Origin of the sequence: Bradyrhizobium sp. CCBAU 11434, from assembly GCF_028128895.1 — a bacterium.
GTDB lineage: Bacteria > Pseudomonadota > Alphaproteobacteria > Rhizobiales > Xanthobacteraceae > Bradyrhizobium > Bradyrhizobium zhengyangense.
Genome location: NZ_LBJX01000071.1, coordinates 1 through 42,755, shown reverse-complemented (window position 1 = coordinate 42,755; position 42,755 = coordinate 1). Strand labels below are relative to the sequence as shown.

The 42,755-nt window shown below is 64.1% G+C and carries 40 protein-coding genes, 1 tRNA gene and 2 pseudogenes; 26 read left to right on the top strand and 17 right to left on the bottom strand.

What is annotated here, in order from left to right:
- From XI06_RS15260 to XI06_RS15250, 3 genes are read right to left on the bottom strand one after another with little or no spacing between them, the layout of a single operon-like run.
- The gene (locus tag XI06_RS15260) at positions 1-1,032 is read right to left on the bottom strand and encodes an L-idonate 5-dehydrogenase (RefSeq protein ID WP_271605756.1); all 1,032 of its coding nucleotides are present in this window, start codon (positions 1,030-1,032) and stop codon (positions 1-3) included.
- A gap of 24 nt (positions 1,033-1,056) precedes the next feature.
- Positions 1,057-1,824: an SDR family oxidoreductase gene (locus tag XI06_RS15255; RefSeq protein ID WP_237861549.1), complete on the bottom strand. Its 768-nt coding sequence runs from the start codon at positions 1,822-1,824 to the stop codon at positions 1,057-1,059.
- 10 nt (positions 1,825-1,834) lie between these two features.
- Positions 1,835-3,034 carry a mandelate racemase/muconate lactonizing enzyme family protein gene (locus XI06_RS15250; protein WP_271605755.1) on the bottom strand — a complete coding sequence of 400 codons (1,200 nt, stop codon included), beginning with the start codon at positions 3,032-3,034 and terminating at the stop codon, positions 1,835-1,837.
- Positions 3,035-3,214: 180 nt separating this feature from the next.
- Between XI06_RS15250 and XI06_RS15245 the strand changes: the two genes are divergently transcribed.
- On the top strand, positions 3,215-3,979 hold the full coding sequence (locus XI06_RS15245) for a GntR family transcriptional regulator (RefSeq protein WP_237861551.1): 765 nt from the start codon (positions 3,215-3,217) through the stop codon (positions 3,977-3,979).
- Positions 3,980-4,020: 41 nt separating this feature from the next.
- Positions 4,021-5,385, top strand: a complete 1,365-nt coding sequence (locus XI06_RS15240; protein WP_237861552.1) for an MFS transporter — start codon at positions 4,021-4,023, stop codon at positions 5,383-5,385.
- Positions 5,386-5,436: 51 nt separating this feature from the next.
- Here XI06_RS15240 and XI06_RS15235 read toward each other — a convergent pair whose 3' ends face one another.
- From XI06_RS15235 to XI06_RS15215, 5 genes and pseudogenes are all read right to left on the bottom strand, one after another.
- Entirely contained in the window at positions 5,437-5,664 is a 228-nt protein-coding gene (locus XI06_RS15235; RefSeq protein ID WP_271605754.1) for a hypothetical protein, read from the bottom strand.
- 97 nt (positions 5,665-5,761) lie between these two features.
- Positions 5,762-7,012, bottom strand: a complete 1,251-nt coding sequence (locus tag XI06_RS15230) for an arsenic transporter (RefSeq protein ID WP_271605753.1) — start codon at positions 7,010-7,012, stop codon at positions 5,762-5,764.
- 22 nt (positions 7,013-7,034) lie between these two features.
- A pseudogene (locus XI06_RS15225) lies at positions 7,035-8,312 on the bottom strand (MFS transporter).
- Between the two features lie 66 nt (positions 8,313-8,378).
- A complete protein-coding gene (locus tag XI06_RS15220) occupies positions 8,379-8,819 on the bottom strand; it encodes an EamA family transporter (RefSeq protein ID WP_271605752.1) in 441 nt (146 codons plus the stop codon).
- Positions 8,820-8,831: 12 nt separating this feature from the next.
- Positions 8,832-11,309, bottom strand: a complete 2,478-nt coding sequence (locus tag XI06_RS15215; protein ID WP_271605751.1) for a hybrid sensor histidine kinase/response regulator — start codon at positions 11,307-11,309, stop codon at positions 8,832-8,834.
- A 215-nt stretch (positions 11,310-11,524) separates the two neighbouring features.
- Here XI06_RS15215 and XI06_RS15210 point away from each other — a divergent pair, with 215 nt between their 5' ends.
- The 4 genes from XI06_RS15210 to XI06_RS15195 all read left to right on the top strand — a co-directional run bounded on the left by XI06_RS15210 (position 11,525) and on the right by XI06_RS15195 (position 16,108).
- The gene (locus XI06_RS15210; protein ID WP_237861559.1) at positions 11,525-12,595 is read left to right on the top strand and encodes a zinc-binding metallopeptidase family protein; all 1,071 of its coding nucleotides are present in this window, start codon (positions 11,525-11,527) and stop codon (positions 12,593-12,595) included.
- 177 nt (positions 12,596-12,772) lie between these two features.
- Positions 12,773-14,788 (top strand): acetyl-CoA carboxylase biotin carboxylase subunit, encoded by a 2,016-nt coding sequence (locus tag XI06_RS15205; RefSeq protein WP_271605750.1) that lies wholly within the window; start codon positions 12,773-12,775, stop codon positions 14,786-14,788.
- A 157-nt stretch (positions 14,789-14,945) separates the two neighbouring features.
- On the top strand, positions 14,946-15,812 hold the full coding sequence (locus tag XI06_RS15200; RefSeq protein ID WP_237861562.1) for an isocitrate lyase/PEP mutase family protein: 867 nt from the start codon (positions 14,946-14,948) through the stop codon (positions 15,810-15,812).
- On the top strand, positions 15,809-16,108 hold the full coding sequence (locus tag XI06_RS15195; RefSeq protein WP_237861563.1) for an acylphosphatase: 300 nt from the start codon (positions 15,809-15,811) through the stop codon (positions 16,106-16,108). The genes XI06_RS15200 and XI06_RS15195 overlap by 4 nt, the downstream gene beginning before the upstream one ends.
- A gap of 40 nt (positions 16,109-16,148) precedes the next feature.
- Here the strand turns inward: XI06_RS15195 and XI06_RS15190 are convergent, their stop codons facing one another.
- Positions 16,149-17,669 carry a PAS domain-containing sensor histidine kinase gene (locus XI06_RS15190; protein WP_271605749.1) on the bottom strand — a complete coding sequence of 507 codons (1,521 nt, stop codon included), beginning with the start codon at positions 17,667-17,669 and terminating at the stop codon, positions 16,149-16,151.
- 152 nt (positions 17,670-17,821) lie between these two features.
- On the opposite strand from XI06_RS15190, the gene XI06_RS15185 reads away from it, so the two are divergent.
- From XI06_RS15185 to XI06_RS15175, 3 genes are read left to right on the top strand one after another with little or no spacing between them, the layout of a single operon-like run.
- A complete protein-coding gene (locus XI06_RS15185; RefSeq protein ID WP_271605748.1) occupies positions 17,822-18,379 on the top strand; it encodes a GbsR/MarR family transcriptional regulator in 558 nt (185 codons plus the stop codon).
- Between the two features lie 16 nt (positions 18,380-18,395).
- A complete protein-coding gene (locus XI06_RS15180) occupies positions 18,396-19,061 on the top strand; it encodes a DUF4166 domain-containing protein (RefSeq protein ID WP_237861566.1) in 666 nt (221 codons plus the stop codon).
- Positions 19,058-20,494: a TIGR01777 family oxidoreductase gene (locus XI06_RS15175; RefSeq protein ID WP_271605747.1), complete on the top strand. Its 1,437-nt coding sequence runs from the start codon at positions 19,058-19,060 to the stop codon at positions 20,492-20,494. Before XI06_RS15180 ends, XI06_RS15175 begins: the two co-directional genes overlap by 4 nt.
- A 415-nt stretch (positions 20,495-20,909) precedes the next feature.
- On the opposite strand, the gene XI06_RS15170 is transcribed toward XI06_RS15175, so the two are convergent.
- Positions 20,910-21,767 carry a LysR family transcriptional regulator gene (locus XI06_RS15170; protein WP_237873327.1) on the bottom strand — a complete coding sequence of 286 codons (858 nt, stop codon included), beginning with the start codon at positions 21,765-21,767 and terminating at the stop codon, positions 20,910-20,912.
- A 112-nt stretch (positions 21,768-21,879) separates the two neighbouring features.
- Between XI06_RS15170 and XI06_RS15165 the strand changes: the two genes are divergently transcribed.
- Positions 21,880-22,302, top strand: a complete 423-nt coding sequence (locus tag XI06_RS15165; protein ID WP_271605746.1) for a tautomerase family protein — start codon at positions 21,880-21,882, stop codon at positions 22,300-22,302.
- 44 nt (positions 22,303-22,346) lie between these two features.
- On the opposite strand, the gene XI06_RS15160 is transcribed toward XI06_RS15165, so the two are convergent.
- Both XI06_RS15160 and lipB read right to left on the bottom strand, forming a co-directional pair.
- On the bottom strand, positions 22,347-23,060 hold the full coding sequence (locus tag XI06_RS15160) for a DNA helicase (RefSeq protein ID WP_271605745.1): 714 nt from the start codon (positions 23,058-23,060) through the stop codon (positions 22,347-22,349).
- 199 nt (positions 23,061-23,259) lie between these two features.
- Positions 23,260-23,997: a lipoyl(octanoyl) transferase LipB gene (gene lipB, locus XI06_RS15155; RefSeq protein WP_271605744.1), complete on the bottom strand. Its 738-nt coding sequence runs from the start codon at positions 23,995-23,997 to the stop codon at positions 23,260-23,262.
- Positions 23,998-24,080: 83 nt separating this feature from the next.
- Here lipB and XI06_RS15150 point away from each other — a divergent pair, with 83 nt between their 5' ends.
- On the top strand, positions 24,081-24,323 hold the full coding sequence (locus XI06_RS15150; protein WP_011088012.1) for a FliM/FliN family flagellar motor switch protein: 243 nt from the start codon (positions 24,081-24,083) through the stop codon (positions 24,321-24,323).
- A gap of 212 nt (positions 24,324-24,535) precedes the next feature.
- Positions 24,536-24,620, top strand: a tRNA-Leu gene (locus XI06_RS15145).
- 84 nt (positions 24,621-24,704) lie between these two features.
- Here XI06_RS15145 and XI06_RS15140 read toward each other — a convergent pair.
- Positions 24,705-25,709, bottom strand: coding sequence for a LacI family DNA-binding transcriptional regulator (locus XI06_RS15140; protein WP_237861576.1), 1,005 nt, complete (start codon positions 25,707-25,709; stop codon positions 24,705-24,707).
- 271 nt (positions 25,710-25,980) lie between these two features.
- Between XI06_RS15140 and XI06_RS15135 the strand changes: the two genes are divergently transcribed.
- The 5 genes and pseudogenes from XI06_RS15135 to XI06_RS15115 all read left to right on the top strand — a co-directional run.
- A complete protein-coding gene (locus tag XI06_RS15135; protein WP_237861577.1) occupies positions 25,981-27,054 on the top strand; it encodes an ABC transporter ATP-binding protein in 1,074 nt (357 codons plus the stop codon).
- Positions 27,055-27,128: 74 nt separating this feature from the next.
- A complete protein-coding gene (locus XI06_RS15130) occupies positions 27,129-28,370 on the top strand; it encodes an ABC transporter substrate-binding protein (protein ID WP_237861578.1) in 1,242 nt (413 codons plus the stop codon).
- A gap of 90 nt (positions 28,371-28,460) precedes the next feature.
- Positions 28,461-29,408, top strand: coding sequence for a carbohydrate ABC transporter permease (locus XI06_RS15125; protein ID WP_237861579.1), 948 nt, complete (start codon positions 28,461-28,463; stop codon positions 29,406-29,408).
- On the top strand, positions 29,405-30,259 hold the full coding sequence (locus tag XI06_RS15120; protein WP_271605743.1) for a carbohydrate ABC transporter permease: 855 nt from the start codon (positions 29,405-29,407) through the stop codon (positions 30,257-30,259). The genes XI06_RS15125 and XI06_RS15120 overlap by 4 nt, the downstream gene beginning before the upstream one ends.
- A gap of 19 nt (positions 30,260-30,278) precedes the next feature.
- Positions 30,279-32,285: pseudogene (locus tag XI06_RS15115) on the top strand (alpha-glucosidase); the annotation flags it as partial.
- A 185-nt stretch (positions 32,286-32,470) separates the two neighbouring features.
- Here the strand turns inward: XI06_RS15115 and XI06_RS15110 are convergent.
- Complete coding sequence (locus XI06_RS15110) at positions 32,471-32,728, bottom strand: hypothetical protein (RefSeq protein WP_237861581.1); 258 nt, start codon at positions 32,726-32,728, stop codon at positions 32,471-32,473.
- A gap of 227 nt (positions 32,729-32,955) precedes the next feature.
- On the opposite strand from XI06_RS15110, the gene XI06_RS15105 reads away from it, so the two are divergent.
- The gene (locus tag XI06_RS15105; RefSeq protein WP_237861582.1) at positions 32,956-33,330 is read left to right on the top strand and encodes a hypothetical protein; all 375 of its coding nucleotides are present in this window, start codon (positions 32,956-32,958) and stop codon (positions 33,328-33,330) included.
- Positions 33,331-33,341: 11 nt separating this feature from the next.
- Here XI06_RS15105 and XI06_RS15100 read toward each other — a convergent pair whose 3' ends face one another.
- Together XI06_RS15100 and XI06_RS15095 are read right to left on the bottom strand one after the other, a co-directional pair.
- Positions 33,342-34,583 carry a polysaccharide deacetylase family protein gene (locus XI06_RS15100; protein WP_271605742.1) on the bottom strand — a complete coding sequence of 414 codons (1,242 nt, stop codon included), beginning with the start codon at positions 34,581-34,583 and terminating at the stop codon, positions 33,342-33,344.
- 183 nt (positions 34,584-34,766) lie between these two features.
- Entirely contained in the window at positions 34,767-35,573 is an 807-nt protein-coding gene (locus XI06_RS15095) for a polysaccharide deacetylase family protein (RefSeq protein ID WP_237873339.1), read from the bottom strand.
- 77 nt (positions 35,574-35,650) lie between these two features.
- Here XI06_RS15095 and mgtE point away from each other — a divergent pair, with 77 nt between their 5' ends.
- The 4 genes from mgtE (at position 35,651) to XI06_RS15075 (ending at position 39,389) form a co-directional block, all read left to right on the top strand.
- On the top strand, positions 35,651-37,072 hold the full coding sequence (gene mgtE, locus XI06_RS15090) for a magnesium transporter (protein ID WP_237861586.1): 1,422 nt from the start codon (positions 35,651-35,653) through the stop codon (positions 37,070-37,072).
- An 88-nt stretch (positions 37,073-37,160) separates the two neighbouring features.
- Positions 37,161-37,487: a helix-turn-helix domain-containing protein gene (locus XI06_RS15085; protein WP_237861588.1), complete on the top strand. Its 327-nt coding sequence runs from the start codon at positions 37,161-37,163 to the stop codon at positions 37,485-37,487.
- 122 nt (positions 37,488-37,609) lie between these two features.
- Positions 37,610-38,428, top strand: a complete 819-nt coding sequence (locus tag XI06_RS15080) for an aldo/keto reductase (RefSeq protein WP_237861589.1) — start codon at positions 37,610-37,612, stop codon at positions 38,426-38,428.
- 49 nt (positions 38,429-38,477) lie between these two features.
- Complete coding sequence (locus XI06_RS15075) at positions 38,478-39,389, top strand: hypothetical protein (protein WP_271605741.1); 912 nt, start codon at positions 38,478-38,480, stop codon at positions 39,387-39,389.
- Here XI06_RS15075 and XI06_RS15070 read toward each other — a convergent pair.
- Positions 39,364-40,083: a DUF599 domain-containing protein gene (locus XI06_RS15070; RefSeq protein WP_237861591.1), complete on the bottom strand. Its 720-nt coding sequence runs from the start codon at positions 40,081-40,083 to the stop codon at positions 39,364-39,366. The genes XI06_RS15075 and XI06_RS15070 overlap by 26 nt on opposite strands.
- Positions 40,084-40,204: 121 nt before the next feature.
- Between XI06_RS15070 and XI06_RS15065 the strand changes: the two genes are divergently transcribed.
- The 4 genes from XI06_RS15065 to XI06_RS15050 all read left to right on the top strand — a co-directional run.
- Entirely contained in the window at positions 40,205-40,867 is a 663-nt protein-coding gene (locus XI06_RS15065) for a glutathione S-transferase family protein (RefSeq protein WP_237861592.1), read from the top strand.
- An 82-nt stretch (positions 40,868-40,949) separates the two neighbouring features.
- A complete protein-coding gene (locus XI06_RS15060; RefSeq protein ID WP_237891216.1) occupies positions 40,950-41,318 on the top strand; it encodes a YidB family protein in 369 nt (122 codons plus the stop codon).
- A 203-nt stretch (positions 41,319-41,521) separates the two neighbouring features.
- On the top strand, positions 41,522-41,713 hold the full coding sequence (locus XI06_RS15055) for a hypothetical protein (RefSeq protein ID WP_027548146.1): 192 nt from the start codon (positions 41,522-41,524) through the stop codon (positions 41,711-41,713).
- A gap of 157 nt (positions 41,714-41,870) precedes the next feature.
- On the top strand, positions 41,871-42,755 hold an 885-nt coding region (locus XI06_RS15050; protein WP_271605740.1), incomplete at its 3' end, for a hypothetical protein.

Sequence of the window (42,755 nt, the reverse complement as noted above, 5' to 3'; positions counted from 1 at the left end):
TCAGAAGGTCAGCTGCACCTTCATCGACTGAGAGCGATCGCTGGCGAGCTCAAACGCGGCGACTGCGTTCTCGAACGGCATGGTCGCCGTGATCAGCGGCTTCACGTCGATCAGGCCTTCGCCCATCAGCCGGACCGCGAGTTCGAACTCGGGATCGAAGCGGAAGGTGCCGCGCAGCTGCAATTCCTTGGCGACGATGGAATTGATCGGCAGCGTCATTTCACCGCCAAGGCCGAGCTGCACCAGCGTTGCGCCGGGGCGGAGCACGTCGAGCGCGGTGCGGAGCGCGGCCTGATTGCCGGAGGCTTCGAACAGCGTGTCGAACACGCCCTTGCCGGCGCGCCAGGGATCGAGCGCGGTGGCATTGGTGGCGACGTTGATCGCGTGCGTGGCGCCGAGCTTGCTGGCAACGGAGAGCGGTGCATCAGCCACGTCAGTGACAACGATCTCAGAGGCACCGCCGAAGCGCGAGACCAAAATCATCAAGGCACCGATCGGGCCGCAGCCGGTGATCAGCACGCGCTTGCCGAGGAGGGGGCCGGCCTGCTTGCCGGCATGCAGGCAGACTGCGAGCGGCTCGGCGACCGCGGCTTCCGCCAGCGACAGCTTGTCGGAGATTGGCACGGCCTGCGTTGCGTCGACCGTGATGAATTCGCGAAAGCCACCCTGGACATGGGGAAAGCGCATCGCGCTGCCGAGGAAGCGCATGTCGAGGCACTGGTTGCGCATGCCCTCCTGGCAATGCAGGCACTGGCCGCACGGCTTGCTCGGATTGACCGCAACGCGCGTCCCAGATTTCACGCCGCTGACGCCGTCGCCGACCGCCGCGACCACGCCGGCGATCTCGTGACCCAGCGCCATCGGCTGCTGAATGCGAACAACGCCGAAGCCGCCGTGATGGTAATAGTGCAGGTCGGAGCCGCAGATGCCGCCATTGGCGATCTTGACACGGACCTCGCCCGGGCCGGGCGCCGGATCAGGATAATTGTCGATCCGCAGATCCTTGGGGGCGTGAATGACGACGGCGCGCATGGTCTTGTTTCCTGGTGTTCGCGATTACATCGCGGCGATCATGCCGCCATCGACATAGATGATCTGGCCGTTGACATAGGTGGAGGCGTCGGAGGCGAGGAAGATCGCCGCGCCGACCAGCTCGTCCGGCTTGCCCCAGCGCTTGGAGGGGATGCGGCCCATCAGCCAATTGTTGAAATCGGGGTTGTTGACCAGCGCCTCGTTCATGTCGGTGAGCATGTAGCCGGGGCCGATCGCATTGGCCTGGATGCCGTGCTGAGCCCATTCCACCGCCATCGAGCGGGTCAGGTTCTTGATGCCGCCCTTGGCCGCGGTGTAGGGCGCAATCGTCGGGCGCGCCAGCTCGCTGCCGAGCGAGCCGATATTGATGATCTTGCCGTGCTTGCGCGGGATCATCCGCTTGCCGGCCTCGCGGCCGATCACAAAGGCGCTGGTGAGATCGGTCTCGATCACCTTGCGCCATTCGTCAGTGGTGAACTCGACCAGCGGCTTGCGGTGCTGGATGCCGGCATTGTTGACGAGGATGTCGACGGCAATGCCCTTCTTGTCGAAGTCGTTGAAGGCGGCGACGATCGCGGGCTCGTCGGTGACGTTGAATGCCGCACCTTCGGCCTGATGGCCGGCCGCACGAAATTCGGCGACGGCTTGCTCGACGCGCTTGGGATCGACGCCGTTGATGATGATCCTGGCGCCGGCCTTGGCCATGCCTTCGGCGATGGCGCGGCCAAGCCCGCGGGAGGAGCCGGTCACGAGTGCGGTGCGGCCGGAAAGGTCGAACAGGGCGGTGCTCATCTCAAAATCCTCAAACGTTGGAGCGGCGCGCGATCAGATCGGAGCGCTCGAAGACGGCGGGCAGAAGGTCGACGCCAAGGCCGGGGCCTTCCATCGGGAAGACGTAACCGTCCTTGATCACGGGCATCGTGGTGACGAGCTCATTGTACCAGCCCTTGTAGAAGGCGCGCACCGATTCCTGGATCAGCGTGTTGGGCTGGCTGAAGGACATGTGGATGGCGGCGATGAAGCCGATCGGGCCAATACAGTCATGAGGAGCAAAAGGCCGGTGATAGGTCTCGGCCATGGCCGCGATCTTGCGGCCCTCGGTGAGGCCGCCGGTCCAGCAAAGATCGGCCATCACCACATGCATGGCGTCGCGATCGAGCATGTCCTTGTAGGGGAAGCGCGAGCCCAGCGTCTCGCTGGCGCAGACCCAGACATTGGTCGAACGGGCATATTCGGCCAGCGCCTGCGGCGAGTTCATGCGGATCGGGTCTTCGTACCAGGTCGGCTTGTAGGGCTCGAGCGCCCGCGCGATCTGCTTGGCGGTCGGCAGATTCCACAGCGAGTGGAGCTCGACCATGATCTCCATCTTGTCGCCGACCGCTTTGCGGATCTTCTCGAACGGTTCGATCGCCTGTTTCATCTGCGCGGCAGTGATGTAGAGACCCTTGTTCTCCTGGGCCGCCGGATCGAACGGCCAGATCTTCATCGCGGAAATGCCGCTTTCCAGCAGGCTTTCGGCCAGCGCATCGGCGCGGTTCATGAAGCCGTCGAGATCTTCGTAAGGACCCTTGGACGCGCCGAGATTCCAGTTCGAGACCGGGCTGATATTGGTGGAGCGGACATATTGCGTGCCGGCGCAGGTGTTGTAGATGCGCTGCTTGTCGCGGCAGAGGCCGCCGAGCATCTGGTGTACCGGCTGATTGCAGACCTTGCCGAACAAATCCCACAGCGCGATGTCGATCGCTGACGCTGCACGATATTCAACGCCGGTCGACGACTGCGCCATCGGCAGGTTCAGCATGTCGCGATGGATCGCTTCGATGTGCAGGGGATTACGGCCGAGCAGGCGGCCGGCAAAGGTGTCGTGAATCTGCGCCTCGACTGCGCCCGCGCCATAGAAGGTCTCGCCGAGACCAATCACGCCGCTATCGGTGTGAACGCGCACCCAGATGACGTTGGAGAATTCCTCGGTTCGCAGCGTCTCGATCGACGTGATCTTCACGGCAAGTCCTCCCGTCAAAGGCGCCTCGCGCCCGTCGTGTTTTCATTTCGCACCGCAGCATGATGAGGTGTCGGCGGAAGTCTTAGCGCCGCTTGTAATATATCACAACATGTTTTAAGGATGCCACAAACAAGGCGCCGCCCTGCAATGCGAGAGCACAGGCCGACGGGAGGAAATTCGATGGCACGGCGCAAGCGGGCGCTCGAGGTGGTGAGATCGGAGGACGGAGTGGGCAAGCCCTCTCGGCGCAACCGTCTCAACTTCTTCGAGCTGGCCTATCAAAGGATTGAAGAGCTCCTGGTTCATTGCGAGCTGAAGCCTGGCCAGTTCATGACCATGCTGGAATTGCAGCAGATCACCGGCTTCGGCCGCACGCCGGTGCATCACGCCGTCAATCGTCTGTCCGCCGATACGCTTATCATCATCCGTCCGCGTCACGGCCTGCACATCGCGCCGATCGATCTGGCGCGCGAGCGCATGCTGCTGGACCTGCGCCGCGATATGGAGCGTTTTGTCATTCGCCTCGCGGCAGATCGCGCCAGCCTGTCGCATCGCAATCAGGCTCTGCACATCGAGCGCCTGCTGCGCGAGCGTCGCGCCACCCTGACCCTCGACGAGTTCAACAGCATCGACCGCCGCATCGATGCGCTGGTGCTGGAAGCTGCGGGCGAGCCGTTCCTGGTGCACACGCTGCGGCCGCTGCACACGTTGTATCGCCGCATCGGCTACATCCATCACCGCTTCATGCCGGGACAGGCCGATCTCTCGGGAACGATCGACCATCACCTCGGTATTCTCAGTGCCGTTGCGAACCGCCGCGTCGAGGACGCCGTCAAGGCGAGCGATGCGCTGATCGACTACATGGGCCAGATGTTCACGGGCATGGAGACGGGGATCGATCCGCGTTTGCTCGACTGCAGCATCGAGCCGCTGCTCGGCGCTTAAGAGGACTCGGCACCAAAAGAGTTTTGAAGAAGGGATCAAACATGTCGACTATGGCCATGCCGCAACCGACCGCGAGCGAAACCGCGGTCCGCTACCTCATCACCAATTACAGCCCCAAGGGCAACAAGGTCGGCTGGCTGATGATGGCCTCGATCCTGGTCGAGGCCTGGGACCTCTATTCGATCGCCTTCGTGCTGATCTTCATCAAGGAGCAGTACAATCCCGATCCGCTGATGCTCGGCCTTGCCGCCGCGGGCACGCAGGGCGGCGCGCTGGTCGGTGCGCTGCTCGGCGGCTGGCTGTCCGACAAGATCGGCCGCCGCGTCATGTTCCTGATCACCATGGTGATGTTCATCATACTGGCCCTGGCGCAGGCCTTCGTGCCCAGCGTCGGCTGGCTGGTCGTGATCCGCTTCCTGCTCGGCGTTCCGCTCGGCTCCGACATCTCGACCGGCTACACTTACATCATGGAATCCATGGCCAAAGGTGAGCGCGAGGTCATGGGCAACCGCTGGCAATTCATGTTCGCCGTCGGCGAGGTGCTGACCATCGGCGTCATCGTCATCTTCCTGCTGCTCGACATCCAGCACGAGATGCTGTGGCGCGTGACGCTCGGCCTCGGCGCGGTGCCGGCGCTGATCATCCTGGTGATGCGCCACGACGTGCCGGAGACGGCGGTGTGGCTGGTGCAGAAGGGACGCTACCGCGAGGCCAAGCAGGTCGCGCGCGAGATGTTCAACGACGATCTCGCCATGCTGCCGGACCAGGACGTCGAGGTGCCGAAGGTATCGACCCGCGCATTTCTCGCCGACCTCAAAAAGGATCCGATCCGCTGGCGCGCCACCATCTACGGCTGGATCGCCTGCTTCGCGCAAGGCAGCGAGTTCTCGACCTTCGCGTTCTATCTGCCGGTGCTGTTCGTGATGGTCGGCGTGTCGAGCGTGCTCGGCAACAATCTGGTGACGATGGGCCTGTTCTGCTTCGCCGCGCTGTCGGGCTGGGTCGGCCCCCTGCTGACGCCCAAGATCGGCCATCGCGGCATTGCGATTGCGGGCTTCTCCATCGTGCTGGCTTCGCTGCTAGTCGCGGCCTTCGCGCTCTACACCGACAACAAGATGCTGCTGCCGTTCGCGGCCGCCGCGATGCTCTGGGGCCATTATTGGGATGCGTCGAACTGTATGACGATCCCGACCATGGTCGCCAAGCCGAAGTACCGCGGCACCGCCAGCGGCTTCGCCTACATGTTCGTGAAGCTGCCGTCGTTCCTGGCGATCTTCCTGTTCCCGTCGCTGTTCGCGGCGATCGGGCAGGCCAGCGCGACACTGTTCGTCGCGATCTTCCCGCTGATCGGATTGCTTGCTGCAATCTTCATCCTGCCGGAAGTCTACGGCTACGAGAACGACTGACGACAAGCTATCCGGTCGCGGCCTCATGGCCGCGATCGGTTTGCCCCAAGCCTACGGGCTCAGGAAGACGGGATCGATCCCGGTCGCGGTGTGGCCGAGCAGGCCGATGGCCTGAAGCTGGGCGCTGTGCAGGTCGATCTGCACGACGGCTAACAGGACCAGCAACACGACGGTGCTGAGGACCAGCATCGGAGGGGATGCTTCGCCCGGCGCCGAAAAGCCGTGAAGCGAGCGACGCAGGGAAAAGCTCTGCGGCAATGCCTTTGATTGAATTTGCATGATGAACCTCCTTGCCGCGCCCCAAGAGGCTGCGCGACAAGGTGCAGTATAGGTTCGGCTATCCGCGCCACATTGATGCGCCGCAAACTGCGCGCGATTAATGGATCGCCGCCGCGAGCGCCGCGATGAGGGCTGGCGGCATCACCAGCAGTCCGAGCTTGAGGAACGGCCATGCGCCGACCTCGATCTTCTCCCGCCGCAACGCGACCAACCAGAGGATGGTGGCGAGGGATCCTGTGACCGACAGGTTGGGTCCGAGATCGACGCCGATCAGGATGGAGCTGATAACGGGCGCGGGCAGATGGTCGCTGGCGGTGACCGAGCCTGCGACGAGTCCGACTGGCAGATTGTTAGCGATGTTGCCGGCGATCGCGGTGGCGATGCCGACACTCCAGGCGGCTTTCGTCACGGATTGTTCCACAGCCTGATGCAGCAGTGCGCTGAGCTGGCCGATCACACCCGTCTTGATCAGCGCCTCCACCATCACGAAGAGACCGCCGACCAGCGGCAGGACGCTCCAGGACACGCCCCTGAGCACCGGCAGCGGCGATTGGCGGCTGATCAGCAGCACGATGGCGGCCGTCACCACGCCGCAGATGAAGGTCGGCAGGCCGAGCTGCTTGTCCAGCGCCGAGGCCGTGACCAGCACGATACCGATCGCGACGATGCCCGCGGCCGTCAGCTTGCCGCCGCGGCCGAGCTCGGGATGCAGCACGCTGCGCGCGATGGTCTCGTCCTTCAGTGCGCGGTGCTGGGTCAGGCGCAGTACGATGTAGGTGAGCAGGATCGATGCGGCCGAGGGCAGTGCGAACAGACGCAGCCATTCGGTGAGCTGCGGCATGCGCGCACCGAACACGACGAGGTTGGCGGGATTGGAGATCGGCAGCACGAAGCTCGCGGCATTGGCGATGAAGGCGCAGACGAAGAGATAAGGCAGCGGCTTGGCGCCGGCCGCCCGTGTCGCCGCATAGACGGCCGGCGTCAGCACGATGGCGGTGGCGTCGTTGGAGAGCAGCACGGTGACGACGGTGCCGACGATGTAAATCAGCAGGAACAGCCGTTGCGGCGAGCCACCGGCATATTCCACCGCAAGTGCAGCGAGATAGTCGAACAGGCCTTCGAGCCGAGCCAGCTCGGCGATCAGCATCATGCCGATCAGGAAGAGGTAGACGTCAACACCCTTCTCGATGCCGTCAAGTGCATCCTGCCACGGCAGGAAGCCGAACAGCACCAGCGCGCCGGCGCCGAGCACGGCCCAGATCGCCTCGGGCAGGCGGAAAGGGCGGATGATGACGCCGGCGGTCGCGGCGACGATGATGCTCCAGGCCCAGATGGCGTGAGACGGCACGTTCAATCCCTATGGAAAGAGTTCATTCGGCAGCGATAGCGGAAGCCGGCGCTGATGTCTTCCCCTGCCGGCGCGGGGCGCCGTCGGCGACTTGTCGCGTCTCGGGGAGGGCGAGCAGGCAAATGGCCGCGCCGATCGCGGCGATGGCTCCGAGGGTAATGAAGGCCGCGCTGTAGCCGGCGCCGACCACGACGAAACCGGCGAGGGTGGTCGACAGCGCGGCGCCAATGCTCTGGGCGGTGATCACGGCGCCCTGCGCGACGTTGAAGCGGCCGGTGTTGCGCATGAGATCGGCGACGATGACGGGAAAGATCGCGCCAAAAATGCCGGCGCCGACGCCGTCGAGCAGCTGCACGCCGACCAACCAGAGCGCATTGTCCGAGAGTGTGTAGAGCGCCCCACGGATGGGCAGGATCAGCAGCGCGGCGAGGAAGAAGCGCTTATGGCCCCAGCGATCGGCTCTTGCGCCGACCAGCATCGCGAAGGGCACCATCACCAATTGAGCCGCGACGATTCAGGCCGACATCAGGGTGGTGCCCATGTTCTTGTCCTGGAGCGCGAGCTTCTGTCCGACCAGCGGCAGCATCGCCGCGTTGGAGAGGTGGAAGAGCAAAACACAGATGGCGAAGACGAGGAGAGGGCGGCAGGTCAGGAGCACGGCAAGACCTGAGGGCTGTTCGCGCGATGCATTGGCGTCGTCCAGCCCGCGTGCAAGCTCGTGGTCGATGGCCCGTTCGGGGATTGCGAGAATGCTGACGAGGCTCGCAACCGCCATGGCACCAAGAAGATAAAACACGACGGTCGGCTCGAACCAGTAAGCGGAGACACCGGCAAGCCCGGCCGCGACCGCGTTGCCGGCGTGGTTGAAGGTCTCGTTGCGACCAATTCGACGGGTGAAGGCGGCATGGCCGAAAATGCCGAGCGAGACGGCGGCGATCGCGGGTGGAAAGATCACGGCGGCAGCCTGCGCGATGCCTTGCGAGATCGCGACCGGAAGGAAAGCGGGAAACAGGGGCAACGACAGTGCCGCCAGCGTCACGAGAATGGCGGCGGCTGCCATGACTGACCGTTTCGCCCTGATGGCATCGACCAGCGCGCCGGCCGGTGTCTGCGCTACGATGCCCGCGATAGTCGCGATCGACATCACGAGGCCGATCCGCGCCTCGTCCCAATGCTGCTCGGTGAGGAGATAGACCGCGAGATAGGGCCCGAGCCCGTCGCGGACGTCGGCGAGGAAGAAGTTCGCCGCATCCAGCGCGCGGCCTGCCTGCGTTGCCTGATCGGAGTTTTCGTTCGGCATCGGTGTCTCGATCGAGGCAGGAAAGCGCCCCGGCAGAAACCGATCCCTCATGACCTTGGTTCCCGGCTAGAACTTCACGGCTAGGAGAACAGCGCCGGCACCGATCATGGTGATCCCGATCCAGCCCTGCGCTGTCGGCCGCTCGCCGAGAAAGGCGAAAGCGAACAACGCGACCAGCACGACGCTGAGCTTGTCGATTGGCGCCACCAGCGTCGCTGGGCCGAGCTTCAGGGCGCGGAAATAACACAGCCACGACGCGCCGGTTGCGAGCCCCGACAGCACCAGGAACAACCAGGTCTTGGACGAGACCGCAGAGGGGACGGTGAGCTGTCCGGTGAAGAACAGCAGCACCGAGAACGCGAGAAGCACGACGATGGTGCGGATGAAGGTCGCGAGGTCGGGATTGATATTCTCGATGCCGACTTTTGCGAAGATCGCGGTCAATGCGGCAAAGCAGGCGGAGAGCAGCGCCCAGGTTTGCCAGGCGGAGAAGAGGGCCGGTTTCATGGGAGATCTCTCTTACCTCGCCACCGACAGCTTCTCCGAGATCGCCTTGCGCAGGATGCGCGAGAGCGATTCCACCGAATACGGCTTCTGAATCAACTCAAATCCGCGATGGGCGTTTTCAGCGAGCACGTTACTGTAGCCGGAGGTGAGCACGACGGGAAGGCCCGGATAGCGCTCTCGGATGACGCCGGCGAGCTCGACGCCGTTCATGCCGGGCATGATGACGTCGGAGAACACCAGATCGACCGCAAACTCGTTCTCGCCGAGGATAGCGAGCGCGGCCGACGCGCTGGCGACGCGGCGGGTGACGTAGCCGAGGTCTTCCAGCAGCTCGGTCGAGAACTGGCCGACATCGTCATTGTCCTCGACCACAAGCACGCGATAGCCGCGTCCGGTGGTGGCGCCTTCGCTAGTGAGCGCGGCGGCTTCCTTCTCGGCCGCGGGGCTTTGAGCCTGCGGCAGGTAGATGGTGAAGGTCGCGCCTTGGCCTGCCGTGCTCGTCACGGCGATATCGCCTTCGGACTGCTTTGCGAACCCAAAAGCCTGGCTGAGGCCGAGGCCGGTGCCCTTGCCGACCTCCTTGGTGGTGAAGAAGGGCTCGAAGATCGCGTCGATATTTTCCGGCGCGATGCCGCTGCCGGTATCGGCGACCGAGATCGCGACATAGTCGCCGCCGCGCGCCGACTGTGCCCGCAGGTTCGGGATGCCCTGGACCTTGCGCACTGAAATGGTGAGCCGGCCTTCACCGTCCATGGCGTCGCGGGCATTGATGGCGAGGTTGATCAGCGCGGTCTCGAACTGCGCGATGTCGGCGACGGTGAAGCAATCGGCATCGTTGATCTCGACGGCAATCTCGATGCGGCCACCGACCAGCGGCCGGACCAGCTGGGCCACGCCCTCGACCTGGCTGCCGACATTGAAGATCTGCGGCTTCAGCGGCTGTCGGCGCGCGAAGGCCAGCAGCTGCGCGGTCAATTTCGAGGCGCGCTCGACGGTGTCGGAGATGGCATCGACATAGCGGCGGCGGCGCTCCTCCGGCAGCTCGCGCCGCCGCAGGAAGTCTGTGGCCGAGCGGATGATGGTGAGGAGGTTGTTGAAATCGTGCGCGACGCCGCCGGTGAGCTGGCCGATCGCCTCCATCTTCTGTGACTGCCGCAGCGCTTCCTCGCCGCGGCGACGCTCGGTGATGTCGACGGCCTCTGGCACCGCGCCGGTGATGTTGCCGTGGCGGTCGAGCACGGGGCGCATGCCGAACTCGAAATCACGCTCGCCGATGGGCAGGCGCAGCCGCATCTCAAGTCGCACTGCTTCGCCTTTCAGCACGGTGTCGAAGGCCTCACGCACGGTTGCGCTCATGCGTTCCGTGCCGGTGAACCAGGGCGTGTCCCAGAACGGCTTGCCGATGACCTCAGCAGAACTCGCCTTGATGCCGTCGAGCGCGGTCTTGTTGGCGTAGAGCAGCTCGCCCTTCAGGTTGACCAGACCCTGATACTGGTTGCTGGTCTCCAGGATGGCGCGCAGCCGGGCCTCGTTGGATTCGAGCTCGGCGGTGCGCTCGGCGATGCGCTCTTCCAGCGTCTCGTTGAGCTTTCGCAGCTCGATCTCGGCCTGCTTGGCGACGGTGATGTCGTGGGCGACGCCGATGAAGCCGATATGCTTGCCGGTCGGGTCCCAGCGCGGCTGCGATTCCGAGCGCAGCCAGCGCCATTCGCCTGACGCGTCCCTATAGCGGGCCTCGAGCACGAACGGTTTGAGCGACGCTTCGCCCTGAACCGATTGCTGCAACACATGCGGCAGGTCGTCAGGGTGCAGCACCTTGCGCCAGTCGAAGGCGATAGCCTGCTCGTAGGGCAGGCCGACGAAGTCGACATAGGCCTGGTTGGCGAAGGAGCGCGTGCGGTCGAGCTTCGTCACCCAGATCGGCACCGGCGCGCTGTCGGCGATCAGCCGAAACCGCTCCTCGCTCTCCCGCAGCGTCTCGCGCGCGAGCGCCTGGTCGGTGATGTCGATATGGGCGCCGACGAGGCGGCTGGCGCGGCCGTCGCGGTCGCGCTCGATCTTGGCGACGACACGGATCCAGCGGGTCTGGCCGTCGCTTGGGCGGATGATGCGATATTCGGCGGTATAGTCCTCGCTGGTGCTGGCCAGCGCATCGAAGAAATGCTTGACGGTGGCATCGCGGTCGTCGGGGTGAATGCGGCTGACCCAATCCTCATGCGTCTCGTCGGCGCCCTCGGGCGGCAGCCCGTGGATCATCAGATATTCTGGCGAGCGGCGGTTCTTGAAGCCTTCGCGGAAATCGACCTCGAGCCCGCCCACCTTGCTGATGCGCTGGATGCGCGCCAGCTCCGCCTCGCGCTCCTGAAGCGCATGATAGGCATTGTCGCGCTCGCGCGCGATCTCTTCGAGGTGCTGGCGCAGCCTTTCGGCGGCAATGGTCTCGGGCAAAGGATCGTTCAAGGCGTCGGCCGTTGTGATGCGGGGGCGCACGTGCCGAAGCGATATTCACACAGACAAAGCGCGATAGCCATTGCTCAAAAGGGAATAGGTCAAGGAAAGGCCCGCCGCACTGCATGGGGCGGGTATGAACGAACGCGGGGGCTGGCTATTTGTTCCCGAAGAAGGAACGATGAGCGGTCTGCGCGCGTATGTGCGTGGCGCCCCATTTGATATCAGTAAGACACCCTTTCCCAAGAGGCTCAATCTTGAAGCTCTTTGTTTGCCAGGATTGCGGCAACGTTCTCTATTTCGAGAACCGAGCCTGCGAACGCTGCGGCCACCGGGTCGCCTTCCTGCCGGACAAGGAGACGATGCCAGCGATCGAGCCTGACGGGGAGGGTTGGAAGACGCTTGCGGACAAGGGCGAACGCCGGATGCTCTGCCGCAATGCCGATTACGATGCCTGCAACTGGCTGACCGATGCAGGCGATTCCACCGGCTATTGCCGTGCCTGCCGCCATAACGGCATCGTGCCTGATCTCTCAGACCCCGCGCAGCTCGCCGGCTGGCGCGAGCTGGAGGTGGCAAAACACCGGCTGTTTTATTCGCTGGTCCGCTGGAATCTGCCGCTTCAGACCCGGCAGGACAATCCCGAGCACGGCCTGATCTTCAATTTCCTCGCCGATGATCCCAACACCGGGCAAAGGATCATGACCGGCCATGACAATGGCCTGATTACGATCGCGCTCACCGAGACTGATACCATCGAGCGCGAGCGGCGCAGGCTGGAGATGGGCGAGCCGTACCGCACGCTGCTCGGGCATTTCCGCCACGAAGTCGGGCACTATTTCTGGGACGTGCTGGTGCGCGAGGGCGGCAGACTGGACGAATGCCGTGCCGTATTCGGCGACGATTCCGCCGATTACGGTGAGGCCCTGCAGCGGCACTATGCCGAAGGGCCGCCGCCGGATTGGCAGCAGAACTATGTCTCGGCCTATGCGACGATGCACCCGTGGGAAGATTTCGCTGAGACTTGGGCGCACTACCTTCACATCGTCGATACGCTGGAGATGGCTGGCGAGTTCGGCATGGAGGTGCGCCCCAAGGTCGACCGCGACGGGGAGTTGTCGACGCGGATCCGTTTCAATCCTTATGAGGCTAAAGGCGTCGAGGCGATCGTCGACGCATGGCTGCCCTTCACCTTCGCCATGAACAGCGTCAACCGCGCCATGGGCCTGCGCGACCTCTATCCCTTCATCCTGTCGCCGGCCGTGGTCGCCAAGCTCGGCTTTATTCACAGCCTGGTCCGCAACGTGGCCAAAGCCGGGAAGCCATAGGGCGGCCAGGGGCTCGCCAGGCCCGTGCCGGTCTTGCGCTGGTACGCCAGAGCGGGCTGGATTTTGCCCGTTGCCTCCGGCCAATTTTGCTGTACCACGACAGGATACGGCCCCGTCCCACCGGCCCGCCAAGGCGTGGGGTAGGGTCCCGCCCAGGGGACGAAGCTCAAGAAAATCATGTTCAAACGCATCCTGATCGCCAACCGCGGCGAAATCGCCTGCAGGGTCATCAAGACCGCCCGCAAGATGGGAATTCAGACGGTTGCCGTCTATTCCGAGGCCGACCGCGACGCCGTCCATGTCGAGATGGCCGACGAGGCCGTGTTGATCGGCCCGCCGGCCGCGGCCGAGAGCTATCTGGTGATCGAGAAGATCGTCGAGGCATGCAAAAAGACCGGCGCCGAGGCCGTGCATCCCGGCTACGGCTTCCTGTCCGAGCGAGAGGCGTTTCCGCGGGCGCTGGAAGCGGCCGGCATCGTCTTCATCGGCCCGAACCCCGGCGCGATCGCCGCAATGGGCGACAAGATCGAATCCAAGAAGGCGGCCGCCAAAGCCAAGGTCTCGACCGTGCCTGGCTATCTCGGCGTGATCGAGGACGACAAGCATGCGGTCCGCATCGCCGACGAGATCGGTTACCCCGTGATGATCAAGGCCTCCGCCGGCGGAGGCGGCAAGGGCATGCGCATTGCCCATTCCAAGGCCGAGGTTGCCGAGGGCTTCAATCTTGCCAAGGCCGAAGCCAAAGCCTCGTTCGGCGACGACCGCGTCTTCGTTGAAAAGTTCATCGTCGATCCCCGCCATATCGAGATCCAGGTGTTGGGCGACAAGCACGGCAACGTCATCTATCTCGGCGAGCGCGAATGCTCGATCCAGCGCCGCAACCAGAAGGTTATCGAGGAAGCGCCGTCGCCGCTGCTCGACGAGGCCACCCGCCGCAAGATGGGCGAGCAGGCGGTCGCACTGGCGAAGGCCGTGAACTATGATTCCGCCGGCACCGTCGAGTTCGTCGCAGGGCAAGACAAGAGCTTCTACTTCCTGGAAATGAATACGCGTCTCCAGGTCGAGCATCCCGTTACCGAGCTCGTCACCGGCGTCGACCTCGTCGAGCAGATGATCCGCGTCGCCGCCGGCGAGAAGCTCGCGTTGACGCAGAAGGACGTCACGCTCACGGGTTGGGCGGTGGAATCGCGCCTCTACGCCGAAGACCCGTTCCGCAACTTCCTGCCCTCGATCGGCCGCCTGGTGAAGTATCGCCCGCCGGCGGAAGTGAGCAAGGACGGCATCACCGTGCGCAACGACACCGGCGTGCAGGAAGGCGGTGAGATCTCGATCTATTACGATCCGATGATCGCAAAGCTCGTCACCCATGCGCCGTCGCGCGCGGCCGCGATCGAGGCGCAGGCGACCGCCCTCGACTCATTCTATGTCGACGGCATCAGGCACAACATCCCGTTCCTGTCTGCGCTGATGCATCATCCGCGCTGGCGCGAAGGCAATCTGTCGACCGGCTTCATCGCAGAAGAATTCCCCAAGGGCTTTTCCGTGCGCGTGCCCGAGGGCGAGGTTGCGCGTCGCATCGCCGCGGTAGGCGCCGCCATCGATCACGTGCTGGGTGAGCGCAAGCGGCAGATCTCGGGGCAACTGGGCGGGCGTGTCGTGCAGCGCGAGCGCCGCCGCGCGGTCTGGCTTGACCGCCAGGAGATCCCGCTCGAGGTTGCCCGCGAGGGCGATGCGATCGCGATCCGCTTCGTCGATGCTGACGGCAAGGCCGGCAAGGCGCATCTGTTGCAGTCGTCGTGGAAGCCGGGCGACCCGGTCTGGCAGGGCACTATCGACGGTCACTTCGTCGCGGTGCAAACTCGGCCGATTCCGAACGGCATCCGCCTCGCGCATCAGGGCGTCGAGGTGCCGGTCTATGTCTGGACCGAAGCGGAAGCGGCCTCGGCAAGGTTGATGCCGGTGACGACCGCCTCCGACACCGGTAAGAAGCTGCTCTGTCCGATGCCGGGCCTGGTCGTCTCGATCGCGGTGACCGAAGGGCAGGAGGTCAAGGCCGGCGAGACGCTGGCCGTGGTCGAAGCCATGAAGATGCAAAACGTGCTGCGCGCCGAGCAGGACGGCACTGTGAAGAAGATCCACGCCAGCGCCGGCGCGACGCTCGCGGTGGACGCGCTGATTTTGGAGTTTGCGTAAGGGTGTGAGTGAGGCCCTTAGCGGGCCCCACCAATGCCGTCAGTGCGAGCGCAGCGAAGCAATCCAGACTGCCTCCGCGGAAAGACTCTGGATTGCTTCGCAGCGCTCGCAATGACGGAGTATGTTGCGGCTGCGTCGCAACAATTGAGAGGGCACTATGGCCTTTCGTTCTCGCCGCGAGAAATTGCGCTCCATCCTGTCGGGCTCGGCTTGCGTCCATCCCGGCTCGGTCTATGACGCGATCTCGATCCGCATTGCCGAGGATCTTGGCTTTCCGCTCGGCATGTTCGGCGGCTCGGTCGCCTCGCTCGCTGTGCTCGGCGATCCCGATGTCACACTGATTACACTCACCGAGCTTGCCGAGCAAATGAGGCGGATGTCGCGCGCCGCAAGCCTGCCGGTGCTGGTCGATGCCGATCACGGCTATGGCAATGCGCTCAACGTGCGCCGCACGGTGCAGGAGCTGGAGACGGCGGGCGCCGCCGGCCTCACCATCGAGGACACGCTGTTGCCGGCGGCCTTTGGCGAAGCCAAGACGCAGCTGATCTCGCTGGAGGAGGGCCTCGGCAAGATGAAGGCGGCGCTCGATGCGCGCGGCGATTCCTCGCTGGTCATCATGGGGCGAACCGGAGCTGCCTCGATGAGCTCGATCGAGGATGCCATCCGCCGCGCGAGGGCCTATGAAGCTGTTGGCGTCGATGCGCTGTTCTTCACCGGTATCAGGTCGCGCGCGGAGCTCGAAGCCGTCGTGGCCGCGACGCGTCTTCCGATCGTGCTCGGTGGCGCGCCCGACGAATTGAGCGCGATCGATTATCTCACCAGCCAGCGCGTGCGCATCGCGCTTCAGGGCCACGCGCCGATCGCAGCCGCCACGCAGGCCGTCTACGACGTCCAGAAGGCGTTGCGCGAGGGCACATCGCCGAAGGCGCTGAAGGGATTGCCATCGGCGGAGCTGACCAATCGCATCATGCGGGAGGCCGAGGTCAAAGCGCGCAGCGCCGATCTTCTTGGGCTGAAAAAATGAGCCGGGCGATCCTCCAGGTGATGATCCGTGGGCGCGTTCAGGGCGTGGGCTATCGGGCCTGGGTCGAATATCAGGCCAGCGCGAGCGGCCTCGAAGGCTGGGTCCGCAATCGCCGCGACGGCAGCGTCGAGGCGCTGTTCGCGGGGGCGCCGAAGCATGTTGCCGACATGGTCGCGCTGTGCCGCCACGGCCCGCCGTCATCGCGCGTGGACAGCGTGACCAGCGAGACGGCCAGCGTCGATGAGCTGAACCTGCGCCGGGCAGGGGAAGCATTCTCGGTTTTGCCGACGGTGTAGGTGAGCCTGCGGTTTTCACTTCCTTCGGGGAGGTGAGCCATCACCGCGGCAGCTTCGAGATCGCCTCGCTCAGTTCGTGGATCTCATACGGCTTGCGCAGGATCGGGAAGTCGCCGCGGACGCCAGCGGCGGCTTCGCTGTAGCCGCTGGCGAGCAGGATTGGCAGATCTGGGCGCGTTTGGCGCAGGAGATGGGCAAGGCCGAGTCCGTCCATCTTGCCGGGCATGACGATGTCGGAGAAGACGAAGTCGACGCCGTTTTTCTCGAGCTCGCGTAGCGCGGACTCGGCATCCGAAACGCGGCGCACGCTGTAGCCGAGCTGCTCCAGCAGTCCGATGCTGACGTTGGCGACATCTGGGTTGTCCTCGACCAGCAGCACCGTGCCGCTGCCGCGCGCTGGCGCCACCTCGGGCGTTTGGCTCGGTGCGGTCCCAGTTTCGCGCGGCAGCAGGATGGTGAAGGTCGTGCCCTTGCCGAGCTCGCTTGCGACCTTGATCGTGCCGCCGGCCTGATGCGCGAAGCCGTGCACCTGTGACAGGCCGAGGCCAGTGCCCTTTCCGACCGGCTTCGTCGTGAAGAACGGCTCGAAGATCTTGTCGACGACGTCGGAAGGGATGCCGAGCCCGGTATCGGCGACGGTGATGGCGACGTATTCGCCGCTATGGAGCGGATCGTCGAGGATGATGTTGTGCGCGCCGATCGTCACTGTGCCGCCGTCGGGCATAGCATCGCGCGCGTTGATGACGAGATTGAGCAGCCCCGTCTCGAACTCCGAGACGTCGGCCTTGACCGGCCAGACGTCGCGCTCGATGTCGAAGGCCAGGCGAACGGCGCTGCCGACGCCGGCGTAAAGCACTTCGCGGATCGCCTCGATGCGGTCAGCCAGACGGATCGCCTGCGGATTGACGCTCTGCCGCCGCGCGAAGGTCAGGAGTTGTCCCGTCAGCGCGGCGCCGCGCTTGGCGGCGGTCTCGATCGCCGAGATTGCGCGCTGGAACCTGGAATCGTCGGGATCGCCCTTCTTGAGGATGTGAAGGCTGCCGGTGATGATCATCAAGAGATTGTTGAAGTCGTGTGCGACGCCGCCGGTGAGCTGGCCGAGCGCATCGAACTTCTGCGACTCCGCGAGCTGCGTCTGCATCGCGTCGAGCTTCAGCTGCGTGTTGCGGCGCTCAGTGATGTCGCGCGTGATCTTGGCGAAGCCGACCAGGGTTCCGTCCTCATAGATCGGGTCGATCACCACGCTGGCCCAGAAGAAGGTGCCATCCTTGCGGACGCGCCAGCCTTCCTCCTCATAGCGGCCCTGGTCGCGCGCGATGCGGAGCGCACGGGCGGGCCTGCCCTTGGCCCGATCGGTCTCGGTATAGAAGCGCGAGAAATGCTGGCCGAGAATCTCGTCGGGCGAATAGCCCTTGATCCGCTCGCCGCCGATGTTCCAGCTCGTGATGATCCCGTTGGGATCGAGCATGTAGAGCGCGTAGTCCGCGACTCCTTCAACCAACAGCCGGAAACTCCGTTCGCTTTCGAACAAGTCTCTCTGTTGACTGGATTTTTTGACCATTACGGACCCCGCCTCGACGGGGGCAAACGTCCTGAAGGGCGTTTGGTTCCCGCTTTCTGGGACGTTTTTAGGCAAATATTGCGGACGGTATGCAGGAGGCAAGGCTTCCAACGGCACTTGACACGCAATCGCACATGTCAGATATTTCTGTTATGACAGAAATAACCGGAAAGAAGAAACTCCCCGCCGCGGTTGAGCGCTTCATCCTGCATTGGGGCGACATGGGCGATCAGTGGGGTGTCAACCGCTCGGTCAGCCAGATCCACGGGCTGCTCTATCTCGCCGAGGCGCCGATGACGGCGGAGGACATCGCCGACACGCTCGGCATGGCCAGGTCCAACGTCTCCAATTCGCTGAAGGAGCTGCTCGCCTGGAACCTGATCCGGCGCGCGCCGATCCTCGGCGATCGCCGCGATCACTACGAGGCGGAGACCGACATCTGGGAGGTCGCAGCCCGCATTGCGGCGCGACGCAAGGAGCGCGAGCTCGATCCTGCGATCACTGCGCTGCGGGCCTGCGTGACCGATGCGGCCGACGATCCGACCATCAATCCGGTCGCGAGCAAACGGCTGAAGGAGATGCTCGCCTTCACCGAGCTCGCCGACCACTGGTTCATGCAGATGCTGAAAGTGCCCCGGCCACGGGTGGTCGCCTTGATGCGGCTTGGCGAGAAGATCGCCAACCTGCTGCCGCTGGGCAAGGCCAAATAGGTGTGAGGAGGGTGCGATGACGTCGGCAAGATTATCAGGCTCCAACGCACCAACTTCCGCTCACATCAAACTGCTCGATGACCGCCGCTTCCGTTCGCTACTGTCGGACGAGGATTGGGGCCGTTTGCCGCTTGCAACCTGGCGGCGTTTTTCAAAACGCGTCGCCGATGGCGACAGCGTAGTCTATGTCGGCGTGGTCGACGAGGTCGTCTTCAGCGACATCGGCTGGTGGTTTGCGCAAGCCGCGCGCCTGATCGGCGGGCCACTTCCCACGGGGCGTGACACCGGCGTGCCGATGATCGTGACTGTCACCGAGGACGGTGTGACAGGCGGTCAGACCTGGACCCGCATCTGCGCGCGCAAGCGCGGCTTTCCACAGGTGATCCATTCGGCCAAGCGTTTCGCCGGCCCGACCAGGCTGGAGGAATATGTTGGCTTCGGCGTCTCCATGGCCCTGCGCATCGCCGTCGAAGGCGAGGCGCTGACCTTCCGCAGTGCAGGCTACGGCCTGCAGCTCGGGCGCCTCTGGATCCCGCTGCCGCAATGGCTCACGCCGGGTGACCTCACCGTGACGCACAGCGATCTCGGCGAGGGCGCCTTCCGCTTCACCCTCGATGTCATTCATCCACGTTACGGCGCGCTGATCCACCAGTCCGCCTTGTTCAGGGAGGCCGTATCATGACGGCGCTGTTGTGGACGCTCATAGCCATCCAAATCGTGATGGGCGTATTCGACACCTTTTATCACCACGAGTTCACCGAGCGCCTCGCCTGGCGTCCGTCGCAGCGCTTCGAGCTGAAGCTGCACGGCATCCGCAACATGTTTTATGCGCTGCTGTTCCTCATACTCGGCTGGCTCGAGGCCTATGGCGTGCTGGCGCTGCTGATCGTCGCCGTGCTGGCTGCCGAGATCGTCATCACGCTGATGGATTTCGTCGAGGAGGATTTGAGCCGCAAGCTGCCGCCGAGCGAGCGGATCAATCACACGTTGCTCGCGATCAATTACGGCGCCATCCTGGTGCTGCTGTTGCCGGTGCTGATCGGCTGGGCGATGCAGCCCATCGGTGTAGCGGTCGTGAATCAGGGCCTGCTCAGCATCGCCGCGACCGCCTGCGCGGTCGGCGCGGCGCTCTGCGGTCTCAGGGATTTTGCCGCGATGCGCCGGCTTGGCCGCATGCGAAGCGTTCCCGCGGACGATCTCGTCGAAAAGCTGCCTGGCCGCAAGACCGTATTGATAACAGGCGCCACCGGCTTCATCGGCAGCCGCCTTGCGGCAAGCCTCAGCGGAGCAGGGCACCACGTCATCGCGCTGATCCGCAACCCAGCCAAAGCCGAGATACTGCCGCCGCCGGTGACGCTGATCACTGGCCTCGATCAGCTCACAGCCGACACGCATATCGACGCGATCGTCAATCTCGCCGGCGAGCCGATCGGCAACGGCCTGTGGACCGAGGCCAAGCGCGCAAAGATCATCGGCTCGCGCGTCGATATGACCGGCGAGGTCGTCAAGCTGATCGCGCGGCTCGAACGCAAGCCGGAGGTGCTCGTCAGCGGCTCCGCGATCGGCTGGTATGGCCTGTGGGCGGATCAGGTGCTGACCGAGTCCGCAAAGTCTCACGCCTGCTTCAGCCACGAGCTGTGCGCGGCCTGGGAGAAAGCGGCGCGGCCGGCGGAGGAGCTCGGCGTCCGTGTTGTCAATCTGCGTATCGGCCTCGTGCTCGGCACGGAAGGCGGCTTCATCACGCGCATGCTGACGCCGTTCGAGTTCGGGCTCGGCGGACCGCTCGGGACGGGGCGGCAATGGATGTCGTGGATCGAGCGGGACGATCTCATTCGCCTGATCGCCTACGTGATGGCGACGCCGGATCTCGTCGGGCCCGTCAACGCGACGGCGCCAATCCCAGTCACCAACGCAAAGTTCACCGAGGAGCTCGGTCGTCGCCTGCATCGGCCTGCGGTGTTCCGCATTCCTGGCGGCCTCTTGCGCCGGATCGGCGGCGGGTTTGCCGACGAGCTGCTGCTCGGCGGTCAGCGCGTGCTGCCGAACAAGGCGCTGAGCCGCGGCTTTGTGTTCCGGCATGAGACGCTGCGTAGCGCATTCGAGGCGATATTGTGAGGTGATGTCATGGCTTGCGCCGCATGTCCTCGTGCTCTTAACGGCTGGTTTCGCGGATGCCTGGCGGCAACTGCGACATTGGGAGTGTTGCCGTTTCTCGCCACAATTCTGTCTCTTCCAGATCGAGGCTTTCCCGATGGATTAGCTCCTATCGTCGCCCTGGTCTTGTTTGCCTTACCAATCGCATTGATCCTCACCTGCCTGCTGAGCGGGATGCCATCAGCGCTTGTGATATGGCTCGGTGAGTCATTTCGAGTTCGCTCAGTGCTATTCTACGCGGCCGCCGGCGCCGCGATGGGCGCCTTGATTGCGAACGGCATCTTCGGGACTCTCGTTGAGATGGATGCGCTGTTTGCGTTGGCCGGATGTCTGGCCGGGGTCGCCTATTGGTCTACTGCGGGAAGGGACGCGGGCGCTAGTTAGCTCCTGCCGCGCTCCGGAACGTCGCCGCCACCGCGCGCAGCGCCGCGAGTTTGGCGGGATCGCTGACCTTCGAATGCAGCATCACCTTCGAGCTGCCGAGTTTCGGCAGCTTGTGCGCAGGCCCGATGTCGATCAGTCCGGCCGGAGCAATCCGCCGCGCCAGCGGTGCAATCGCAAGACCGGCCAGCGCGGCCGCGACCACCGCTGTCACGCCGCCGCCGACGAAACGCTCGCGCCAGGCGGTGCCGGTCTTGTCGAGCGCGCGCACTGCGATCGCCCGGACGCCGCAGGGCGGAGCGAGCGTTGCGAGCGGCAACGGCTCGCCCTTCGGCAGCATGAGGCGTCGGGACGCGAACCAGCCAAACTCATCCTCGGTCAGCTTCTCGCCGCCGCGGCGGCTGCCTTCCTGGCGCACGATCACCGCATCGAGCTCGCCCGCGTCATAAGCATCCTGCATCTCGCGCGAGAAGCCGATGGTGACGGCGAGGGTGAGGTTTGACGACATCGCATGCAGCCGTTCGAGTAAGGGCACTAGCTCGGGGCCTGCGGCATGATCGGAGATGCCGAGGGAGAGCGATTGCGCGGCCGGTGCCTCGCCCGACAGCGCGCGGTCGTGTGCCGCCATCAGCGCGCGGGCGCGATCAAGGAAGTTCGCGCCTTCGGCCGTGAGCCGGACCGCGCGCGGCGAACGCTCGACGAGACGTTTGCCCAGCAAGGTCTCGAGCCGTTGCAGCTTGAGGCTGACAGCAGCCTGGGTCGTGCCGAGCGCTTCGGCGGCACGGGTAAAGCTCTGGAGGTCGGCGACCAGCAGAAAGGCTTGGACGGTGGCGATGTCGATCGTGGCTGTCATTATGAATGGTTATCACTGATATCCTATGAGATAAGATACCAAAATGATGCGGGAAGGTCTAGCTTTTCCCCAACGCCGCGCAAACAGCGCTGGCATCTTGAGGAGAACGACAATGCCCCTGATCACCGTGTCCTACACCACCTCCCGTCAGTCACCCTCGCTGAAGGCCGACATCGCAGGCGCCGTGTCCGAGCTCACCGCGAAAATCCTGCACAAGGATCCAAAGGTCACCGCCATCATCGTGAAGTCCGTGGACGCGGACGACTGGTTCGCCGGCGGCAGGTCGCTCGCAGACCAAAAGCTGGCCAGCTACTGGATCGACATCCATATCACCGAGGGCACCAACACCAAGGACGAGAAGGCGGCCTATCTCGCCGCGATGTTCAAGCGCATGGCCGAGATTTTGGGGCCGCTGCATCCTGAGACGTACTTGCATGTCGACGAGGTCAAGGGCGACGCCTACGGCTTCGGCGGCCTGACCCAGGAGCGGCGCTACATTGCCGGCAAGCTCGCTGTGTCGCTGAAGGCGGCGTGAGGGCATCGAGCCGCGGGTGAGCCATCTCACCCGCGGCTCGTTGGTCAGCTTGCTGCCCGGAACTCAACCTCGGCGTTGTTGATGAAGCAGGTCTTGTCGAACAGCCTCAAGTCCAGCGGGTTCGGCAGCCTGACATCGTTGATGTCAGGGCAGGGTTTGACCATCGGGTCATAGGACCGATCGATCTGCGAGATGAAGACGACGATCAGCCCCTTGTCGCGTGCAAAGGATTTCAGCGCGCGCACCTGGACGGTGAGATCAGGGTTTTCCCGCCGCTGGTCCAGCAGTTGCAGATAATCGACCACCACGACCGTGCCACGCGGTGCCGCGGCCATCTGCTTCACGACATAATCGGCACTGATGGCATCGGAGCAATCGACCTCAAAGAGCTCACGGAATTGCGTGGGCTCCACGCCGATCGCGCGCATGCGGTTCAGCACGTCTCTCTCGGTATATTCGAGCGAGAAGAACGCGGCGCGATGGCCGTACTTCATGGCCTCCACGGCGAGTTCGAGGCTCATCAGCGTCTTGCCCTGACCGGGGCGGGCGCCGACCAGCACCAGGTCGCCCGGTTGGAGCTGCGGAAACAGCCTGATGGCCGGCGTTAATGCCGCAGCTTTCGCGGCGAGCAAGCTCCAGGCGGAAAACCCTTCCGTTGTGGCGACGCGGTCGAGCGCGTCGTGCAGCGGAATACCTTCCTCGCGGGACAGGCGCTTTGCTTTTCGCTTGAGATGATAGATCGGTGCAGACAGCTTCATCGTCAGAACCTCCTGATGCGAGCAGAAAGCGCAATCCCTCCTTATGCCCGATGCTCGAACAGTCGGTCCGTTGGCTTAGTCGCCCGGCATGATCTGTACTTTCCCGGCGGAGGGGGGAGGCGTGGGCGGCACCTGAGCCAAGCGTAACCGATTCCACGCAGCTGGAGAACGCGCACGGCGTGTCGCCAACAGGAAAGGGTCAGGCGGTGGCTTCCGGCAGCAGCGCGCGGGTCGGCCCGAATAGCTCCTCGAAGGCCTGCCGGAGCGCGATGTCGACGTCTTCCATGGTCACGAGCTGACCGAGATCGACCAGCGAGGTGACGCCGTAGCGGGGATCAGCCACACCGCAGGGGACGATGCCTGCAAAGTGCTCCAGCTCCGGCTCGACATTGATGGCGATGCCGTGGAACGAGACCCAGCGCTTCAGCCGCACGCCGATCGCCGCGATCTTGTCCTCGCGCCCCTCGCCCTTGTCCGGGCGCTTCACCCAGACGCCGACCCGGTCCTCGCGCCGCTCGCCGCGGACGTTGAAGGCGGCGAGCGTCTTCAGGATCAGTTCCTCCAGAATCGCGACATAGGCGCGAACGTCCGGCCGGCGGCGCTTGAGGTCGAGCATGATATAGGCCACCCGCTGGCCGGGCCCGTGATAGGTGAGCTGGCCGCCGCGTCCGGTCGCGAAGGTCGGGAAGCGGGGATCGAGCAGGTCGGTCTCCTTGCCTGATGTCCCTGAGGTGTAGAGCGGGGGGTGCTCAAGCAGCCAGACCAGCTCCGGTGCCTCGCCTGCTGCGATCGCGGCGACCCGCGCCTCCATGTCGGCCACAGCCTCCGGATAGGGTACCGACGCGTCCGAGATGCGCCATTCGACGGGGGAGCCGCCTGCGGCGGAAAACGACGTCAAATCGAGCGCTTGGCGCGGGTTTTGAGGCGAATTAACCATTGGCTAACCATAACGTGGTGATGATTGCAGGCGCAAATGCCAAGTCCCTTGGTGTGTTGTCTCCAGTTGCGGCGGTCCTGACAGTGCCCACACTCGATAAAGTCACCGTGGATCTCATGGTCGTCCTCGGGACGACCACCATGCCGATCCATCAAGTATTACGTCTTTCCCGCGGCGCCATCATCGAGCTGGACGCAACCGAGGCCGACGAGGTCAAGGTTCTCGCCAACAATCTGCCTGTCGCCTCCGGCGTCGTGCTGGTCGACCGCAACCGGATCGCGGTCGAGGTCAAGCAGATGCTGCCCCGGACGCCGGGTACGCGGTAGCGCCCCGGGCACGCGGTAGGGGGTACGCGGGAAGCCGGCGACGCGCCAAGGGCTTTCGACACACTTGATAGGGCCGATCCGGGCGGGGATGAGACTTTCCTGCCAAGCCTGTGGAATTCTGGGCCTTTGCAGGCTTGTATCCCCCTGATGGATTTGTTAGATCGGCGGCCGCTGATCCGGCCAGCCAAACGACCTCAGGCCGGTATCTTCTTGCGCTCGTGGCGGAACTGGTAGACGCGCTGCCTTGAGGTGGCAGTGGGTAACACCGTGGGGGTTCGAGTCCCTCCGAGCGCACCATAAATCCATATGAACTTGCGGCGTCGGCACGGCGCCATGCGGGTGATTGGGGATCCTACAGCAAAGGCGACCTCTTTCCGATCATCAGCTGCTTTGCCGATGAAGCAGGGTGAAGCGCGTGTCGATGACGGCTTGTTCCGGTTCGGCACCAGGGTGCGCGAGCCGCGCGATGATCAGCCGCGCGGCTTCCTTCCCGATCAGGTCGCCGGGCGGGCGGATCGTCGTCAACGACGGATTTGCGGCCGCGCTGAAGCTCAAATCGCCGAAGCCCATCACCGACAGGCGCTCGGGGATCGCAACACCAGAGCGCTGACATTCGAAGATCACGCCAAGGGCGATATGGTCGTTGGAGCAGGCGATCCCGTCGACGTTCGGAAAGCGGTGCAGGGCCTCGCCGAGCAGCATGGCGCCGACTTCGGCGCTCGCTGGTGCAGGGTGCTGGATGATCTCTGCGGTGACGTCAGGTGCGTTTCGCGCCGCTTCGACGAAGCCTTGGGCGCGCCGAGCCGCGCGGCGATCCTCATGCAGGCGGGCGCCAAGAAACAACAATCGCTTGCGCCCGCGCTGAAGAAGGTGCGACGCAGCGGCATGACCGACCTGGTCGTGGTGAAAACCGACCGCCATATCCATGGTCGGGGAACCAAGCTCCCAAATCTCGACAACAGGCACCTTGCTGTCGCGCAGCAGCCTGCGCGTTGCAGCGCTGTGAGAGAGGCCAGTCAAGACGACTGCGGCAGGGGCCCAGGACAGTGCCGTGCGGACCAAATTCTCCTCGTCGTGCTCCTTGTACTCGGTGTGGCTGAGCATAACCTGCAGTCGCTGCTTGCCGAGTTCGTCCTGCAGGGCCGTGACGGTCTCGGCGAAGAACGCATTGCGGACCGATGGCACGATGATGCTCACGACGCGCGATGAGGCGGCTGCCAGTCCACCGGCCATCAGGTTCGGCACGTAGTCGAGTGCTTCGATGGCGCGTGCGATCGCCTCGCTCGCCGCCGCCGAGACCGCATCTGGCTTTCTGAAATAGAGGGACACCGTGGAGGGCGACAGCTCTGCGCGCGCCGCCACATCCATGATCGTGACCCGTTGCATCTTGCGCCGGGTGCGTAGGGGCTTTGATGCGACCATTGCCATCGTGGCTCAAGATAATAGCGCTATTATGTAGCTGAAGCTCTGAAGCGGTACAACCGCATTGTGCCCGTCGAGCGATATCATTATTATAATCAGCAAGATAAGACGAAACTCCGGCCTTAATCCGCGGGATCGAGCTGAGATGGCTCTGTCGTTGATTTCTAAAAATCGCAGCGCTACTATGAATAATCACCGCGGCTGCAAGAACCGTCGGGACGGGAGATAAGGGCTCATGGCTTCGGTCAGCCTGCGCAAGCTTGAGAAGAGCTACGGCGCGCTTCGCGTCGTCAAGGCGATCGACCTCGAGATCATGGATGGCGAGTTTGTCGTCCTGGTCGGTCCGTCCGGCTGCGGCAAGTCGACCACGCTGCGCATGATCGCCGGCCTCGAACGCATCAGCGGCGGCGAGATTCGGATCGGCGATCGCATCGTCAACGATCTGCCGCCGCGCGAGCGCGACATTGCCATGGTTTTCCAGGACTACGCGCTCTACCCGCACAAGACGGTTCGCGAGAACATGGGCTTCAGCCTGAAGGTGCGCGGCGCGAATGCGGCGGACGCGGACTCCAAAATCAGGGACGCGGCGGAGATGCTCGGCATCTCCCATCTGCTCGACCGGCGGCCGGGACAGCTCTCCGGCGGTCAACGTCAACGGGTCGCGATGGGCCGCGCCATCGTTCGGCGGCCGCAGGTCTTCCTGTTCGATGAACCGCTCTCCAATCTCGACGCAAAACTGCGTGGTCAGGTGCGTACGGAGATCAAGCGGCTGCATCAGACGATCGGGACCACCATCGTCTACGTCACCCACGACCAGGTCGAGGCGATGACCTTGGCCGATCGCATCGTCATCCTGCGCGGTGGCGACATCGAACAGATCGGAACGCCCGACCAAGTCTACAATCATCCGGCGAGCGTTTTCGTCGGTGGCTTCGTCGGCGCTCCGTCCATGAATTTTGCGAAGGCCAGGGCCGCCCGAGGCTATCTCGATTTCGCCGACGGCAACCGTCTGCCGCTTGCGGGCGTCGCCGGCACAAAACTCTCGGCGGCCGACGGGCGTGATTTCATCGTCGGCATCAGGCCCGAGCATTTCACGTCCCTGACGTCCGATGTCGGCCTGAACAGCCAGGTTCAGGTCGTCGAGCCGCTGGGTTCCGATACGCTGGTGCATTTTGCGGTGGGCGGCGCGACATTGACGGCACGGCTGCCGCCAGAGTTGCGCCCGCAGGCCGGCGAGGCGATCAAGCTGGGGCTGGACCCCGCGAAGATTCACCTGTTCGATCCGGAGACGGAGCGCGCCTTGCATTAAAGAGTGCGAAGCGAGACCACCAACAGCAAGCCAGTCAAGCCGCAACAAGCGGCGATTTTTTCCGGGAGGACGGCATGAGTTCAGGACGCATTTCAAAGCTGGCGGGATTGCTGCTCGCGTGTGCAGCGGCCGGGTGCGCAACCGGTGCATCCGCCGAGACCAATTTGAAGGTCTTCGTCACGAGCCAAGGGCAGCCCGCCATCTGGCGCACGCTGCTCGATCAGTACGAAGCGCGCAATCCGGGCATCAAGGTCAGCGTCGAGCTGGGCGGTACGACCTCGGATATGCAGGCCCAATATCTCAACACGGTGCTCACAGCGAAAGACTCTTCACTCGACGTGTTGATGCTCGACGTGATCCGCCCGGCGCAGTTTGCTGCGGCGGGCTGGACCAGCCCGATCGCAACCGACATGTCGGCTTATCTCCGTGCCTATGCCGAGGCGAACACGATCGACGGCAAGGTGGTGGCGCTGCCCGCCTTTGCCGATTCCATGTTCCTCTATTATCGCAAGGACCTGCTGGACAAATACGGGCTTCAGCCGCCAAAAACCTGGGACGAGCTCGCGGACGCCGCGAAGAAGGTCGCGGATGGCGAGAAGAATCCGAATTTGCAGGGTCTGTCGTTCCAGGGCAAGGCGATCGAAGGCGCGGTCTGCACCTTCCTCGTGCCCTACTGGAGCCAGGGCAAGGTGGTGACCAAGGACGGCAAGCTCGATTTTGATCGCGAGGCGGCGACCAAATCGCTCGCGCTCTGGAAGGGCTTTGCCGACAGCGGCGTTGCCAAGAAGAACATTGCCGAGGTCGCGACCGACGATACGCGCAAGGAATTCCAGGCCGGCAATGTCCTGTTCGCGGTGAACTGGGCCTATGCATGGGCGATGTCGCAGGGGGCCGAGTCCGCGGTATCAGGCAAGGTCGGCGTCGCACGGCTTCCGGCAATCAAGGGCGGCGAACAGGCGACCTGCCTTGGCGGCTGGGAGTGGGGCGTTTCCGCTTTTTCCAAACATCAGGACGAGGCGAAGAAGCTGGTCGAATATCTGTCGAGTCCCGAAGTTTCCAAATACATGGCCATCAACGGCTCGCTGCTTCCGACCTACGGCAAGCTCTACAAGGACGCCGATGTGACCAAGGCGGTGCCGTGGTTTGCCGACGCCCAGCCGATCGTCGAGACCGCAAAGCCGCGGCCGGTGACGCCACGCTACAACGAGGTGAGTGAAGTGATCCGGACCACGGTCAATGCGGTGCTTGCGGGTGCGACCACTCCGGCTGATGGCGCCGCCCAGATCGAGGCACGGCTGAAGCGGATCATCCGCTGAAGCATGATCCGGAAAAGTGCGAAGCGGTTTTCCGATGAGATCATGCGCAAACAACCGCTAAGGCGCGTATTGCAATCCGGATCAGACCTGATGACGACGACATCGACGTTCAAAAGCGAGGCCGATCGCCCGCTCGCGCGGCGTCCATGGCTGTCGCGTTGGTCCGATCCTGATGACACCACGCTTGCCGTGATACTTTTGGCGCCCGCGGCGATCCTGCTCAGCGTGATGATCGTCTATCCGGTGAGCCGGCTGATCTACACGAGCTTTCTCGACCTGTCGCTGACCTCAGGCCTGCCGGCGCGGTTCGCGGGGCTCGCGAACTTCAGGCAGATGCCTGATGATCCGGTGTTCTGGCAGGCGACCTGGAACACGGTGCTGATCACGCTCATCACCGTGCCCGGCTCGCTCGTCGTGGGGTTCGCACTCGCGCTGCTCGCCAATCTGCCGTTCCAGATGAAATGGCCGGTGAGGCTCTCTCTGCTGATCCCGTGGGCGCTGCCGCTCTCCTTCGCCGGTCTGATCTTCGGCTGGTTCTTCCATTCCGAGTACGGCGTCGTCAACGATGTGCTCAACCGGATCGGCCTGCCGAGCGTGATCTGGTTCAATTCGCCGCGGCTCGCCTTCGCCGCGATCTGCCTTGCCATCATCTGGAAGGCCTCGTCCTTCATGGCGATGATCATTCTCGCAGGCCTGCAAACCATTCCGCGTTCGCTTTACGAGGCTGCCGACGTCGACGGCGCCGGGCGCGTGCGCCGGTTCTTCGAGATCACGCTGCCGCTACTGAAGCCCACGATCGTCGTCGCGCTGATCTTCCGCACCATCACCGCGCTGCAGACTTTCGACATTCCCTACATGATGACGGGCGGGGGGCCGGGCACCGAAACCGCGACGCTCGCCATGTACATTCATCAGAACACGGTGTCGTTCCTCGATCTCGGCTACGGATCGGCGCTCGCAGTGGTGATGTTCGGCCTGTCGATGCTGGTCACAGCGCTTTACCTGCGTATGATCCGCGGCAGCGGGGCTGCATCATGAGCACGGCTGTCGCCTCCACACTCGACTCGGCTCTATCAGGCAAGCCGCTGCGGGCTATCGCTGCGTTCATTCTCGTCGTCAACGGCCTGTTTCCGGCTCTGTGGATCCTGCTGACCTCGTTCAAGACGGAGGCCGAGCTCACGCAAAAACCGATCACCTGGATGCCGCACGCAGCGACGCTGCGAAACTATATCCAGGCGTTCTCCGATCAGCCGCTGCTCACCTTCCTGTTCAACAGCTTCATGGTCGCGCTGCTCTCGACCGCTCTCACACTGCTGGTCTCGGTGCTCGCAGCCTATGCGCTCGCGCGGCTGAACTTGCGGTTCAGGGGGCTGATCATGTCCGTCATCATCGCGGTCTCGACCTTTCCGCTGGTGACGCTGCTGGTGCCCCTGTTCGAGACCATGCGCGCGCTCAATTTGCTGAACTCGTGGACGGCGCTGATCCTGCCTTACACCGTGCTGAGCCTGCCCGTATGCACCCTGGTGCTGACATCCTTCTTCGAAGGCATTCCGCGCGATCTAGAGAACGCCGCCATGATCGATGGCTGCACACGGTTTGGTGCACTGTTCAGGGTGGTGGTGCCGCTGTCGGCGCCGGGCGTCTTCACCGCCGGCATCCTCGCCTTCGTCAACGCCTGGGACGAATTCTTGCTGGCCCTGTCGTTTAACTCCAATCCGGGACTGCGGACGCTGCCGGTCGGCATACAGCTCTATCAGGGTGAGTTTGCGTTTCCCTGGCCGGTGATCTCGGCCGCGCTCGTTGTCGGCATCGTGCCCGTCGCGATCCTGATCGTGATCTTCCAGGAGCGCGTCGTCTCGGGGCTGACCACAGGCGGCGTCAAGGGCTGACGGAAAGGCCAAGGAAAGGCCAAGTGGAATGGACTTGAAACTCGACACGACCCCGTCTGGCTTTGCGCTATCGATTTCAGGCCGCCAGATTCTCGCCCACAGTGCTGCGGCGCCGTGTTTCTTCGTCGGGCAGGGCAACGACAGCATCGAAATGCACCGTGGCCGCTTTGCAATCGAGGATCGCCTGACCGAACGTTGTCCGCTCGCGCATGCCAAGATCGACGGTGACACGATCATGCTGTCCGCGACCAAGGGGCAGCCTCCGCGCCTCGCGGTGACGCTTGAGGGCAAAGCGCTGAAGCTGCGGTCGCTCGATTCCTCCGTGAACCGGTTTTGGCTGCGCGTCATGGCGGACCGTGACGAGCATGTCTGGGGCGGCGGCGAGCAATTCTCCTATTTCGATCTGCGTGGACGACGGTTTCCGTTGTGGAGTTCGGAGCCGGGCGTCGGGCGCGACAAGACCACCGAGATCACCTTCAAGGCGGACGCCGCCGGCCAGGCCGGCGGCGACTACTATCACACCAACTATCCGCAACCGACCTACATCTCCTCGGCGCGCTATGCTCTTCACGTCGAGACGTCAGCCTACAGCGTGTTGGATTTTCGCGAGGGTGAGTTTCACGAGATCGAGGTCTGGTCCGTCCCTGAGAGCATCCAGCTGTTTGCCGCGCCGTCGTTCGTGGCTCTGGTGGAGACGTTGTCTGCGCGCTTCGGCCGTCAGCCGCCGCTTCCGGAGTGGATTTACAACGGCGCGATCATCGGCCTGAAGGACGGCGCGAACTCGTTCGCCCGCCTCGCGACAATGCGCGCGGCCGGCGTCAAGGTTTCCGGTCTCTGGTGCGAGGATTGGGTCGGGATTCGGCCGACCGCCTTTGGCGCGCGACTGTTCTGGGACTGGAAGGCCAACGAGACGCGCTATCCGGGCCTGCGGCAGCGCATCGCCGAATTGAACGACCAGGGCATCCGCTTTCTTGGTTACGTGAACCCGTATCTCTGCAACGACGGCGTCCTCTTCGAGGAGGCCGAGAATGCCGGATACTTCGTCAAGGATGCCTCGGGACAAACGGCCCTGATCGATTTCGGTGAGTTCCACTGCGGCACCGTCGATTTCACCAATCCGGACGCCGCAGCGTGGTTCTCCGAGGAAATCATCGGCAAGAGGATGCTCGATTACGGCCTGTCCGGCTGGATGGCAGATTTCGGCGAGTATCTGCCGGTCGACGTGCGTCTCGCCAGCGGCATCGATGCAAGGCTTGCGCACAACCTCTGGCCAACGCTGTGGGCCGAAGCGAACGCGAAGGCGGTGGCGAGCCGCGGCCGCACCGGCGAGGCCGTGTTCTTCATGCGGTCCGGCTTCACGGGCGTGCAGAAGTGGTGCCCGTGGCTCTGGGCCGGCGATCAATCGGTCGACTTTTCCAGGCATGACGGGCTTGTCACGGTCATCTGCGCCGCCCTGTCGTCGGGATTGCTCGGCAACGCGTATCACCACTCCGACATCGGCGGCTACACAAGCCTGTTTGGCAATTTGCGCACGCCCGAGCTGATGATGCGTTGGAGCGAGATGGCGGCCTTCACGCCTGTCATGCGCAGCCACGAAGGCAACAGGCCTCGTGACAATCTTCAGCTCGACGGCGATCCGGCGGTGCTCGAGCATTTTGCCAGGATGACGGCGATCTACGTTCACCTCTCGCCTTATCTCCGGACGTTGTCGCTGGAAGCTGCGCGCCGGGGTCTTCCAATCCAACGTCCGCTGTTTCTTCATCACGAAGATGACAGGCGAACCTACGGCATTCAGGATTGCTATCTTTATGGCCGCGATCTGCTCGTCGCGCCCGTCTGGCAGGCTGCCCAGGATCAGCGGAGCCTCTATCTTCCGTCAGGGACCGACTGGATTCATGTCTGGACCGGCAAGTCATTTGCCGGCGGACAGGAGATATCGGTCGCCGCACCGTTGGGGCGACCACCGGCGTTCTACCGGGCGGACAGCGAATTCGAGGCGCTGTTTGCGGGATTGCGCCAGGTGTAGGGCCGCTTGGGCTCGACCCGATCTCAGCCGCTTGCAAAACGGGGCGTCGAAAGGTCTCCTTTCGGAGGGAATCTTTCGATCCGGCCATCGCGGTAAGCCGTTGAAAACACAGTAGATGCGAACGCTCTCCCGAGCGCATCGCCTTCATATCTCATTTTGGAAGCCAGCGGCCCGCACGGGGCCTCTCAGCCATATTCCTCGCCGATCCCGTATTCCCGGTAGATCTCGAGCGGGTCGAGGTCGGGGAAGAGACGGCATTTCGCCTGGGCCAAGTGCAGGCTCACCGCCGCCGGCTCCTTGCCGCTCGACAGCATCTTGCGGATGTCGTCCATATGCGCGCTTGGCTGGTGCTTCGCCTCGAGTTGCTCCAGCGCGACCAGGGCGGTTGCGAGCGCCTCGGTCAGAACCCACTCGTCGTGGCCCGTGATTCCCTTCTTCGGCATCGGCAGACCTCACGCGTCAGCGGCGGCAGCAGTCTACCGTAGCTTTCCTCGAATCTCCATCGAGCAGCAATGGGCGTGCCGCGTGGAACAGGACCGGCCAATCTGTGCTCTCGCTTGCATTATGGCGGCACGTGGCTAAAAGGCGGCGGCGCGCGGGCGACAGTATCCTTGTTGAAACAATATTGGCGTAGACGGGCCTCGCGCGACCTCTCTCGGCTGGAGCCAGCATGGTCTTTCTAAGCTTCGTCTACCGCTTCCTGACCAACTTTGCGTTTATGGCGCTGGTCTATTTCAGCCTGAACTTCATGGAAAAGTACCAGAACCGAGCGATCCTCGCGATCCTGGTGCTGGTCTATAGCGGCATGCGCGCAGCCTCGACGCTGCGGGCGTTCTATTTCTTTCAGAAGATCGAGAAGCTGGAGACCGAGACCAAGCGCCTTCAGGCGCCGATCAATGACGGCTCGGGGGGGACCAACACGCGTAAGCAGGTCGTGGCTGACGTTGCGCGGCTGCGCCGTGACGGCGAGCTCAAGTCCTATATGGACCTGTTCTTCCTGGCGCTGATCGTGCTGCTCTGCGTCGCCAACATCATGCGGCAGTAACTGCGCTTCACTCAGGCGCGCTTCTTCACGCTGGTGGCGACGCGGGTCGGGCGGGGCGCCGTGGCGTGCCTCGCCGCGGGGTGTGCACCACGCGCCGTTCGCTGCCCCCGGATCTTGCCAGCCTTGTCCTTTCCTGCGCGCGGCGCCTCGGCCGCCATCGCGAGCCGCGTGGCGGCGCGCCGCGATAAGGTCGTCGACAGCAGCACCTCGATTGAGCCCTCGGGGATCGCGAAGAGATCGCGGCCGGGTGCGGGCAGGGTGGAGGCGATATCGGCCTGCGCCATGGTTTTGCGCGGTAGCACCTGTGGCTGGCGCGCGGTCTCGGCGCCGAGATCGGCTAAGCCCGGCGCCGGCAGCGTCGCGGTCTGCGCGAATACGAAATTCGGCACTTGAGGCCAGCGCACGATCGGCGTGGTCTCCGTCGGTGGATGCAGCAGCCATTCCACTGCCGTGGTCGGTGTCGCCGGCTGGTCGGCGGTTGCGGGCACCACATGCACGATGCGATAGCCGCGCGCCTTGAGGTCGCGGATGATCTTGGGCAGCGCCGCCACGGTGCGCGCCTGGATGTCGTGCAGCAGCAGGATGCCCTTGCCCTTGGCCTCCAGCCGCTGGATCGCGAGCTGGTAGACGCGATCGGGCGAGACGTGGCGCCAGTCGTCGGCCGGGAAGTCGGCGCTCCATACCTGGATGCCGCGTGAGATCAGATAATTCTCAACGCCATCGGCGCGCATCAGGCCGGGAATGCGGAAGAACGGCGCCAGCTTGGATGGGTCCGTCATTGCCGCCGAGGTCCACTCGATGCCACCGTTGATCTCGGCCTCGGCCTTCTCGATTGGCATCCTGTTCATCGTCAGCGGATGGGTCATGCTGTGCGTGCCGACGGTATGACCCGCCGCGACCAGTTTGCGCACGCCTTCCGGGTTCGCCTTGGCCTGCTCGCCGATGATGAAAAAGGTCGCCTTGATGCATTCGTTGGCGAGGATCTGGAGCACCTGGTTGGAATATTTCGGCAGCGGACCGTCGTCGAAGGTCAGCACCACTTCGTGGTCCTTCAACGGCAGCGTCTCGCGGTACTGCATGGTGCCAATGCGCGGATGTTCGCGCGGGTCGACGACGAGCGTGCGCGAGGTACCGAGCGCATCGGGATGTCCGGGGCACTCGGCCGCCAAGGCAGCCGGAGATGCGGTGGTCAGCAAGCCCAGCAGCAGGACGGTCCACGATCGCGCCCGAAAAACAACGCTACTTCCGATCATGAAACCCCGTCTGCCCTCATCTGCGTTGGCTACGATATCGGTAGGTCGGAGACATCAGAAAACGGTTCAGGCGCAAAGACCTTTTCCGCCCGAGGTGCCCCTCAATCATTGCATGGCGTAGCATGAACAGAGTGTTAATAGGGCTCAAATCACCCCATTTTGGTCAGCCGTGACATTCCGGCATCAATGTGCGTCGGCGTTCTTCTGTGACGTGCCCGCCGGCACGATGTGGACCACGCGATAGCCGTTCTCCCGCAACCACCGCAGGAAGTCCGGCATCATGGCCGCCGTGCGCGCCTGGGCATCGTGGAACAGGATGATACCCTTGCGGGCGGCGGTTACGCGGTCGGTGATCAGCTTGAGTTCCTGCTCCGGCGTCATGTCGTTCCAGTCGCTGGCCCAGAAATCGGCGCCGAACACGACGATGCCCCGCTGCTCGAGCATGTCGAGCTGGGCCGGCGTGGACTCGAAATAGGGGAAGCGGAAGAACGGCGTCGACGGTGTCGTGGTCGAGACCCCGTGCAACGCCTTCTCGTCGGAGGCGATGCCGTGGTCGATCTCGTACTTCGCCGTATCGGCCGGAATCCGCGCCATGTACGGATGCGACCAGGTGTGGTGACCGATGGTGTGCCCCTCGCGCGCGATACGCTTGACGAGATCAGGGAATTCGGTGGCGCTCCGACCGACCAGGAAGAAGGTCGCGCGCACGCATTCCTGCGCCAGCGCCGCCAGCACCTTGTTGGTCGAGGGCGGACGCGGACCGTCGTCAAAGGTCAGCACCACCTCGTGATCTTCAAGCGGCAGCGTCTGCGGAAAGCTCTTCAAGCCGACGCGTGGCGTCGACTTGGCATCGACGCTCAGGACCCGCGAGGTGCCGAGCGCATCGCTTCGGGGGCAATCAGCCGCCCGGGCCGAGCCGATCACGGTGAGGCCGGCGAGAGCCAGGCTCGTCGCGATCGAGATCCATTTCGGCCGGTACATATTTGCCATTGCGCTTGCGATTGTCTTGTGGGTATTGCGGGACCGTCAGCCCCAACCATCAACCTGTCAAACGGCGAGGCGTTCCCATGGATGAACAGATCGATGGCGCTGCTTCCGCCGAGACATTGGTACTCGACCACGTCCCCATGCGCAATGAAGACGGCGAAATCAGGCATGAATTCGTCGAGGAAATTGCCCACGCGATCGAGGCCGGCGATAGCGCTACGCTACGTGCCTGCATCGCCGATCTGCACGAGGCCGACCTCGGTGATCTCATCGCGGCGCTCGCGCCCGACAACCGGGTCCGCCTGGTCGAGCTGACCGGCGCCGACTTCGACTTTTCCGCGCTGAACGAGGTCGACGAGGCCGTTCGCGAGGAAATCCTCGACGAATTGCCGGCGGAAACGGTAGCCGAGGGTGTCCGCGAGCTCGAGTCCGACGATGCAGTCGAGCTGCTCGAAACTCTCGACGAGCAGGAGCAGGAGGAGATCCTCGAGAAGCTGCCGCTCAAGGAGCGTGTCGCGCTCGAGCGCAGCCTGCTGTATCCGGAAAACTCCGCCGGCCGGCGCATGCAGACCGAGTTCATCGCCGTGCCGCAGGATTTCACCGTCGGGCAGGCGATCGACTACATGCGCGACACGCCCGATCTGCCGGACCGCTTCTACGAGATCTATGTCGTCGACAAGGACCAGCACTGGCAGGGCGCGGTTCCGCTCGACGTGCTCCTGCGCGCACGCCGCCCGGTGCCGCTGACCGAGTTGACCGACGAGGATCGCCGCCGCGTCTCCGTCCTGGAGGACCAGGAGGAGGTGGCTCGCATGTTCGGCAAGTACAATCTGGTCGCGGCTCCCGTGCTCGACACCCAGGACCGCCTCGTCGGCGTCATCACCGTCGACGATGTCGTCGACGTCATCGAGGAGGAGGCGGACGAGGACCTCAAGGCGCTCGGCGGCGTCACCAGCGACGAAGAGCTGTCGGACACGTTTCTCACCATTGCGCGCGGCCGCTTCAACTGGCTGCTGATCAACCTCGCCACCGCCTTCCTGGCGTCGTCTGTGCTCGGCCTGTTCGAGGGCCAGCTCGAGAAGATGGTGGCGCTCGCCGTGCTGGCGCCGATTGTCGCGAGCCAGGGCGGCAATGCCGCGACCCAGACCATGACGGTCGCAGTGCGCGCGCTCGCCACCCGCGAGCTCGGCTCCTCCAACGCCTGGCGCGTGGTGATCCGCGAGACGCTGGTCGGTCTCGTCAACGGCATTGGCTTCGCCGTGATCACGGGCATCGCCGCGGTAGCCTGGTTCAAGATCCCGGGCCTCGGAATCGTCATCGGGCTTGCGATCATCGTGAACCTCGTCGCCGGTGCGCTCGGCGGCATCCTGATCCCGATGGCGCTTGAACGCGTCAGGGCCGATCCGGCCGTGGCCTCGGGCACGTTCGTGACGACGGTGACTGACGTGGTCGGCTTCTTCTCCTTCCTCGGCATCGCAACGCTGTGGTTCGGGTTGAAGTAGGTCTTGTCTGCCGGGCTGCTGGCTACCGACTCGCGTCTTTAATTCGACCTTAAGCGACCTCCCGCATGATTCCCTCGCGCTTGGGGGAATGAGCATGCGGTTGCGGCTGAAGGCGGACGGACGGGTCGTTGAGTTGCGGGATGGGCAGGAGCTTCCAGTTCAGCCGTTTTCCGTCCAGCCGGTCCAGTCTGCGGTCGAGACTCCGCCGGCGGAAGCCGGCGCACTCGGGGTGCGCGATTTGCGCCGGCGCGCCTGTCTGACCCAGATGGAGTTTGCCGCCAAGCTTGGCGTGCCCGTCGAGACCATCCGCAATTGGGAGCAGGGCAAGCGCGCTCCGCGCGGACCCGCCCGCGCGCTGCTGGCCGTGATCGCGCATGCGCCTGACACGGTCTTCCAGGCGCTCGCCAAAGCCTGACGTCAGCATTGCGGCTGAAGATACGCATCCACAGCCAGTCTCGTCCGTTGCACTCTGGCGGACCAGGTCCATAATGACGGCGTTGACGACTCCCGGGGCTGCCGCAACAGAGAGGATTCCTCATGCTGTTCGTCGAGGCCAATGGCGCGAAAATCCCGGCGATCGGGCTCGGGACCTGGGAGCTGAGCGGCCGGACCTGCGCCCGCGTGGTCGAGCAGGCGCTGCGGCTCGGCTACCGTCATATCGATACCGCCCAGGTCTATGACAATGAGCGCGAGGTCGGCGACGGATTGCGCGCCTCCGGCGTGCGCCGCGACGACGTCTTTGTCACCACCAAGGTCTGGACCAACCATTTCGCGCCCCACGATCTCGAACGGTCGATCAAGGAGAGCCTGGTGCACTTGAGGCTTCCCCAGGTCGACCTCGTACTGTTGCACTGGCCGAATCCGCACGTACCGCTTGAGGAGACGATGGGCGCACTGGCGCATGCCAAGCGCATGGGCCTCACGCGCCACATCGGCGTCTCCAATTTCACGGTGGCGTTGATCGAGCAGGCGGTCGCCCTGTCAAGCGAGCCGCTGGTCTGCAACCAGGTCGAATATCATCCCTATCTCGACCAGGCGAAGGTGAGGGCGGCCTGCGACCGGCACGGGATGGCGCTCGTTGCCTACAGCCCGATCGCCAAGGGCCGCATCAAGTCCGACCAGACGCTCGTGGACATCGGCCACGCCCATCGCAAGACGCCGGCGCAGATCTGCCTGCGCTGGCTCGTGCAACAGAATGTCGCTGCCATTCCCAGAACCTCGCGTGTCGAACGTCTGTCGGAAAACATCGAGATCTTCGATTTCGAGCTCTCGGATGACGAGATGGCGGCGATCGCCGCACTGGCCAGTCCCAAGGGGCGCCTGACCGATTTCGGCTTCGCGCCGAAATGGGATTGAGGGGGAAGTTGGGTATGCTAGGAGCAGGGCGGCAACCCAAGATCGGGCGATGGAACTGCGGAAGATCATCCGGACGGACATTGCGGCGTCGGCGATCGCGCATCTGACGCTGGTCGCGCTGATCATCGTGATCAGCGAGGTCCATCCATTTCATTCCGCGCCGCCCGAGACCGTTGCGGTCGACATCGTCACGCCGGAGCAGGTGAAGCAGGAAGAGGCCAAGGCGGAGGAAAAGGCCGAGGAAAAGGCCAAGGAGAAGCCGCCCGAGCCGCTCCCTGACCTGAAGCTGCCGAAGCTCGACTTCACCGATAAGGACAAGCCGGACACATCGCTTAAGCCTGCGGCCAAGGAGAAGGCGCCGCCTCAGCAGAAGCAGGCCTCGCGCGAGACGCAACAGAAGCAACCACAGCCTCCGCCGTCGCAGGCGGCAAAGCAGGAAGAGGCCAATGCGCAGCCGCAACCTCAGCAATCTCAGATGCAGCAGCCGCCGCCCGCAATGTCGCAGCCGCAGGCCGCCCCTCCGGCCTATCAGCCACCCGAGCCCGATGTCACCATCAAGTATGGCGTGATGCTGGGCTTGCCGCCCGAACTGCCGCCCGCGCCGAAAGACGCCCCAAAGGATGATGGCGGCGATGCCAAGGATTCGATCGCCGCCAAGCTGCCGCCGGAGGTCGTTGCCGAGCTTCGGCGTCACCTCAGAAGCTGTTCGAAACTGCCCGCGGGCGTCGCGCCGACCGATGCCGTTCGCATCAGGCTGCGCGTGGTGATGGCCACCGACGGCACGCTGGCGCGCGAGCCGATCCTGATTGAGGCACCGCCGTCGGCGAAGGGCGTGGCCATCGTGAAATCAGCGATAAGCGCGACGCAAGCCTGCCAGCCCTACAAGATGTTGCCCGTCGACAAGTACGAGGAATGGAAGGTGATGGACCTTTCGTTCACGCCGCGGGATTTCGGCTCGTAGTCGTCGCGTGCGGCACCTCCGGCGCCATTGCGGCCCATGCACTGGACGCGAACTGCCGCCGCCATGTCACGACCACTACCGCGGCCGTGGTCACGAACAGCACCCAGGGGCTGACGAACCAGCCGAGATAGCCGAGTGCGAAGAAGAAGGCGCGCTGGCCGCGGTTGAAATGGCGGCCGGCGGATTCGAACACGCGTGTGGTGCGCACGACATGGGCCTCGGCCTCCGGCGTGTCGCGCTGCGAGGCCGGCGGCATGCCGCCGTAGAGGATGGCGACATAGTTGAACAGCCGATAGGCCCAGGCGAATTTGAAGAAGGCGTAGACGCAGATCAGCACGAGGCCGACGCATTTCAGCTCCCACATTGCCGGCGAGGTGCTGAGATCGATCGGCAGCTTGCCCAGGATCGTGATGGCATCGTTGGTGGCGTGCAGCAGCGCGAGCGTGCCGCCGAGCGCGAACAGGCTGGTGGAGGCGAAGAAGGCGGTGCCGTTCTGGAGCGAGGCCATGATCTGCATGTCGACCATGCGGGCCTCGCGGTCGAGCAGGCGGCGCACCCAGACCTCGCGGTAGCGATTCATCCGGGCCGACAGGCTGTCGCTGCCATAGGCGGAATGCTCGAGAGTTACGGCATAGACCAGCCACTCGATAATGAAGAAGCCGACGGCGGTGATGTCGACCCAATGCCTGCTCATGTCACTCTCCTCGCGAGCCATCACGATTGCCATGCATGGTGGGGGGCGGCAACGATTGATTGGCGGCGGACGATGGCGTTAAAAGCAGCCGCACAGACGGACTTATGGAAGGACCACGGACATGGCAGCGCTCAAGCTCGCAATCGGTAACAAGAACTACTCGTCATGGTCGATGCGGCCCTGGCTTGCGCTGCGCGCCAACGACATCCCGTTCGTGGAGACCGTGATCCCGCTCTACACCGACGATCCCGCGGACAAGGAGCAGATTCTGTCCTTTAGCCGCGCCGGCAAGGTACCGGTGCTGGTCGACGGCGACATCACGGTGTGGGATTCGCTGGCGATCATCGAGTACATCGCCGAGCGCTATCCGGAGAAGAAGCTGTGGCCCGACGACGTTGCCGCGCGCGCGTTTGCCCGTTCGGTGTGCGCCGAGATGCATTCCGGCTTCATGGCCCTGCGCAGCGAATGCGGCATGAACCTGCACCGTCCGGTGCGGCCCGTGACGCTGTCGGCGGACGCCAAGGCCAATGTCGCGCGCGTGCAGGAGATCTGGCGCACATGTCTGACCCGCTACGGCGCCGGCGGGCCGTTCCTGTTCGGCCGCTTCGGCGCGGCCGACGCGATGTACGCCCCGGTCGTGCATCGCTTCCGCACCTACGCCATCGAAGTCACGCCGGAGACCAAGGCCTATATGGATACGATGATGGCGATGCCGGCGTTCCAGGAATGGACCCGCGACGGTCTCGCCGAAACACTTGTTATCGAAAAGTTCGAGAACGTGTAGCCGAGAATGTGAATGGGCGCCGCTTGACGGCGTGCCGATCGGCGGCGCTCAATCATAGGGAACAACGAAAGAGGGGACGGCCATGGGAATTCTGGACTCGCTGGAAAACAATCCCGCACTGCGCAGCGCGCTTGGCCAGCTCGGCGCCGCCGTCCTGCCGGCCGTGCTGAGCGAGGTGATGGGCAGCAACAACCAGGGCGGCTTGGGCGCGATCGTCGCCAAGCTCCAGCAGGCGGGCCTCGGTGACCAGGTGAAGTCCTGGCTCGGCAATGGCCAGAACATGTCGATCTCGGCCGACCAGCTCCGCGCCGTGCTCGGCAACGACACCGTCCGCCAGCTCGCGGCGCGCTACAACATCCCGGTCGACGAGCTCGGCGAGATCCTGGCCCAGGAGCTGCCCAAGGCCGTGGACCAGGCAAGCCCGAACGGCCATCTGCCCCACGGCGCCTGAGAGGACCGGTTCCGGCGGTATCATCGGCCGCCGTTCGCCGGCTATCATCTTGAAAACACTGCGGGTTTCGCGTATTTGCCATGCCGGCATACTGCTGGCCAAAACGCCGCAGCGCGTGCTATAGGTCACACCGGGTTTTCAGCCGGTCCGTCGCAGTGGGACCCTGGGCACGGCCGGCGCTGTTTGAGTGATGGAGATGGGCGTTGAAGCATAAATTCCCCGTGGGAACGCGCGTATTGTTCACTGCTAGCAACGTCGCGCGGCCGGCTGCGAGTGGTTCCTACGAGATCATTCGCCTGCTGCCGACGGAAGGCGACGACTGCCAGTATCGGATCAAGAGCTCCACTGAGGCTTTCGAACGGGTCGCCAAGGAAAGCCAGCTCGCGCTCTCGTAATGCGCTGGCGCTCGCCACGCATTGACATCGCGGACGAATTTGCGCCGCTCGCCGTCAAAAGGCCCGCTTCGCCTCGGCAAGGTGGGCCGGGGGCAGTTGCCGACTCGCGGTGCTCGCTTGACCATCAGCTCTTTGCTCGCGTGAGGGGACATCGCGCATGAACTGGGCATGGGCCTCGTCGCTCGACCAAATCTGGCGCTCGCCATCCTTCCCGATGTGGATGACGCTGGCAGCCGCCGGCTTCTTCGGGTTGATCATGCTGATCACGCTGTTGCGCGCCGAGAAATCGGTCGCCAACGGCGCGCTGACTGTCATCACGCTGCTCTCGATCGGCATCGCGGTGGCCGCCACTATGCGCATCTATGGGCCAGTGGGGCAGGCGGCGCCGACCGAAGCCCGCACGCAAGCCACGGTGACCGCGACCCTCCCGGCGCTGGCCTGCCTCGACGACCTCGCCGGCGATGCCGTGGCCACCGGCTGTGAGAAGGCGCTGTTCGGCGCGCCTGACACGGCGGCTGCCGCCGTCGCCTATACGGCGGCCCGGATCGATCGGCTGACCGCGCTCGGCGATGCCCCGACCGCCGACAAAAGCCTGACGCTCGACACGAAGGTGCTGCGCAAGGCGCTGGAGCGTGATCGCTTCGGCCTCGTGGCGCAGGTGCTGGTCGCGCGCGACGGCTGCACCCAGTTCGATTGCGCCGCGTTCCGCTCGCTGACGGACCAGCAGCAGGTCGCTGCCAACATGGATTCCCATCTTTACGATCAGATGGTCGCGCGCTACGCGCCGACCTGGAATTCGCCCGCAGCAGCGCCCGGAGCGCTGCCGCCCAACCCGATCGCGGCGCTGCCGCCATCGATGCCTACGGGCAAGCCGACCAATGCCGAGTTCCCGAGCGCCTCGTCGACCCCGCCGGTGAGCATCATGAGTCCGGAGCCGCCGACGGCGGCCACGCGCCAGCCGCCGCCCGCCAATGCGGCGGCAACACCGGCTGCGGCCCAACGTGCTCCGGCTGCGGCATCGGCCCAGGCGGCCGCGCCCGCG

Excerpts from the sequence above, each read along its gene's own strand:
- XI06_RS15260 (WP_271605756.1), bottom strand. The coding sequence starts at position 1,032 with ATGCGCGCCGTCGTCATTCACGCCCCCAAGGATCTGCGGATCGACAAT.
- XI06_RS15255 (WP_237861549.1), bottom strand. The coding sequence starts at position 1,824 with ATGAGCACCGCCCTGTTCGACCTTTCCGGCCGCACCGCACTCGTGACC.
- XI06_RS15245 (WP_237861551.1), top strand. The coding sequence starts at position 3,215 with ATGGCACGGCGCAAGCGGGCGCTCGAGGTGGTGAGATCGGAGGACGGA.
- XI06_RS15240 (WP_237861552.1), top strand. The coding sequence starts at position 4,021 with ATGTCGACTATGGCCATGCCGCAACCGACCGCGAGCGAAACCGCGGTC.
- XI06_RS15235 (WP_271605754.1), bottom strand. The coding sequence starts at position 5,664 with ATGCAAATTCAATCAAAGGCATTGCCGCAGAGCTTTTCCCTGCGTCGC.
- XI06_RS15220 (WP_271605752.1), bottom strand. The coding sequence starts at position 8,819 with ATGAAACCGGCCCTCTTCTCCGCCTGGCAAACCTGGGCGCTGCTCTCC.
- XI06_RS15205 (WP_271605750.1), top strand. The coding sequence starts at position 12,773 with ATGTTCAAACGCATCCTGATCGCCAACCGCGGCGAAATCGCCTGCAGG.
- XI06_RS15200 (WP_237861562.1), top strand. The coding sequence starts at position 14,946 with ATGGCCTTTCGTTCTCGCCGCGAGAAATTGCGCTCCATCCTGTCGGGC.
- XI06_RS15195 (WP_237861563.1), top strand. The coding sequence starts at position 15,809 with ATGAGCCGGGCGATCCTCCAGGTGATGATCCGTGGGCGCGTTCAGGGC.
- XI06_RS15190 (WP_271605749.1), bottom strand. The coding sequence starts at position 17,669 with ATGGTCAAAAAATCCAGTCAACAGAGAGACTTGTTCGAAAGCGAACGG.
- XI06_RS15185 (WP_271605748.1), top strand. The coding sequence starts at position 17,822 with ATGACAGAAATAACCGGAAAGAAGAAACTCCCCGCCGCGGTTGAGCGC.
- XI06_RS15180 (WP_237861566.1), top strand. The coding sequence starts at position 18,396 with ATGACGTCGGCAAGATTATCAGGCTCCAACGCACCAACTTCCGCTCAC.
- XI06_RS15175 (WP_271605747.1), top strand. The coding sequence starts at position 19,058 with ATGACGGCGCTGTTGTGGACGCTCATAGCCATCCAAATCGTGATGGGC.
- XI06_RS15170 (WP_237873327.1), bottom strand. The coding sequence starts at position 21,767 with ATGACAGCCACGATCGACATCGCCACCGTCCAAGCCTTTCTGCTGGTC.
- XI06_RS15165 (WP_271605746.1), top strand. The coding sequence starts at position 21,880 with ATGCCCCTGATCACCGTGTCCTACACCACCTCCCGTCAGTCACCCTCG.
- XI06_RS15160 (WP_271605745.1), bottom strand. The coding sequence starts at position 23,060 with ATGAAGCTGTCTGCACCGATCTATCATCTCAAGCGAAAAGCAAAGCGC.
- lipB (WP_271605744.1), bottom strand. The coding sequence starts at position 23,997 with ATGGTTAATTCGCCTCAAAACCCGCGCCAAGCGCTCGATTTGACGTCG.
- XI06_RS15140 (WP_237861576.1), bottom strand. The coding sequence starts at position 25,709 with ATGCAACGGGTCACGATCATGGATGTGGCGGCGCGCGCAGAGCTGTCG.
- XI06_RS15135 (WP_237861577.1), top strand. The coding sequence starts at position 25,981 with ATGGCTTCGGTCAGCCTGCGCAAGCTTGAGAAGAGCTACGGCGCGCTT.
- XI06_RS15130 (WP_237861578.1), top strand. The coding sequence starts at position 27,129 with ATGAGTTCAGGACGCATTTCAAAGCTGGCGGGATTGCTGCTCGCGTGT.
- XI06_RS15125 (WP_237861579.1), top strand. The coding sequence starts at position 28,461 with ATGACGACGACATCGACGTTCAAAAGCGAGGCCGATCGCCCGCTCGCG.
- XI06_RS15120 (WP_271605743.1), top strand. The coding sequence starts at position 29,405 with ATGAGCACGGCTGTCGCCTCCACACTCGACTCGGCTCTATCAGGCAAG.
- XI06_RS15110 (WP_237861581.1), bottom strand. The coding sequence starts at position 32,728 with ATGCCGAAGAAGGGAATCACGGGCCACGACGAGTGGGTTCTGACCGAG.
- XI06_RS15105 (WP_237861582.1), top strand. The coding sequence starts at position 32,956 with ATGGTCTTTCTAAGCTTCGTCTACCGCTTCCTGACCAACTTTGCGTTT.
- XI06_RS15100 (WP_271605742.1), bottom strand. The coding sequence starts at position 34,583 with ATGATCGGAAGTAGCGTTGTTTTTCGGGCGCGATCGTGGACCGTCCTG.
- XI06_RS15095 (WP_237873339.1), bottom strand. The coding sequence starts at position 35,573 with ATGGCAAATATGTACCGGCCGAAATGGATCTCGATCGCGACGAGCCTG.
- mgtE (WP_237861586.1), top strand. The coding sequence starts at position 35,651 with ATGGATGAACAGATCGATGGCGCTGCTTCCGCCGAGACATTGGTACTC.
- XI06_RS15085 (WP_237861588.1), top strand. The coding sequence starts at position 37,161 with ATGAGCATGCGGTTGCGGCTGAAGGCGGACGGACGGGTCGTTGAGTTG.
- XI06_RS15080 (WP_237861589.1), top strand. The coding sequence starts at position 37,610 with ATGCTGTTCGTCGAGGCCAATGGCGCGAAAATCCCGGCGATCGGGCTC.
- XI06_RS15075 (WP_271605741.1), top strand. The coding sequence starts at position 38,478 with ATGGAACTGCGGAAGATCATCCGGACGGACATTGCGGCGTCGGCGATC.
- XI06_RS15070 (WP_237861591.1), bottom strand. The coding sequence starts at position 40,083 with ATGAGCAGGCATTGGGTCGACATCACCGCCGTCGGCTTCTTCATTATC.
- XI06_RS15065 (WP_237861592.1), top strand. The coding sequence starts at position 40,205 with ATGGCAGCGCTCAAGCTCGCAATCGGTAACAAGAACTACTCGTCATGG.
- XI06_RS15060 (WP_237891216.1), top strand. The coding sequence starts at position 40,950 with ATGGGAATTCTGGACTCGCTGGAAAACAATCCCGCACTGCGCAGCGCG.